The 42569-nt window shown below is 71.5% G+C and carries 42 protein-coding genes and 1 pseudogene (1 of these 43 only partly in view); 19 read left to right on the forward strand and 24 right to left on the reverse strand.

From position 1 onward, the window contains the following. Window positions 1-253, forward strand: partial view of a Uma2 family endonuclease gene (locus tag AB0C96_RS30160; protein ID WP_362921679.1) — the 3' portion only. It extends 335 nt beyond the left edge of the window; only the last 253 of its 588 coding nucleotides appear in the window; the start codon falls outside the window, past its left edge; it ends in the stop codon at window positions 251-253. 31 nt (window positions 254-284) lie between these two features. Here AB0C96_RS30160 and AB0C96_RS30165 read toward each other — a convergent pair whose 3' ends face one another. Then, the gene (locus AB0C96_RS30165; RefSeq protein ID WP_362921680.1) at window positions 285-914 is read right to left on the reverse strand and encodes a PH domain-containing protein; all 630 of its coding nucleotides are present in this window, start codon (window positions 912-914) and stop codon (window positions 285-287) included. Window positions 915-1044: 130 nt separating this feature from the next. Between AB0C96_RS30165 and deoC the strand changes: the two genes are divergently transcribed. Genes deoC through AB0C96_RS30180 form a run of 3 tightly spaced genes read left to right on the forward strand, consistent with a single transcriptional unit; the run spans window position 1045 to window position 4374 of the window. Next, window positions 1045-2049, forward strand: coding sequence for a deoxyribose-phosphate aldolase (gene deoC / locus AB0C96_RS30170; protein WP_362921758.1), 1005 nt, complete (start codon window positions 1045-1047; stop codon window positions 2047-2049). Window positions 2050-2056: 7 nt separating this feature from the next. Then, entirely contained in the window at window positions 2057-3508 is a 1452-nt protein-coding gene (locus AB0C96_RS30175) for an aldehyde dehydrogenase family protein (RefSeq protein ID WP_362921682.1), read from the forward strand. Then, window positions 3508-4374 (forward strand): aldehyde dehydrogenase family protein, encoded by an 867-nt coding sequence (locus AB0C96_RS30180; protein WP_362921684.1) that lies wholly within the window; start codon window positions 3508-3510, stop codon window positions 4372-4374. Before AB0C96_RS30175 ends, AB0C96_RS30180 begins: the two co-directional genes overlap by 1 nt. A 220-nt stretch (window positions 4375-4594) precedes the next feature. Here the strand turns inward: AB0C96_RS30180 and AB0C96_RS30185 are convergent, their stop codons facing one another. Then, complete coding sequence (locus AB0C96_RS30185) at window positions 4595-4993, reverse strand: hypothetical protein (protein WP_362921686.1); 399 nt, start codon at window positions 4991-4993, stop codon at window positions 4595-4597. A 148-nt stretch (window positions 4994-5141) separates the two neighbouring features. Between AB0C96_RS30185 and AB0C96_RS30190 the strand changes: the two genes are divergently transcribed. Further along, complete coding sequence (locus AB0C96_RS30190; protein WP_362921688.1) at window positions 5142-5783, forward strand: ATP-binding protein; 642 nt, start codon at window positions 5142-5144, stop codon at window positions 5781-5783. 90 nt (window positions 5784-5873) lie between these two features. Continuing rightward, entirely contained in the window at window positions 5874-6350 is a 477-nt protein-coding gene (locus AB0C96_RS30195; protein ID WP_362921690.1) for an OsmC family protein, read from the forward strand. A gap of 212 nt (window positions 6351-6562) precedes the next feature. On the opposite strand, the gene AB0C96_RS30200 is transcribed toward AB0C96_RS30195, so the two are convergent. After that, on the reverse strand, window positions 6563-7363 hold the full coding sequence (locus AB0C96_RS30200; protein ID WP_362921692.1) for a SigE family RNA polymerase sigma factor: 801 nt from the start codon (window positions 7361-7363) through the stop codon (window positions 6563-6565). A gap of 224 nt (window positions 7364-7587) precedes the next feature. On the opposite strand from AB0C96_RS30200, the gene afsQ1 reads away from it, so the two are divergent. The 5 genes from afsQ1 (at window position 7588) to AB0C96_RS30225 (ending at window position 11631) form a co-directional block, all read left to right on the forward strand. Next, on the forward strand, window positions 7588-8265 hold the full coding sequence (gene afsQ1 / locus AB0C96_RS30205) for a two-component system response regulator AfsQ1 (RefSeq protein WP_181924064.1): 678 nt from the start codon (window positions 7588-7590) through the stop codon (window positions 8263-8265). A 107-nt stretch (window positions 8266-8372) separates the two neighbouring features. Next, the gene (locus tag AB0C96_RS30210) at window positions 8373-10052 is read left to right on the forward strand and encodes a HAMP domain-containing sensor histidine kinase (RefSeq protein ID WP_362921760.1); all 1680 of its coding nucleotides are present in this window, start codon (window positions 8373-8375) and stop codon (window positions 10050-10052) included. After that, on the forward strand, window positions 10049-10678 hold the full coding sequence (locus tag AB0C96_RS30215) for a hypothetical protein (RefSeq protein ID WP_362921694.1): 630 nt from the start codon (window positions 10049-10051) through the stop codon (window positions 10676-10678). The genes AB0C96_RS30210 and AB0C96_RS30215 overlap by 4 nt, the downstream gene beginning before the upstream one ends. A gap of 142 nt (window positions 10679-10820) precedes the next feature. Then, entirely contained in the window at window positions 10821-11375 is a 555-nt protein-coding gene (locus AB0C96_RS30220) for a VanZ family protein (RefSeq protein ID WP_362921696.1), read from the forward strand. 46 nt (window positions 11376-11421) lie between these two features. After that, a complete protein-coding gene (locus tag AB0C96_RS30225; protein ID WP_362921697.1) occupies window positions 11422-11631 on the forward strand; it encodes a PspC domain-containing protein in 210 nt (69 codons plus the stop codon). A gap of 121 nt (window positions 11632-11752) precedes the next feature. Here the strand turns inward: AB0C96_RS30225 and AB0C96_RS30230 are convergent, their stop codons facing one another. After that, window positions 11753-12043 (reverse strand): hypothetical protein, encoded by a 291-nt coding sequence (locus AB0C96_RS30230; protein ID WP_362921699.1) that lies wholly within the window; start codon window positions 12041-12043, stop codon window positions 11753-11755. A gap of 173 nt (window positions 12044-12216) precedes the next feature. Next, window positions 12217-13353: an adenosine deaminase gene (locus AB0C96_RS30235; RefSeq protein ID WP_362921701.1), complete on the reverse strand. Its 1137-nt coding sequence runs from the start codon at window positions 13351-13353 to the stop codon at window positions 12217-12219. A 103-nt stretch (window positions 13354-13456) separates the two neighbouring features. Here AB0C96_RS30235 and AB0C96_RS30240 point away from each other — a divergent pair, with 103 nt between their 5' ends. Further along, window positions 13457-14224, forward strand: a complete 768-nt coding sequence (locus AB0C96_RS30240; RefSeq protein ID WP_362921703.1) for an alpha/beta hydrolase — start codon at window positions 13457-13459, stop codon at window positions 14222-14224. Window positions 14225-14291: 67 nt separating this feature from the next. Here AB0C96_RS30240 and AB0C96_RS30245 read toward each other — a convergent pair whose 3' ends face one another. Beyond that, window positions 14292-15296 (reverse strand): LysR family transcriptional regulator, encoded by a 1005-nt coding sequence (locus AB0C96_RS30245; RefSeq protein WP_362921705.1) that lies wholly within the window; start codon window positions 15294-15296, stop codon window positions 14292-14294. 95 nt (window positions 15297-15391) lie between these two features. Between AB0C96_RS30245 and AB0C96_RS30250 the strand changes: the two genes are divergently transcribed. Further along, window positions 15392-16714 (forward strand): MFS transporter, encoded by a 1323-nt coding sequence (locus tag AB0C96_RS30250; protein ID WP_362921706.1) that lies wholly within the window; start codon window positions 15392-15394, stop codon window positions 16712-16714. Window positions 16715-16819: 105 nt separating this feature from the next. Here AB0C96_RS30250 and AB0C96_RS30255 read toward each other — a convergent pair whose 3' ends face one another. The 12 genes from AB0C96_RS30255 to AB0C96_RS30310 all read right to left on the reverse strand — a co-directional run bounded on the left by AB0C96_RS30255 (window position 16820) and on the right by AB0C96_RS30310 (window position 31066). Next, entirely contained in the window at window positions 16820-17413 is a 594-nt protein-coding gene (locus AB0C96_RS30255; protein WP_362921708.1) for a Uma2 family endonuclease, read from the reverse strand. A 109-nt stretch (window positions 17414-17522) separates the two neighbouring features. Then, complete coding sequence (locus tag AB0C96_RS30260) at window positions 17523-18800, reverse strand: thymidine phosphorylase (protein ID WP_362921710.1); 1278 nt, start codon at window positions 18798-18800, stop codon at window positions 17523-17525. Window positions 18801-18897: 97 nt separating this feature from the next. Further along, window positions 18898-19293, reverse strand: coding sequence for a cytidine deaminase (locus tag AB0C96_RS30265; protein ID WP_362921711.1), 396 nt, complete (start codon window positions 19291-19293; stop codon window positions 18898-18900). Then, window positions 19290-20588 carry an ABC transporter permease gene (locus tag AB0C96_RS30270; protein ID WP_362921713.1) on the reverse strand — a complete coding sequence of 433 codons (1299 nt, stop codon included), beginning with the start codon at window positions 20586-20588 and terminating at the stop codon, window positions 19290-19292. The genes AB0C96_RS30265 and AB0C96_RS30270 overlap by 4 nt, the downstream gene beginning before the upstream one ends. Next, complete coding sequence (locus AB0C96_RS30275; RefSeq protein ID WP_362921715.1) at window positions 20585-21691, reverse strand: ABC transporter permease; 1107 nt, start codon at window positions 21689-21691, stop codon at window positions 20585-20587. The genes AB0C96_RS30270 and AB0C96_RS30275 overlap by 4 nt, the downstream gene beginning before the upstream one ends. Next, window positions 21688-23316: an ABC transporter ATP-binding protein gene (locus AB0C96_RS30280; protein ID WP_362921761.1), complete on the reverse strand. Its 1629-nt coding sequence runs from the start codon at window positions 23314-23316 to the stop codon at window positions 21688-21690. Before AB0C96_RS30280 ends, AB0C96_RS30275 begins: the two co-directional genes overlap by 4 nt. Before the next feature lie 182 nt (window positions 23317-23498). Continuing rightward, window positions 23499-24536 carry a BMP family ABC transporter substrate-binding protein gene (locus tag AB0C96_RS30285; protein WP_362921717.1) on the reverse strand — a complete coding sequence of 346 codons (1038 nt, stop codon included), beginning with the start codon at window positions 24534-24536 and terminating at the stop codon, window positions 23499-23501. 190 nt (window positions 24537-24726) lie between these two features. Beyond that, the gene (locus tag AB0C96_RS30290) at window positions 24727-25968 is read right to left on the reverse strand and encodes an amidohydrolase (RefSeq protein WP_362921763.1); all 1242 of its coding nucleotides are present in this window, start codon (window positions 25966-25968) and stop codon (window positions 24727-24729) included. 162 nt (window positions 25969-26130) lie between these two features. Next, a complete protein-coding gene (locus tag AB0C96_RS30295; RefSeq protein ID WP_362921719.1) occupies window positions 26131-27342 on the reverse strand; it encodes a hypothetical protein in 1212 nt (403 codons plus the stop codon). A 30-nt stretch (window positions 27343-27372) separates the two neighbouring features. Continuing rightward, window positions 27373-28308 carry an N-acetylneuraminate synthase family protein gene (locus tag AB0C96_RS30300; RefSeq protein WP_362921721.1) on the reverse strand — a complete coding sequence of 312 codons (936 nt, stop codon included), beginning with the start codon at window positions 28306-28308 and terminating at the stop codon, window positions 27373-27375. 80 nt (window positions 28309-28388) lie between these two features. Further along, window positions 28389-29594, reverse strand: coding sequence for an acylneuraminate cytidylyltransferase (locus AB0C96_RS30305; protein ID WP_362921722.1), 1206 nt, complete (start codon window positions 29592-29594; stop codon window positions 28389-28391). 119 nt (window positions 29595-29713) lie between these two features. Continuing rightward, complete coding sequence (locus AB0C96_RS30310; RefSeq protein ID WP_362921724.1) at window positions 29714-31066, reverse strand: DUF6716 putative glycosyltransferase; 1353 nt, start codon at window positions 31064-31066, stop codon at window positions 29714-29716. Between the two features lie 187 nt (window positions 31067-31253). Here AB0C96_RS30310 and AB0C96_RS30315 point away from each other — a divergent pair, with 187 nt between their 5' ends. Genes AB0C96_RS30315 through AB0C96_RS30325 form a run of 3 tightly spaced genes read left to right on the forward strand, consistent with a single transcriptional unit; the run spans window position 31254 to window position 34776 of the window. Continuing rightward, entirely contained in the window at window positions 31254-32231 is a 978-nt protein-coding gene (locus AB0C96_RS30315; protein ID WP_362921725.1) for a glycosyltransferase family 2 protein, read from the forward strand. Then, window positions 32231-33586, forward strand: a complete 1356-nt coding sequence (locus AB0C96_RS30320) for a polysialyltransferase family glycosyltransferase (protein ID WP_362921727.1) — start codon at window positions 32231-32233, stop codon at window positions 33584-33586. The genes AB0C96_RS30315 and AB0C96_RS30320 overlap by 1 nt, the downstream gene beginning before the upstream one ends. Next, on the forward strand, window positions 33583-34776 hold the full coding sequence (locus tag AB0C96_RS30325; RefSeq protein ID WP_362921728.1) for an acyltransferase: 1194 nt from the start codon (window positions 33583-33585) through the stop codon (window positions 34774-34776). Before AB0C96_RS30320 ends, AB0C96_RS30325 begins: the two co-directional genes overlap by 4 nt. Before the next feature lie 205 nt (window positions 34777-34981). On the opposite strand, the gene AB0C96_RS30330 is transcribed toward AB0C96_RS30325, so the two are convergent. Then, window positions 34982-35299: a hypothetical protein gene (locus AB0C96_RS30330; RefSeq protein WP_362921730.1), complete on the reverse strand. Its 318-nt coding sequence runs from the start codon at window positions 35297-35299 to the stop codon at window positions 34982-34984. A 238-nt stretch (window positions 35300-35537) separates the two neighbouring features. Between AB0C96_RS30330 and AB0C96_RS30335 the strand changes: the two genes are divergently transcribed. Then, the gene (locus AB0C96_RS30335; RefSeq protein ID WP_362921732.1) at window positions 35538-36296 is read left to right on the forward strand and encodes a GntR family transcriptional regulator; all 759 of its coding nucleotides are present in this window, start codon (window positions 35538-35540) and stop codon (window positions 36294-36296) included. Window positions 36297-36431: 135 nt separating this feature from the next. Here the strand turns inward: AB0C96_RS30335 and AB0C96_RS30340 are convergent. Both AB0C96_RS30340 and AB0C96_RS30345 read right to left on the reverse strand, forming a co-directional pair. Next, a pseudogene (locus AB0C96_RS30340) lies at window positions 36432-36739 on the reverse strand (haloacid dehalogenase); the annotation flags it as partial. A 79-nt stretch (window positions 36740-36818) separates the two neighbouring features. Continuing rightward, window positions 36819-37493: a TetR/AcrR family transcriptional regulator C-terminal domain-containing protein gene (locus AB0C96_RS30345; protein ID WP_362921734.1), complete on the reverse strand. Its 675-nt coding sequence runs from the start codon at window positions 37491-37493 to the stop codon at window positions 36819-36821. Between the two features lie 38 nt (window positions 37494-37531). Between AB0C96_RS30345 and AB0C96_RS30350 the strand changes: the two genes are divergently transcribed. Continuing rightward, the gene (locus AB0C96_RS30350; protein ID WP_362921736.1) at window positions 37532-39127 is read left to right on the forward strand and encodes an FAD-dependent monooxygenase; all 1596 of its coding nucleotides are present in this window, start codon (window positions 37532-37534) and stop codon (window positions 39125-39127) included. Between the two features lie 134 nt (window positions 39128-39261). On the opposite strand, the gene AB0C96_RS30355 is transcribed toward AB0C96_RS30350, so the two are convergent. Next, window positions 39262-40659 (reverse strand): gluconate:H+ symporter, encoded by a 1398-nt coding sequence (locus AB0C96_RS30355; RefSeq protein WP_362921738.1) that lies wholly within the window; start codon window positions 40657-40659, stop codon window positions 39262-39264. A gap of 74 nt (window positions 40660-40733) precedes the next feature. Further along, window positions 40734-41264, reverse strand: a complete 531-nt coding sequence (locus tag AB0C96_RS30360; RefSeq protein ID WP_362921740.1) for a gluconokinase — start codon at window positions 41262-41264, stop codon at window positions 40734-40736. Between the two features lie 131 nt (window positions 41265-41395). On the opposite strand from AB0C96_RS30360, the gene AB0C96_RS30365 reads away from it, so the two are divergent. Beyond that, window positions 41396-42097 (forward strand): FadR/GntR family transcriptional regulator, encoded by a 702-nt coding sequence (locus AB0C96_RS30365; RefSeq protein ID WP_362921742.1) that lies wholly within the window; start codon window positions 41396-41398, stop codon window positions 42095-42097. A 30-nt stretch (window positions 42098-42127) separates the two neighbouring features. Here AB0C96_RS30365 and AB0C96_RS30370 read toward each other — a convergent pair whose 3' ends face one another. Next, the gene (locus AB0C96_RS30370) at window positions 42128-42340 is read right to left on the reverse strand and encodes a hypothetical protein (protein ID WP_362921744.1); all 213 of its coding nucleotides are present in this window, start codon (window positions 42338-42340) and stop codon (window positions 42128-42130) included. Between the last annotated feature and the right edge of the window lie 229 nt (window positions 42341-42569).

Raw genomic sequence — 42569 nt, forward strand, 5'->3', positions numbered from 1 at the left:
CGCCGCCGTCGAGATCGTCTCCCGCTCCAACCCGGACAACGACTGGGTGAGCAAGATGCGGGACTATCCACTACTCGACATCCCCATCTATGCGGTCTTCGATCCGCGCGAGGGGAAGGGAGCCGTCCTCTCCGACATCCACTCCACCCCCGATGGCCCCCGCTACGCCACCCGCAAGGACTTCGTCTACGGCGAGGACGTCACTATCGGCGAGTGGACGATCTCGACGGAGGGACTGCCCCGCTACCCCTGAGCCGCCACCCGGCTGGTCGCCGTGGTCGCCCTCACAGCACGATCATCACCGCAAGCCCGACGGCCCCCACCACGCTCGGCGCGATGACCTCGTACGCCCACCGCACCACCGGCTCCCCCTGAGCGCCCTCCCGCCGCGCCGCCCGCTCCTTGATCTCGCGGAGTTCGTCGAGGGTCTGGTCGGCCATGGCGCGGGGCACCGGGCCGCCCGCGTCGGCGTTCGGCCCGAACCGGGGCCGGGTCGAGGCGGCACCGCGCATCGCCTGCCGGCTGGCCTTCTTGCGCTGCCGCAGGGAGACCGGGACGGCCCACAGCTGGTACTTGCCGCCGCCGGCGAACACCTCGGTGGAGAACGACGCCCGCAGGTCCTCCACCGCGTCCCACGGCAGGACGATGGTCCGGAACGGGTTGCGGATTGTCAGCCGGTCCTCCCCCGCCCGCACCAGGGGCCGCAGGGTGAAGGCGATGACCAGCGGCACCACGAGCAGCAGCGCGAACACCGCGGTGAGCCGGGTCTGACCGGTGCCCCGGATCAGCGCGTCGCCGCCGAGCCAGAGGGCGAGCAGCAGGAGCAGCACACCGCCGACGAGGGCCGCCGGCGAGCGGTAGCTGCGCTCGGCGTACTGCGGCGCGGGCGGGGTGGTCCGTTCCTGGCTCGTCATGCCGCCGATTCTGCCCGACCGTCCGGATGTCGGACATTGCGTTACGGCATCATTCGGGTCCGAGGGCGGATTCGGTCGCTTCGAGGGGATGACATGGCGCTACGCGCGTAGATATGCTCCCCTCGTGACCATGCCCATCACTGTTCCCGCATACGGCAAGGAAGCCGCGGGGCGTCTGGCGTCAATGGCGGACGTGACCGCCGACGACGGTGCGCTGCGCCGCTTCCTGCACGGCCTCCCGGGCGTCGACGCGGTCGGCCTGGAAGCTCGCGCCGCCACCCTCGGCACCCGCTCGATCAAGACCACGGCGAAGGCGTACGCCATCGACCTCGCCCTCTCGATGATCGACCTGACGACCCTCGAAGGCGCGGACACCCCCGGCAAGGTCCGGGCACTGTGCGCCAAGGGCATCCACCCCGACCCCACCGACCGCACCACCCCCCGGGTCGCGGCGATCTGCGTCTACCCCGACATGGTCGCCACGGCCAAGGAGGCGTTGCGGAGCGGCGGCGCTCCGGACATCCACGTCGCGTCCGTCGCCACCGCCTTCCCCGCCGGCCGCGCCGCGCTGCCGGTGAAGCTGGCCGACACCCGCGACGCGGTCGCGGCCGGCGCCGACGAGATCGACATGGTGATCGACCGGGGAGCCTTCCTCTCCGGCCACTACCTGGAGGTCTTCGAGGAGATCAAGGCCGTCAAGGAGGCGTGCGCGCGCCCGGACGGCAGTGCCGCCCACCTCAAGGTGATCTTCGAGACCGGCGAGCTCCAGACGTACGACAACGTCCGCCGGGTCTCCTGGCTGGCGATGCTGGCCGGCGCCGACTTCATCAAGACCTCGACCGGCAAGGTCGCGGTCAACGCCACCCCGCCGGTCACGCTGCTGATGCTGGAGGCGGTGCGCGACTTCCACGCCGCCACCGGTGTCCAGGTCGGCGTGAAGCCGGCCGGCGGCATCCGCACCACCAAGGACGCGATCAAGTACCTGGTGATGGTCAACGAGACGCTCGGCGAGCCCTGGCTGACCGCCGACTGGTTCCGCTTCGGCGCCTCCAGCCTCCTGAACGACCTGCTGATGCAGCGCCAGAAGCTCAGCACCGGCCGCTACTCCGGCCCCGACTACGTCACGGTGGACTGAGGCACCCATGACCTTCGATTACGCACCCGCACCCGAGTCCCGCGCGGTCGTCGACATCGCGCCGGCCTACGGGCTGTTCGTCGACGGCGAGTTCGCCCCGGCCTCCGACGGCAAGGTCTTCAAGACCGTCTCCCCCGCCACCGAGGAGGTGCTCTCCGAGGTCGCGCAGGCCAGCGCCGACGACGTCGACCGCGCGGTGAAGGCCGCCCGCAAGGCGTTCGAGAAGTGGTCCGCGCTGCCCGGCGCCGAGCGCGCCAAGTACCTCTTCCGGATCGCCCGGATCATCCAGGAGCGCTCGCGCGAGCTGGCGGTGCTGGAGTCGCTGGACAACGGCAAGCCGATCCGTGAGTCCCGGGACGCCGACCTCCCGCTGGTCGCCGCGCACTTCTTCTACTACGCGGGCTGGGCCGACAAGCTCGACCACGCGGGCTACGGCCGCAACCCGCGCCCCCTGGGCGTCGCGGGCCAGGTCATCCCGTGGAACTTCCCCCTCCTGATGCTGGCGTGGAAGATCGCCCCGGCGCTGGCGACCGGCAACACGGTCGTGCTGAAGCCGGCCGAGACCACCCCGCTCTCCGCCCTGTTCTTCGCGGACGTCTGCCGCCAGGCGGGCCTGCCCAAGGGCGTCGTCAACATCCTCACCGGGGACGGTTCCACGGGCGCGACGCTGGTCGCCCACCCGGACGTGAACAAGGTCGCCTTCACCGGCTCCACCGAGGTCGGCAAGGCGATCGCCCGCACGGTCGCCGGCACGGACAAGAAGCTGACGCTGGAGCTGGGCGGCAAGGCGGCGAACATCGTCTTCGACGACGCGCCGATCGACCAGGCCGTCGAGGGCATCGTCAACGGCATCTTCTTCAACCAGGGCCACGTCTGCTGCGCCGGCTCCCGCCTCCTCGTCCAGGAGTCGGTCCAGGACGAGCTGCTGGACGCCCTCAAGCGCCGCATGCAGACCCTGCGCGTGGGCGACCCGCTCGACAAGAACACCGACATCGGCGCCATCAACTCCGCCGAGCAGCTGGCCCGGATCACCGCGCTGGCCGACGCCGGCGAGGCCGAGGGCGCCGAGCGCTGGGCACCGTCCTGTGAACTCCCCACCTCCGGCTACTGGTTCGCGCCGACCCTCTTCACGGGCGTCACCCAGGCGCACCGGATCGCCCGCGAGGAGATCTTCGGCCCGGTGCTGTCCGTACTGACCTTCCGCACGCCGGAGGAGGCCGTCGCGAAGGCCAACAACACCCCGTACGGGCTGTCGGCCGGCATCTGGACGGAGAAGGGCTCGCGGATGCTGTGGATGGCGAGCCGGCTGCGCGCGGGCGTCATCTGGTCCAACACGTTCAACAAGTTCGACCCGGCCTCGCCGTTCGGCGGCTACAAGGAGTCCGGATTCGGCCGCGAGGGCGGCCGGCACGGTCTGGAGGCGTACCTCGCCCCGTCGAGCCCGGAGGGCGAGCGCTGATGAATACCGTTGATCGCTTGAGCGTGCTCAAGACCTACAAGCTGTACGTCGGGGGGAAGTTCCCCCGGTCCGAGAGCGGGCGGGTGTACGAGGTGACGGACTCCAAGGGCGGATGGCTGGCCAACGCGCCGCTGGCCTCCCGCAAGGACGCCCGGGACGCGGTGGTCGCCGCCCGCAAGGCGTTCGGCGGCTGGTCCGGCGCGACCGCCTACAACCGCGGCCAGATCCTCTACCGCGTCGCCGAGATGCTGGAGGGCCGCCGCGCCCAGTTCGTCGCCGAGGTCGCGGACGCCGAGGGGCTGTCGAAGGCCAAGGCCACCGCGCAGGTGAACGCGGCGATCGACCGCTGGGTCTGGTACGCCGGCTGGTCCGACAAGGTCGCCCAGATCGCCGGGGGCGCCAACCCGGTGGCCGGCCCGTACTTCAACCTCTCCGCCCCCGAACCGACCGGCGTGGTCGCCGTCCTGGCCCCCCAGGAGTCGTCCTTCCTCGGCCTGGTCTCGGTGATCGCCCCGGCGATCGTCACCGGCAACACGGTGGTCGTGGTGGCGTCCGAGGACGCGCCGCTGCCCGCGCTGTCGCTGGCCGAGGTGCTGGCCACCTCCGACCTCCCGGGCGGTGTGGTCAACCTCCTCTCGGGCCGCACGGCCGAGATCGCGACCCCGCTCGCCGCCCACCAGGACGTCAACGCCCTCGACCTGGCGGGCGCGGACGCCGCGTTGGCGAAGGACCTGGAGACGGCGGCGGCCGAGAACCTCAAGCGGGTGCTGCGCCCGTCGACGGTGGACTGGACCGCCGACCCGGGGACGGCCCGGCTGCTGGCCTTCCTGGAGACCAAGACGGTCTGGCACCCGATGGGCGTCTAGGGGCCCTGGGCGTCCGCCCGACAACCACATAACGACCGTGCGGGGCCCCGTCCTTCTGTGGACGGGGCCCCGCACGGTTCCGGTTCGGTGTCGCCTCCGGCGACGGTTCGTCGATCGCCTCGGGCCGGGCGGTGCGCCGCACCTGGCCGGGCGCCTTCCAGCGGCGCTGAGCGTAGCCCCGGCCGGGGCTGGGCGACGGGTTTCCGGCCGAGGCCGTCTGTCACCCCGGCAGCCCCCGGCTGGCCTTCCCCACCAGCGGCAGGTCGCGGAGCGCCGCGCCGCGGGTGAGGTTGCGGGTGAGGTCTGCGGTGGTCACCGGCTTGAAGTCGGCGACCTGGGTGCCGACGGAGTTGGTGAGCGGGTCGACGCTGGTCTTGGCGAACGGGTCCAGCTGCAGGTTCTTGACCGGGCCGACGCTGCCGGCCGTGCCGTGCAGCACCGCTCCGGTCAGCGCCGACTTGGTGGCGCTGACGTCGGACTTGGTCACCGGGACGACCGTCGCACCGGCCGTCGCCGCGCCGCCCGCCGTGACCGCGGCCCCCGCCGCGGAGATCACCAGGCCGACCCGCAGCGCGGTGCGCGGGAGACGGCCGGTCTTGGGACGTGCGTGGGAGGGCATCTGCCACCTGCCTGTGGATCGGAACGCGCTACGAACGGAGCACTGTGGGTAATCACTTGGCTCCGCAGCGTAGTTGAGTGCCGGGCGGCCGAGCCAGCTCGCGCGCCAGGGCTAGCCCACACGGCCCAATGCGCGACAATGGGTGCCCGTGAGCCCCGACTCTTCCGCCCCGCCGTCGACCGCCCGCGTCGTGCTGTTGACCGGCCCGTCCGGTTCCGGCAAGTCGTCCCTGGCCGCCCGGAGCGGCCTGCCGGTCCTCAACCTCGACGACTTCTACAAGGAGGGGACGGACCCGACGCTGCCGCGGCTGCCCGACGGCAGCACCGACTGGGACTCGCCGCTGTCCTGGGACGCCGATGTCGCGGTCGCCGCCATCCACGCGCTGTGCGGTACGGGGCGCACCGAGGTGCCCGTGTACGACATCGCCACCAGCGCCCGGGTCGGCACGTCGGCGCTCGACCTCGGCGGCGCACCGCTGTTCATCGCGGAGGGCGTCTTCGCCGCCGACGTCATCGCGCAGTGCCGGGCGGCCGGTCTGCTGGCCGACGCGCTGTGCCTGTGCGGCCGGCCCACCACCACCTTCCGCCGACGGCTGGCCCGGGACCTGCGCGAGGGCCGCAAGTCGGCCCCGTACCTCGTTCGCCGCGGACTGCGGCTGCTGCGCAACGAGCGGACGATCGTGGCCCGTCACAGAGCGCTGGGCGCGCACGCCTGCGCCAAGCCGGAGGCCCTGGCCCGGATAGCGGCCGCCGGTGCGACGCCCGCCGTGGGCGCGGCCGTGCACTCCTGACAGCTCGGCAGGACGCCGTCGCCCGGCGGGCCGTACGCTCCCGGTAGCGCGGACGGACGTCCGAAGAGCCGACGAGGGGGAGGTCTGCCGATGCCCCGGCAGCACGACTACCGCACCACGGTCACCTGGACCGGCAACACCGGCGCCGGGACCGACAGCTATCGCGGGTACGGCCGGGAGCACGAGGTGCGCGCCGAGGGCCCGCCGCCGCTGGCGGGCACGGCGGACCCCGCGTTCCGCGGCACGGCCGACCGCTGGAACCCCGAGCAGCTGCTGCTCGCCTCGCTCGCGCAGTGCCACATGCTGACGTACCTGGCGCTGTGTGCGCTGGCGGGCGTGGTGGTGACCGGGTACACCGACGAGGCGGACGGGACGATGACCGAGGACGGCGCCGGCGGGGGCCGGTTCACGGAGGTGGTGTTGCGGCCGCGGGTCGAGGTGGCGTCGGCGGACGACGTCGAGCGGGCCCGCCGGCTGCACGGCGAGGCGCACACGAAGTGCTTCATCGCCAACTCGGTGAACTTCCCGGTCCGGCACGAGCCGGTGATGACGGTGCGCGGGGCGTAGGGTCCCGCGCGCCAACAGCACACACGAAGAAGCGGGTTCGGGTAGACCCCCCGGCCACCCGAACCCGCTTCCTTCCCCCGTATCCCCCTCTTTTTTCTCCCCCGTATCCCCCGATACGTCCGGCCTCCGCGGATCGCTCCGCTTCGGCCGGTCCCCCGTATCCCCTTTCCCCCTCGGGCGTTCCCCGTTCCCCCTCGGGCTCCCCCGGTCCTTCAGGCCACCAGCTCGCCGAAGGACTCCTCCTCGTCACGGCCGAAGCTGAGGACCTCGTCCTCGCGCAGCCGGCGCAGGGCGCGCCAGATGCTCGACTTCACCGTGCCGACACTGATGTTGAGAATGTCCGCGATCTCCGGGTCCGTACGGCCCTCGTAGTAGCGCAGCACCAGCATGGTGCGCTGCGTCTCGGGCAGTCGGGCCAGCGCCTGCCACAGCACGGCGCGCAGCTCGGTGCCGCGCATGGCGTCCACCTCGCCCGCGGTCTCCGGCAGCTCCTCCGTCGGGTACTCGTTGAGCTTGCGACGGCGCCAGGCGCTGATGTGCAGGTTGGTCATGGTGCGGCGCAGATAGCCGCCGAGCGCCGCCTTGTCGCTGATCCGGTCCCACGCCCGGTAGGTCGAGAACAGCGCGCTCTGGAGCAGGTCCTCGGCCTCGTAGCGGTCGCCGGTCAGGTGGTAGGCGGTGGCGTACAGGGAGGCGCGGCGCTCCTGGACGTAGGCGGTGAAGGCCGCTTCGGCCGCGGCCGCCTCCGACGCGGAACGCCGTTCCCCCGTGGCCTCCCCGTACTCCGCTCCCCCGGTGTTTCCCCCGTGGGCGGCGGCACTCTCCCGCCGCCCGGTTCCCCCGTTGACGTCCACGTTCGTGGCGTCGATGGCCACCATGAAGGGCAGCCGCTGACGTCCGGCGCCGCGAGCGCACCCCCGCCCGCTCACGGCACCGGACTTCTCCGTGGCCCGAACGACGTCATGGAGTCGCGTGATAACTGCGCTGGAAGTGCTGCCGTGCAGTGTGGTCATCTCGCGCCCCCCGTCGTAGAGCCAGCTCGTTCGGTGTCTCCCGGGTGTTGATCTCTCCCGGTGCCCCAAAGACTGCCAAGCCAGTTTCATCGCGTTGTCCGCCGACTGTCACAGACCTGTCACAGGGGCCGGTGGCCACCCCGCGGAACCCGTCGCCCGTACGGGACCCGGGCACGCGGGCGGCACCGGTCGATGTCCCGGCGCCCATGGGACAGAATGGCGCTGTGCCTTTCCTGTTGCTGATCGAGGACGACGACGCCATCCGCACGGCCCTCGAACTCTCGCTGTCCCGCCAGGGTCACCGTGTGGTGACCGCGGCGACGGGCGAGGACGGCCTGAAGCTGCTGCGCGAGCAGCGCCCGGACCTGATCGTGTTGGACGTGATGCTGCCGGGCATCGACGGTTTCGAGGTGTGCCGGCGGATCCGGCGTACGGACCAGCTGCCCATCATCCTGCTCACCGCGCGCAACGACGACATCGACGTCGTGGTGGGCCTGGAGTCCGGCGCCGACGACTACGTCGTCAAACCGGTCCAGGGGCGGGTGCTGGACGCCCGTATCCGGGCCGTGCTGCGCCGCGGCGAGCGCGAGTCCAACGACTCGGCGACGTTCGGCTCGCTGGTGATCGACCGCTCGGCGATGACCGTCACCAAGAACGGCGAGGACCTGCAACTGACGCCGACCGAGCTGCGGTTGCTGCTGGAGCTCAGCCGCCGCCCCGGCCAGGCGCTGTCCCGGCAGCAGCTGCTGCGGCTGGTGTGGGAGCACGACTACCTCGGCGACTCGCGCCTGGTGGACGCCTGTGTGCAGCGGCTGCGCGCCAAGGTGGAGGACGTCCCGTCCTCCCCGACCCTGATCCGTACGGTCCGCGGCGTCGGCTACCGGCTGGACTCCCCACAGTGACGGAACGTTCCCACACGGGCGGGCCGGCCGACGACGGCGCGGGCGACCCGGCCGAGCGCGGTGCCGCGCCCGCGCCGTCGTCCTCCTCCGGGCGGCGGGCGCCGCGGCTGCTCCGCCGCGCCTCGGGGCTGCTGCGCTGGACCAGCCTGCGGCTGCGCCTGGTCGTGGTGTTCGCACTGGTGGCGCTGACCGCCGCGGTCTCCGCGTCCGGCATCGCGTACTGGCTGAACCGCAACACCGTGCTGGACCGCACCCAGAACGCCGTCCTCAAGGACTTCCGCAAGGCGCTGGAGGACAGCACGCGGTCGCTGCCGCTACGCCCGCGGTGCGCCGAACTCCAGGACGCCGCACGGCAGATGGCGAGCGGCCCGCAGAACTACGCGGTGCTGCTGATCGGCGTGGACCGCGAGGGCAAGGCCTGCGCGGCCACCACCGACAAGGACCTGCTGACGCTGAAGAGCGTGCCGAAGTCGCTGCGCACCGCGGTGAACGAGGTCCGGCCGGTCGACGAGTCCAACCACTACGCGCACCACCTGTACTGGCAGCGCCAGGAAGTAGGGGACGTCCCCTACCTCGTGGCCGGCGCGAAGGTGATCGGCGGCGGGCCGACCGGCTACCTGATGAAGTCGCTCGCGACCGAGCGGCAGGACCTCAACTCGCTCGCCTGGTCGCTGGGCATCGCCACCGCGCTCGCCCTGGTCGGCTCGGCGCTGCTGGCGCAGGCGGCCGCGACCACCGTGCTGCGCCCGGTACAACGGCTGGGGCACGCCGCGCGGCAGCTGGGCGAGGGACGGCTGGACACCCGGCTGCGGGTCACCGGCACCGACGAACTCGCCGACCTCTCGCGTACGTTCAACCGCACGGCGGAGCGACTGGAGCAACGGGTCGACGAGCTCAGCGCCCGGGAGGCCGCCTCCCGGCGGTTCGTCGCGGACATGTCGCACGAACTGCGGACGCCGCTGACGGCGATCACCGCGGTCTCCGAGGTCCTGGAGGAGGAGGCCGACTCCCTGGACCCGATGATCGCGCCCGCCGTCCAACTGGTGGTCAGCGAGACCCGGCGGCTGAACGACCTGGTGGAGAACCTGATGGAGGTCACCCGCTTCGACGCGGGAACGGCCCGGCTGGTGCTCGACGACGTCGACGTGGCGGACCAGGTGACCGCCTGCATCGACGCGCGGGCCTGGCTGGACGCGGTGGAACTGGACGCGGACCGCGGCATCGTGGCCCGGCTGGACCCGCGGCGGCTCGACGTCATCCTGGCGAACCTCATCGGCAACGCCCTGAAGCACGGCGGCTCGCCGGTGCGGGTTTCGGTGCACACGGAGGACGTCCGCCGGGGCGACGCGGCGGACGAGGACGAGGCCGTCACGACGGGCCCCGCCGCCGGCTCCGGCACCCGGAGCGCGCCGGAGGGCACCGTCGACGAGGCCGCCGAGGCGCCCGAGGCGCGCCCCCGACCCGGCGGCGGGCAGCTGGTCATCCGCGTTCGCGACCACGGCCCCGGCATCCCCGAAGAGGTGCTGCCGCACGTCTTCGACCGCTTCTACAAGGCCAGCGCCTCCCGCCCGCGCTCGGAGGGCAGCGGCCTGGGCCTGTCCATCGCCCTGGAGAACGCCCACATCCACGGCGGTGAGATCACCGCGGCCAACCTCCCCGAGGGCGGCGCGGTGTTCACCCTGCGGCTGCCGATGGACGCCTCCCCGCTGGCGGGCGACGACGGACGGGTCGGCGACCCGAACGGCAGGGACGGCGCGGCCGACGAGGGCACGGAGGACGAGCGATGACGCCGACCGGGCGGAGCTGGCGGCAGACGGCCGGGGTGGCGGCGCTGGTGCTCGCCGCCGCGGGCTGCGGGATCCGGGGCACGTCGGTGCCGGTCGACGCGGGCGGCGCGCCCTCCCGGGTGAGCTGCAAGGCCCCGTCGAGCGAGGCGGCACCCGGGACGGCCGACGGCAAGCGGGCCGCGGTCTACCTGGTGTGCGGCTCGGCGCTGGCACAGGTCGAGCGGCCGCTCGCCCCGGCCACGGGCACCGGCTCCGCCGACCCGCGGGTGCACGCCGCCCGTGCGCTGCTCCAGGAGTTGCAGCGCACGCCGTCGCCGGCCGAGGAGACGGCCGGCTTCAGCAGCGCGCTGCCCGCCGACCTGAAGGTCGACGGCCCGCGCCCCGGCGACCCCGCGGACGCCCTGCGGCTGAGCATCCGACCGGACGACCTCCCGTCCTTCGCACTGGCCCAGCTGGTGTGCACCTACGGCACGAGCCCGGCTCTGGGACGGACGCACGCGGCCGTACTGGGCGGGCCCGGCAGCGGCGATCGGACGCACCGCTACGACTGCTCCGCCGACGTCCTGGCCAACCCGGACATCGCGGAGAACGCGGGGTGGGGAGACCCCCTGTCGGACGAGGGGTAGCCGCCACCGGCCCCGGGTGCACACGGTGGGCGTCGTGCCGAGGGCGACGGGCGGGGGCAGGGGCGGGGGCGGCGCCACGGCCCGGTCAAGACGGGTGCAACGGGGCGGAACCGCAACCGCCGCTACCGGCGTCCTGGCCTGTGTGCAGCCTCATGGCCCCGGCACCACCGCCGCCCCCCGTATGCGCGTCACCGGACTCCTGCTCCTCGTGGCGCATCTGCTGATCGTCGGCTGGCTCACACTGCGTCCCCGTACGGTGCCCTGGGTGCCGGCTCCGAACCTCCGGCCGCTGGCGACGATCCGGGCCGAGCTGGTCCACGGCCTGTCGTGGGAGGCCGTGCAGCATCTGGGCGGGCCGGTGCTGCTGCTGGCGCCGCTGGGGGTCCTGCTGCCGCTCTCGGCCGGGCGGCTGAACGTTTCTCCGCTGGTGTCGCTGACCCGTACCGTCTTCGCCGGCGCGATGATCGCGCTGGCCATCGAGCTGTTGCAGTCCGGGATCCCCGGCCGGGTGCCGGACGTCGACTCGGTGCTGCTGAACACGCTCGGGGTGGCACTGGTGCACCTGGCCGTCGTCCCTGGGGCCCGGTGCGCGCTCCGCCGGCGGTACGAGGAGCCCAGGGGTGCGACCCCGAGGATTCCCAGGGTCGGCGTCGCCCGGCAGACCGACGCGCTCTCGGGTGGCCGGACCTACCTTTGAGACATCGGGGCAAACGCCTCACGAAGTCGAAAAGGAGTCACCCACCATGGCCGCCGCACTGGTCCGCCCCCACGACAACCGCATGATCGCCGGAGTCTGCGCGGGCCTGGCCCGTCGCTTCGGTACCACCCCGACGACGATGCGCGTGATCTTCGTCCTGTCGTGCCTGCTCCCCGGCCCGCAGTTCCTGCTCTACCTGGCGCTGTGGATACTCCTCCCCTCGGAGGACAAGGCCACCAGCGCCACCGCCTGGTGAGCCGGCCCGCCGGCCGGGCCGGGAGCGGCCGGGACACGACGACGCCCCGGCCGTGAGCACGAGGGCTACGGCCGGGGCACGACGCGTTGCACGTCCCCGGGGGACGGCGCAGAGGACCGTGTCAGGGAAGCTGCGGCAGGTTCTTGGTGACGACCGGCAGGCCACCGAGCAGCTTGTTGCCCTTGGTGTTCGGGCGGATCTTGACGTCGTTGCTGCCCGGCTTGACGTTGGAGACGGTCTTGGTGGCCCCGGAGAGGGTCTTGGCGGTGTCGCCCACCGGCAGGTTCTTCAGCACACCCGTGGTGTCGGCTCCGGCCACCGGGGTGGCCGCGTTGGCGGCGCCCGCTGCGGTGACGGCGATGGCGGCACCGAGAGCGGCGGCACCGAGAGTCTTGATGGTTCCCTGCTTCATCGAATTACGTCCTCGTGATGGGGAAGATGCGACTTGACCGACACATGAACCTAGTGACGCGACAACCGGCGCCGCAAACAGCCACAAGGTAAAGAAAAAACGGCCGGTGGACATTCCACCGGCCGTTGCGCTATATGCTCGCGCTATGCCCTACGCGAGGGCATAATCCCTGCTCATGCGGGCGATGAACCCGCCGGACGGAAGAGCCATTCGGCCCGCAGTTCCGCGTATCCGGGCTTGATGACGTCATTGATCATGGCGAGACGTTCATCGAAAGGAATGAACGCTGATTTCATCGCATTGACTGTAAACCACTGCATGTCGTCGAGCGTGTAGCGAAATGTCTTGACCAGGTGCTCGAATTCCCGGGACATGTTCGTACCGCTCATCAGCCGGTTGTCGGTGTTGACCGTCAGCCTGAACTGGAGCCGACGCAGCAGGCCGATGGGGTGCTCCGCGTAGGACGGGGCGGCACCGGTCTGGAGGTTGGAGGTCGGGCACATCTCCAGCGGGATGCGCTTGTCCCGCACGTACGAGGCGAGCCGGCCGAGCGTGACCGAGCCGTCGTCGGCGACCTCGATGTCGTCGATGATCCGGACGCCGTGGCCGAGTCGGTCGGCGCCGCACCACTGGAGCGCCTGCCAGATGGACGGCAGGCCGAAGGCCTCACCGGCGTGGATGGTGAAGTGGTTGTTCTCCCGCTTGAGGTACTCGAACGCGTCGAGGTGGCGGGTGGGAGGGTAGCCGGCCTCGGCGCCCGCGATGTCGAAGCCGACGACGCCGGAGTCCCGGTAGCGGTTGGCGAGTTCGGCGATCTCCAGGGCGCGGGCGGCGTGCCGCATGGCGGTCAGCAGCGCGCCGACGCGGATGCGGTGGCCGTTCTCGCGGGCCCGCCGCTCGCCCTCGCGGAAGCCCTCGTTGACCGCCTCGACGACCTCTTCGAGGGTCAGCCCCTGCTCCAGGTGCTGCTCGGGCGCGTAGCGGACCTCGGCGTAGACCACACCGTCGGCGGCCAGGTCCTCGGCGCACTCGGCGGCCACCCGGGCCAGCGCGTCGCGGGTCTGCATGACGGCGCAGGTGTGCGCGAAGGTCTCCAGATAGCGCTCCAGAGAACCCGAATCGGCGGCCTCGCGGAACCAGATCCCGAGCTTCTCCGGGTCGGTCTCGGGCAGCCCTTCGTAGCCGTTCTGACGGGCCAGGTCGACGACCGTGGCCGGGCGCAGGCCGCCGTCCAGGTGGTCGTGGAGCAGCACCTTGGGGGCGCGACGGATCTGTTCAGTGGTGGGAAGGGTGGTGGTCTCGCTCGTCATCTCCGCACTGTAGCCCCTACGCGCGTAGATATCACCGAACGATACGTAACAGTGACCCGTCCACAGGGTGGCGGGCACGCTTCCTTCTGCCATCGTTCTGGTCATGGCTCAGCAAGCACTGCCGGTGCGCGAGGCCCGGCTGGGAAGACAGCTGGGAAGAAACGGAACCCAGGGGGCGGTGAGCGGGGTCGCCCTCTTACTGCCGGGAGGCGGGGCGACCGGCGTGCGACGCCCGTCGCCGGTGCCCGCGTTGGCGGTGCGTCCGCTCGCGGTCCGGCTGGCCCGGGCGGGGCGCCCCGAGGGGCTGACCGCGCACGTCGTGCACTACCGCTGCCGCGGCTGGAACGGCAGCGCGGCACACCCCGCGCGGGACGCCACCTGGGCGCTGGAGGAGGTGGTCCGCCGCTACGGCGACGTCCCCGTCTGCCTCGTCGGCACCGGCATGGGCGCCCGCGCCGCGCTGCACGCCGCGGGACACCCCGCCGTCAACTCCGTGCTGGCGATCGCTCCTTGGCTGTCCGACCCGCGCCGGCACGACGAACAGCCCGATCCGGTGAAACAGCTCATCGGCCGCCGCGTCCTCCTCGTGCACGGCACCAACGACGAGCGCCACGACCCCGACCTCTCCTACCGCTACGCCGAGCGCGCCAAGAAGGTCAACCGCGACACCTGCCGCTTCGAGGTGCACTCCGACGGCCACTCGCTGCACCAGCACCGCACCGAAGTCCACGCCCTCGCCGCCGACTTCATGCTCGGCTCGCTCTTCGCCCGCGACTACTCCCGCCCCGTGAAGGACGCCCTGGCCGCCCCGCCGCCCCTGGGCCTGCGCATGCCCCTGGCCTCGGGGTTCGGGGCGTCGCTGCGGCACTGAGGCGGTCGGTCGGCACGGCGGGTCGTGGCGGGAGCCATGGGGTGCCGGGCCGGCCGCGCCCGGGGGTTCAGCGCGGCAGGAGCCGTCCCCGGCGGCTCAGCAGGAACTTCTTGAAGGCGGCCACCGGCGGGGTGTCCGGGTGGCCGTCGAGCCAGGCGACGCCGATCTCGCGGACGGCGCGCGGGGCCGTCACGGTGAGTTCCACGACGCCGGGGCGGGGCACGGCGGGCGGCGGCAGCAGCGCCACGCCGAGCCCGGCGGCGACCAGCCCGCGCAGCGTCTCGGCCTCCTCGCCCTCGAACGCCACCCGTGGGCTGAAGCCGGCCTCGGTGCACAGCGCGTCGGTGATCCGGCGGAGCCCGTAGCCCGGTTCGAGGGTGACGAACAGTTCACCGGCGGCCTCGGCGAGCCGGATCCGCTTGCGGGAGGCCAGCGGGTGGTCCTCGGGCACGACGAGGCGGAGCTTCTGTTCGTCGAGCCGGCGGGCGACCAGGTCTGGGTAGTCCGGGACCGGCGAGGTCAGACAGAGGTCGAGGTCACCGGCGCGCATCCGCTCGATCATCGCCTCGCCGTAGTTCTGGACGAGTTGGAAGCGGACGCGCGGGTGGTCGACGCGGAAGCTCCGGATCAGGCCGGGCACGGTCTCGGAGCCGAGGGTGTGCAGAAAGCCGAAGGCGACCTTGCCGGCCGCGGGGTCGACGTCGGCGCGTACGGATTCGGTCGCGCGCTCCAGGTCCGTCAACGCCCGTTCGGTGGAGGCGAGGAAGGCGCGACCGGCCGGGGTGAGGGAGAGGGTGCGGCCGTGCCGGGCGAAGAGGGTGACGCCGAGGTCGTCCTCCAGGCGGACGAGGGCGCGGCTGAGCGTCGGCTGGGGCATGCCGAGTTCCTGGGCGGCGCGGGTGACGTGCTCGTGCCGGGCGACGGCGGTGAACTGGGCCAGGCGCGGGGCGAGCAACGCCGCCCACGAGTCGCTGCCGAGCTCGGCCGGCTCCGGGACGCCCGGGACGCCCGGGGCGGCGCCGGTGGGCCGGCGGCCCGGTTCCGGTACGTGTTTTCTGTTGCGACCTTGCAACAGAGGGCCCTGTGAACTGGGATCATGCATCACAGAATCGATTATGCAGTTTCCATGCATTGGACGCATGAACCGTGCCGTCCTACCTTCGAAGCATGCCTCCCGCTGATACCGGGGCGTCCGTCACCGACCGTGCGGCCGCCTCTCCCCAGTCGTCCACAGACTCCTCTTCTTCCTCTGCCGCCGCGCCCGATCCCGAGTCGGGCAAGTTGCGGCCGGGCGGGCCCGGTTACCGCCGGATGAGCTTCGCCCTGTTCGCCGCCGGTGTGGCCACCTTCGCGCTGCTGTACTCGACGCAGGCGCTGCTGCCCGCGATCTCCACCGATCTCGGGGTGAGCCCGGACCAGGCGAGCTGGACGGTGTCGGCGGCCACCTTCGGGCTGGCGCTCGGGGTGATTCCGCTGAGTGCGGTGTCCGAGCGGTTCGGCCGACGCATGGTGATGACGATGTCGCTGACGGTGGCGGCGCTGGTCGCGATGGTGGTGCCGTTCGCGCCGTCCATCGGTGCGTTGATCGCGCTGCGCGCCGTGCAGGGCGTGGCGCTGGCCGGGTTGCCGGCCTCGGCGATGGCGTTCCTGGCCGAGGAGGTGCGCGCCAAGGCGCTGGTGGCGGCCATCGGGTTGTTCGTGGCGGGCAACAGCATCGGCGGGATGTCCGGCCGGATCGTGACCGGCTGGGTGTCCCAGGCCTGGGGTTGGCGGGCCGCGCTGGCCGCGGTGGGCGTGCTGGCCGTGGTGTGTGCGGTGACGTTCCGGCTGCTGGTGCCCAGGGCCCGGCACTTCGCACCGCGTTCGGTGGGGCCTCGGGCGCTGGCCCGTACCCTCGGCGGGCATCTCGCCCATCCGCTGCTGCGCCGTCTCTACGGCATCGGCGCGCTGTTCATGACGGTCTTCGGCGCGGTGTACACGGTCATCGGGTACCGCCTGGTCGCGGAGCCGTTCAACCTCCCCCAGGGCATCGTCGGTTCGATCTTCGTGATCTACCTGGTCGGTACGGTCTCCTCGGCGGCGGCCGGCCAGCTGGTCGCCCGGGTGGGCCGGCGCGGTGCGCTCTACCTGGCCGTCAGCACCACGTCGACGGGTCTGCTGCTGACGCTGGCCGACTCGGTGGCCGCGGTGCTGGCGGGCCTGGTGCTGATCACCGCGGGCTTCTTCGCGGGCCACGCGGTGGCCTCCTCCGCGGTGAGCCACACCGCCAAGACGGCTCGTGCGCAAGCGTCGGCGCTCTACCAGTGCGCGTACTACGTCGGCAGCAGCCTGGGAGGCGCCCTGGGCGCCGCCGCCTTCCACGCGGTCGGCTGGGAGGGCACCGTGCTGCTCGGCCTGGTCGCGATGGTCGGCGCCGTCTCGATCACCCTCTACGCCACCCGCAAGGCCGTGGCCGAACGGCGGCTGCTGAGCCTGGGCAAGGCCGCGTAGCCCGTCACCGGCGCCCGACGCCCGGCGCCCCGGCGCTCCTCGAACCGAAGGGCCTGCCCCGCCACCTGTCCTGGTGGGGCGGGCCCATCGTCCGTCGATGCGCCGTCAGTCGACCGGGAAAGCGCCGGTGTCCAGGGCGACTTCGAAGGGCGCGGGAAGCACCAGCTCGTCGCCGAACTTCACGGTCTGGAGGACACGGTAGACGTCACCCGTCGGTTCGCCATAGAGAGTGATGGTCGGGCCGGCGGGGGCCCATCGGTCGACGAGCAGATAGAGCGGGACCCCCGCCTTGGCGTAGCCCGCGGCCTTGGCAATCCGGTCGTTGCTGGCGTTGGACTGGGAGGTGACCTCGACGATCAGCTTGGCGGCGGACGCCGGGACATATTCGCCGGTCCTGTCGAGGACGACGTCGTCCGGAACTACGGCGAGGTCCGGGATGTAGAGCCCCTTACGTCGGGGGACACCCGTCCCGAGGGTCTGATAGATGTCCCAGTCCTCCGGGAGTACGGAGTACAGACGACGCTGGATCTTCGCGGCGATGAAGTTGTGGTTGCTGCCGGGCGGTGGCGACACAGTGACGATCCCCTCGATGATCTCCACCCTCCAGCCCTCGCGTGCGTCCGCCTGCTCCCAGATACGGACGAGGTCGTCCCACTCGGGGTTGTTGCCCACGGTGTGGTCGACGGTGAGTGCGCTCATGGCGGTCTCCTCTATCGGTACGTCACCGATCCCAGCATGCCGAACGGGACCGGCGAAGGTCCACCGATCCCGTTCACCCGAATGAGAAAACCGCAGGTCAACCCAGAGGTCAGCCGATACGTTCCAGCACCACCGGACCCGCCGTGAAGGGGGTGTCCGCCGGGCCGACGAGGAAGCCGCCGTCCAGGGCCTCAAGGGCGTACGGGAGCTTCTCGGGGGTGTCGGTGTGCAGGGTGAGGAGCGGCTGTCCGGCGGTGACGGGGTCGCCCGGCTTGGCGTGGAGTTCGATGCCGGCGGCGGCCTGCACCGGGTCCTCCTTGCGGGCGCGGCCGGCGCCGAGGCGCCAGGCGGCGAGGCCGACGGCGTAGGCGTCGAGGGTGGTGAGGGTGCCGGAGGAGGAGGCGGTCACGGTGTGCTGTTCGCGGGCCACGGGGAGGGGGGCGTCGGGGTCGCCGCCCTGGGCGGTGATCATGCGGCGCCAGTGGTCCATGGCGGAGCCGTCGGCGAGGGCCTTGGCGGGGTCGGCGTCCTTGAGGCCGGCGGCGTCGAGCATCTCGCGGGCGAGGGCGAGGGTGAGGTCGATGACGTCCTGGGGGCCGCCGCCGGCCAGTACCTCGACGGACTCGCGGACTTCCAGGGCGTTGCCGGCGGTGCGGCCGAGGGGGGTGGCCATGTCGGTGAGCAGGGCGACCGTCTTCACGCCGTGGTCGGTGCCCAATTCGACCATGGTGGAGGCGAGTTCGCGGGCGTCGTCGAGGTGCTTCATGAAGGCCCCGGAGCCGACCTTGACGTCGAGGACCAGGGAGCCGGTGCCTTCGGCGATCTTCTTGGACATGATCGAGGAGGCGATGAGCGGGATGGACTCGACGGTGCCGGTGACGTCGCGGAGCGCGTAGAGCTTCTTGTCGGCGGGGGCGAGTCCGTCGCCGGCGGCGCAGATGACGGAGCCGACGTCGCGCAGGACGTCGAGCATCTCGTCGTTGCTCAGCTGGGCGCGCCAGCCGGGGATGGACTCCAGCTTGTCGAGGGTGCCGCCGGTGTGGCCGAGGCCGCGGCCGGAGAGCTGGGGCACGGCGGCGCCGCAGGCGGCGACGAGGGGGGCGAGCGGGAGGGTGATCTTGTCGCCGACACCGCCGGTGGAGTGCTTGTCGGCGGTGGGGCGGGCGAGGGAGGAGAAGTCCATGCGCTCGCCGGAGGCGATCATAGCGGCGGTCCAGCGGGCGATCTCCGTGCGGTTCATGCCGTTGAGGAAGATGGCCATCGCCAGGGACGACATCTGTTCGTGGGCGACCTCGCCGCGGGTGTAGGCGTCGATGACCCAGTCGATCTGAGCGGGGGTCAGCTCGCCGCGGTCGCGCTTGGTGCGGATGACGGAGATGGCGTCCATGGACGGTTCCTTTCGAACGGGTGGGTCCCGTTCTACACGCATAGACGCCGGAGTGGCCAGGGCGGCGGCGACCCGGGGCAGCCGGGCCGCCAGCCCGTCATCCGGTCAGATGCCCCGGCCCGAAGGCGTCCGGCAGCAGCTCAGAGAGCGGGCGGACACCGGCCGGGGTGTCCACCAGCAGGTCGGGGCCGCCGTGCTCGTGGAGGAGCTGGCGGCAGCGGCCGCACGGGACGAGCGGTTCACCGCCGCCGTCGACGCAGGTGAAGGCGGTCAGCCGGCCGCCCCCGCTGGCGAACAGGGCGGAGACCAGACCGCATTCGGCGCACAGACCGAGGCCGTACGAGGCGTTCTCGACGTTGCAGCCGGTGACCGTGCGGCCGTCGTCCACGAGGGCGGCGGCGCCCACGGGGTAGCCCGAGTACGGGGCGTAGGCCCGGGACATCGCGTCCCGGGCCTGCCGCCGGAGCGACTCCCAGTCGGGAGTGGTGGTCACTTGCCCTGACCTCTCCGGTAGATCTTGCCGATGGCCTTCGGTGCCCGCAGTCGTTGCGCGGCCAATGAGAGCACCAACAGCGTGGCGATGTACGGGGCCACGCCGACGATCTCCAGCGGGACCGTGTCGGTGGTGGCGTACCAGAGGGCCAGCAGTGCGGCGGAAACCAGGCTGAGCACGGCCTGGGTGCGCTGCCCGCCGCGCAGCTTCCACAGCGCGAGGCCGACCAGCAGGACGGCGAGCAGGAGCAGCAGCGCGTGGACGGTGGGGCCGCCGCCGCGCAGCTGGAGCGCGTCCATGAAGCCGAACAGGCCGGCGCCCATGGCGACGCCGCCCGGCCGCCAGTTGCCGAAGATCATGGTGGCGAGGCCGATGTAGCCGCGGCCGCCGGTCTGGCCGTCCTGGTAGATGTGCACGTAGATCGCGAGGAACGCGCCGCCGAGGCCGGCCAGCGCACCGGAGACGACCACCGCGGCGTACTTGTAGCGGTAGACGTTGACGCCCAGCGACTCGGCCGCGATCGGGCCCTCACCGCAGGAGCGCAGCCGCAGGCCGAAGGGGGAACGCCACAGGACGAAGGCGCTGAGCACGAAGACGACGACGGTCAGCAGGGTCAGCCAGGAGACGTTGGTGACCAGGGAGCCGAGGATGCCGGCCACGTCGGAGACCAGGAACCAGTGGTGCTGCTCGATGGAGTAGAGCCAGTCGGACAGGCCGGGGACGGTGAACGTCGGCATGTCGGGCATCGGTGGCGACTGCTTGTCGTTGCCACCGGCGGCCGCTGCCGCACTGCCGTCCGCGCCGAACCACAGCTTGGCGAGGAACTGGGTCATGCCGAGCGCCATGATGTTGATGGCGACGCCGGAGATGATGTGGTCGACGCCGAAGGTGACGGTGACGACGGCGTGCAGCAGTCCGCCGAGCGCACCACCGACGATACCGGCCAGTGCCGCGGCCCAGGGGCCGTGCTGCCAGCCGACCGCGCCGGCGGAGAAGGCGCCGAGCATCATCATGCCTTCGAGGCCGATGTTGATGACGCCGGAGCGCTCGGCCCACAGACCGCCCAGGCCGGCCAGGCCGATCGGGACGGCGGCGTTGAGCGCGGCGGTGTACTGGCCGGACTCGGTCAGGTTGTTGGCGCCCGTGACGACCCGCAGCAGGGACAGCAGGAGCAGGCTGCCCGAGACGAGCAGCAGGACCTTGGGGTAGCTGAGCTTGGCCCGGGCGGTCTTGGACTTGGACTTGGTCTTGTCGCTGGGGCTCTGGTCGACCGGAGCCGTGAGGTTCGCGCTCACGAGGACACCTCCGCCTTCTCGGTCTTACGGGCCTGGGCGGCGAGCTCCGCGCCGACCTGCCGCTGCTGGAGTCTGAGGCCGTAGCGCCGCACGAGTTCGTAGGCGACGACGACGCACAGCACGATGACGCCCTGCATCACGCCGACGATCTCCTGCTGGTAGTCCTCGAACTCCAGCTGGGTGCCGGTGCGTTCGAGGAAGCCCCACAGCAGTGCGGCGGCGGCCATGCCGAACGGGTGGTTGCGGCCCAGCAGCGCGATGGCGATGCCGGTGAAGCCGATGCCGATGGGGAAGTCGGTGCCGTAGTTGTACGAGGACCCGAGCAGGGTCGGCATGCCGATCAGGCCCGCCGCGGCGCCGGACAGCAGCATCGAGGTGACGATCATCCGCTTGACGCTGACGCCGCTGGCCTCGGCCGCGGACTCGGACTGACCGACCGTGCGGAGGTCGAAGCCGAAGCGGGTGCGGTTGAGTACGAACCAGTACAGGACGCCGACGACGACCGCGACGACGAGGAAGCCGTCGATGGGAGCGGGCGTGGTGGGGATGGTGAAGAAGTGGCTGGAGGCCGGGAGGTTCGGCGTGTGGAAGAGGTTGCCGTCCTTGACCGCGAGCCGACCGTCCTGGAGGAAGTAGCCGATGACCGCGGCCGCGATGGCGTTCAGCATGATCGTGGTGATCACCTCGCTGACGCCGCGGGTGGTCTTCAGCAGACCCGCGATGCCCGCCCAGACCGAGCCGACCAGCATCGCGACGATGATGATCAGCGGGATCTGGAGGAAACCGGGGAGCGTCAGCGCACCGCCGACCACCGCGGCGAAGAACGCCGCGATGCGGTACTGGCCGTCGACGCCGATGTTGAAGAGGTTCATCCGGAAGCCGATGGCGACGGCCAGCGCGGACAGGTAGTACGGGATCGCCTTGTTGATGATCCAGACCTGGCTGTCGCTCTTGGAGCCGAAGTCGGCCATCACCGCGTAGGCGTGTATCGGGTCCTTGCCGGTGACCAGGATGATCACCGAGGTGATGGCGAGGGCCGCCACGATGGCGAGGAGGGGGGCAGCTATGCCCAGGATCAGCTTGTTCTTGTCGAGCTTCTTCACTCGGACTCCCCCTCCTGGGACGAGCGCGGCTCCGGGTCCGCGGCGGGGACGTTGTCGGAATGGGTCAGATGACCGCTGGCTGCGCCGGTCATGGCCGAGCCCAACTCCTCCGGGGTGATGGTGGCGGGGTCCGCGTCCGCGACCAGCCGGCCGCGGTACATCACCCGCAGACAGTCGGACAGGCCGATCAGCTCGTCCAGGTCCGCGGATATCAGCAGGACGGCGAGGCCTTCGCGGCGGGCGGCGCGGATCTGGTCCCAGATCTGCGCCTGGGCGCCGACGTCCACGCCCCGCGTGGGGTGCGCGGCGATCAGCAGCTTGGGGTGGTGGCTCATCTCACGGCCGACGATCAGCTTCTGCTGGTTGCCGCCGGAGAGCGACGCCGCGGTGACCTCGATGCCGGGGGTGCGGACGTCGTACTCGGCGACGATCCGCTCGGTGTCGGCACGGGCCGCCTTCAGGTCGAGCAGCCGGCCCTTGGCGTTGGGCTTCTCGGTGACGTGGCCCAGGATGCGGTTCTCCCACAGCGGGGCCTCCAGCAGCAGGGCGTGCCGGTGGCGGTCCTCGGGGATGTAGCCGATGCCGTCCTCGCGCCGGGTGCGGGTGGGCAGGTGGCTGATGTCGACGGCGTCCAGCGTGATGGTGCCGCCGTCGGGGTCGCGCATGCCCATGATGGCCTCGACCAGTTCGGCCTGGCCGTTGCCCTCCACACCCGCGATGCCCAGCACCTCGCCCTTGTGGATGGTCAGCGACACATCGTCCAGGACGGTGCGCTCCACGCCCTCGGCGTCGGCGGTGGACAGCCGCAGCCCTTCGACCTTCAGCATCTCCACGTCCGTGACGGTGGACTCACGGGTCTGCGGCGAGGGCAGCTCGCTGCCGACCATCAGCTCGGCGAGCTGCTTGGGCGTGGTCTCGCCGGGGACGACCGAGGCGACGGTGGTGCCGCGCCGGATGACGGTGATGTCGTCGGCGACGGAGAGCACCTCGCCCAGCTTGTGCGAGATGAAGATGACGGTCAGGCCCTCGGCCTTGAGCTCGCGCAGGTTGTCGAAGAGCGCATCGACCTCCTGGGGGACCAGGACGGCGGTCGGCTCGTCGAGGATCAGCGTGCGGGCGCCCCGGTAGAGGACCTTGAGGATCTCCACGCGCTGACGGTCGGCGACGCCGAGGTCCTCGACGAGGACGTCGGGGCGGACGCCGAGGCCGTAGCGGTCGGAGATCTTGAGGATCTCGGCGCGGGCCTTGCCGCCGATGCCGTGCAGCTTCTCGCCGCCGAGAACGACGTTCTCCAGGACGGTGAGGTTGTCGGCGAGCATGAAGTGCTGGTGCACCATGCCGATGCCGCGGGCGATGGCGTCGGCCGGGCTGTGGAAGCTGACCTGTTCGCCGTCGATGCCGATCGTTCCCTCGTCCGGCTTCTGCATGCCGTAGAGGATCTTCATCAGCGTGGACTTGCCCGCGCCGTTCTCGCCGACCAGCGCGTGCACGGTGCCGCGGTGGATGGTGATGTCGATGTCGTGGTTGGCGACGACGCCGGGGAACCGCTTGGTGATCCCGCGGAGTTCCACCGCCGGTGCTGCGGCGGAGGCGCTGTCTGCCTGGGGGCTGCTGGACGCTTTGATGGCGCACTCTCCTCGGGGGACAGGGAGTGGTAAGGAAGAGCGGGGAGGAGAAGATATCGCGCCAACTCAACGCTACGCGCGTAGTGTTGACGCCGAAAAAAACTGACATACCTGCCGGGTTGCTCCGGCGAACGAGCCCGGCGCGGCGGCGTGGTGGCCGCTGCGCCGGGCTGGAGCGAACCCTACTGCTTGGCGGGGGTGTCGCTGACCTTCACCTGGCCCGACGCGATCTTCTTCTTGGCCGCGTCGATCTTGCCCTGGATGTCGTCGATGAAGCCGCCCGAGGTGGACAGTCGCACACCGTCGTCCTTGAGCGTGTAGCTCTTGGTGCCGGTCGGCGCCTTGTTGTCCTTGACGCTCTTGACCAGGTCGTAGACCGCCACGTCGACGTTCTTCATCACCGAGGTGAGGATGGAGTTCTTGTACTGGGCCAGACCCGGCTGGAGGTACTGGTCCGAGTCGACGCCGATCGCCCAGGTGCCCTTCTTGCCGGCGACCGTCTCGATCGAGCCGTTGCCGGACTGGCCGGCCGCGGTGTAGATGACGTCGATACCGGCGTCGAGCATGCCCTTGGCCTTGCCCTTCGCGGCGGCCGGGTCGTTGAAGCCCTTGTCGTCGTTGGCGTAGAGGTACTCGGAGGTGACCTTCGCCTTGGGGTCGGTGTCCTTGACGCCCTGCTCGAAGCCGGCCTGGAACTTCTGGATCAGCGCGTTGTTCACACCGCCGATGAAGCCGACCTTGTGGGTCTTGCTCTTCAGCGCGGCGGCGACACCGGCGAGGTAGGAAGCCTCGTTCTCGGCGAAGACCATGCCGTAGACGTTCTTGGCCTCGGAGGGGGAGTCGACGACGCCGAAGGTGGTCTTCGGGTACTGCTTGGCGACCTTGTTGACGGACTTGCCGTAGTTGAAGCCGACACCGATGACCGGGTTGAAGCCCGCCTCGGCCAGCGACGACAGCCGCTGCTCGCGGTCCGCCTCGGTCTCACCGTTCTTGGCGGTCATCATCTTGGACTTCACGCCGAGGTCCTTCTCGGCCTTGTCCGCACCGCGGGCCGCCGCCTCGTTGAACGAGTGGTCGTCCCGGCCGCCGACGTCGAAGGCGAGTCCGAGACCCTTGTCCTTGCCCCCGGACTCGGTCGACGACGCGCCACAGGCGGTCAGTGAACAGGTGAGGGCCGCGGTGGCGATGCCCGCGGCGACGATCTTGGATACCCGGCGCACGAGGGGTCCCTTCGTCTCGTAGCGCCTCCTTTGGCGCTGATTCCGCGGCATCGTAACGCGCGTAGATGCCAGGAAAAGGGGTGCTTGAAAGCCGTTATCGATTCGAGGCGTAGCGGGCCCGAATGTGACGCCACGGCCGCCATCGGGAGGACGATGACGGCCGCAATATCGGGATATGTAGAGCTATGTCCTAGATGCGGTCCAGGAGTGCGGCGGCAGTGAAGAGCTCCACGCCGACCTGGATCGCCCGCTCGTCGACGTCGAAGTCCCCGCGGTGGAGATCGAGCCGGCTGAGCTCACCGGGCGGTCGGACGCCCAGGCGGGCCATGGCCCCGGGGACGTGCTCCAGGTACCAGGAGAAGTCCTCGCCGCCCAGGGACTGCTCGGTGTCCTCGACGCTCTCGATGCCGCGCCGGGCGGCCATCGCGTCCTGGAGCAGCTGGACGCTGGTGGCCTCGTTGACCACCGGGGGGACGCCTCGCACGTAGTTGATCTGCGGCTTGGCGCCGTGCAGCGCGGCGACCTCGTCGATGGCGGCGTGCACCATGTCCGGCGCCGTGCGCCAGGCGTCGAGGTCGAGGCAGCGGACCGTGCCGGACAGCTCGGCGTGCTGCGGGATCACATTGCAGGCGTGTCCGGTCCGCATCCGGCCCCAGGTGACGGCCAGCCCGGCCCGGGCGTCGATCCGGCGGGAGATCACCGCCGGCACGTCGAGGGCGATCCGGGCGGCGGCGGTGACCATGTCGGTGGTCAGGTGCGGGCGGGCGGTGTGCCCGCCTGGCCCGGCCAGCTCGACCTCCAGCCGGTCGCAGGCCGAGGTGATCGCTCCGGTGCGCAGCCCGAGCCGGCCGGCGTCGACGCGCGGGTCGCAGTGCACGGCGAGCATCCGGCCGACGCCGTCCAGCGCACCGGACGCGATCACGTCGGCGGCGCCCCCGGGCAGCACCTCTTCCGCGGGCTGGAAGACCAGCCGCACCGGGCGGGGCAGCGCGCCGGCCCGGGCCAGGTCGGCCAGGACCAGGCCGGCACCGACGACGATGGTGGTGTGCACGTCATGGCCGCAGGCGTGCGCACGGCCGGGGACCGTGGAGGCGTAGTCGACGGTCTTGGTGTCCGGGATCGGCAGCGCGTCGATGTCCGCGCGCAGGCCCAGCAACGGCATGTCGCTGCCACTGCCGCCGGCGCCGGTACCGATGTCACACACCAGGCCCGTGCCGGAGGGCAGGACGCGGGGGCGCAGACCGGCCCGCTCCAGGCGCTCCTTGATCGCCGCCGTGGTCCGGAACTCCTGGTTGCCGAGTTCGGGGTGTCGGTGCAAGTCGCGGCGGAAGGCAGTGAGTTCGGCGCGCAGCGCCTCGGGCAGGGTGCCGGGGAGCGAGGCCCCTCCGGCGGTGTCGGCAGCGGCGTCGGCGTCGTCGGTATCGCGGGACATCAGTTGGTTCACCTGTTGAAGGTTACGGGTCCCAATGGGGCAACTGTCCCTCGATCAACAAAAGTTCAGCCCCTCAGGGGAAGAAAATCTAGGCCGCTCGGCGCATGGACGGTTTATGGGAAGGGTATGAACTACGGCTTCGCTGCGGGCTTCCGTGCCGGCTCAGCCCGCCGCCACCCGCTGGGTGAACGGCAGTCGTTGCACGTCACGGGCGGTTCCGGTGACCCCGTCGAGGAAGCCCTGTGCGCGCGGTGAGGCGTTGGCCGTAAGCCAGTCCGGGTCGATGTCACAGACCGCTACCTTCACCTCCGTACCCAGCAGCGCGAGCGGCAGGGTGTGCACGACGGTGGAGGGGAAGCTGACGATGAGCCGTCCGATGGGGCCACGCCGGGCGATCAGTTCGAGGGGCAGGTCGGGCCGTACCACCTCCAGCCCGGTCTCGCCGGCGAGCCGGTGCAGCTTCTCGGTGCTCTCCCGGCGGTGCGCGAAGTAGCGGGTGGCGCCGTGCGTTGCGGCCAGGGTGCTCACCGCCGCCAGATAGCGGTCGACGTCCACGACGCCGGTCTCCACCAGTGAGGTGCCGACGATGTCGGCGGCGCTCATCACCCGGGGCGGGCCGAAGCGGTCACGGGTCCAGGCGAAGTCGTTGGTGGTGACGCGCACGCCCTCGGGGGCGTCGACCGGCATCGAGCTGAACAGGCCGACGGTGCGCCGGCCGCCCTCGGGCGCCGGGGTGAGCCGGCGGCGGGCGGTGGCCGAGAACGGTGCGAAGACCAGATCGCGCGGACTGCGCCCGTTGCCGTGCCGGTGCCAGCGCACCAGCCGCTCCCCGCGGGCGAGTTGGGAGATGAACTCCATGGTGGCGGTGCCGTCGTCGACCACGACCAGGTCGCGCGCCTTGGTGAGGGTGAGCAGCAGCTGGACGTAGCGGGAGAACGGGTCGCCGATCACGATCCGGCACGCCCGCCGCAGCAGCGGGGTGAGTCCGCCGATGGTGCGGACCGGGGCGGTCGGGCCGCCGCGGGCCTCCTCCCAGCGCACCGTATGGCCCTCGTCGCGGGCGAGTTCGGCCATCCGGCGCAGCTGGCCGCGGGTCATCGGGTCGTGCGGGGAGAGCACGACCACCGTCACCGACGTCGCCTGGGCCGTGTGTGCCCATTCCAGGACGTTCAGCAGCTGCACCGGGCTCTCGACGAAGGCGAGGGTGCCGGTGTCCGGTGCGGCGGCACCGGCCCGTGCCCCGGTGGCTGCGGTGCGGTGGCGTTGCCGCGGCACCCCCAGGAGACGACGGGCGGGAGTACCCGTCGTCTCCTGGGGCGGGACCTCGGCGCCGGGCGTGGACGGCGCGGCGCGGGTCCCTTCAGGTGAGGTCACCTTGGCTCCCGTCGGCTCGTGGGCCGGTCGTCAGACGGTGGCCGGCTCGGCGTCCGCGGCGGCCTCGGTCTCGGCGACCACACCGGCGACCCGGCGCAGCTTCTTCATCGGGCCGAGCTCGCTCTCGTAGACCTTCTTGACGCCGTCGCCGAGGGACTCCTCGATGGTGCGGATGTCGCGGACCAGGCGGGTCAGGCCGCCGGGCTCGACGGAGGCGGCCTGGTCGGAGCCCCACATGGCGCGGTCGAGGGTGATGTGGCGCTCGATGAAGGTGGCGCCGAGGGCGACCGCGGCGAGGGTCGTCTGGAGGCCGGTCTCGTGGCCGCTGTAGCCGATCGGGACGTTCGGGTACTCCTCCTGAAGCGTGTTGATCATGCGCAGGTTGAGCTCCTCGGCCTTCGCCGGGTAGGTGCTGGTGGCGTGGCAGAGCAGGATGTTGTCGCTGCCCAGGACCTCGACGGCGTGCCGGATCTGCTTCGGGGTCGACATACCGGTCGAGAGGATGACGGTGCGGCCGGTGGCGCGCATGGCGCGCAGCAGCTCGTCGTCGGTGAGCGAGGCGGAGGCGACCTTGTAGCAGGGCACGTCGAACTTCTCCAGGAAGGCGACGGACTCGACGTCCCAGGGGGAGGCGAACCAGGCGATGCCGCGCTTCTTGCAGTACTCGTCGATGGCGCGGTAGCCGTCCTCGTCGAACTCCACGCGGTGGCGGTAGTCGATGTAGGTCATCCGGCCCCAGGGGGTGTCGCGCTCGATGTCCCACTGGTCGCGCGGGGTGCAGATCTCCGGGGTCCGCTTCTGGAACTTCACGGCGTCGCAGCCGGCGTCGGCGGCCGCGTCGATCAGCGCGAAGGCGTTCTCCAGGTCGCCGTTGTGGTTGATGCCGATCTCGCCGGTGACGTAGACGGGGCGGCCGGGGCCGGCCTCGCGGTCGCCGAGCTTGCGGAGACGGGAGTTGCTGCTCATGGGGAGGTTCCTTCGCGTGGATGGGGAGTGTGCGGGGTGGGGGTCTGAGGGGTTGCGGGGTTGGGCCGGGCGGGTGGGGGTTACAGCGCCGGGCCCAGTAGCCAGGCGGCGATCTCGCGGATCGCGCCGCTGCCTCCGGGCGTCGCGGTGACCGCGCGGGCCGCGCCGCGCACCACGTCGTGCGCCCCGGCGACCGCCACGGGCCAGCCGACGAGGTCGAAGCACGGGAGGTCGTTGACGTCGTTGCCGACGTAGAGCACGCGCTCGGGCGCGATGCCGTGCTCCTCGCACCACTGCTTGAGGGCGAGGTCCTTGCGGTCGATGCCGTGCAGGACGGGCACCTGAAGCTTGCGGGCCCGTGCGGCGACGACCGGGTTGGTCTCGGTGGACAGGATCAGCAGCTTCAGCTCGGCCCTGCGCAGGGCGGCGATGCCGAGGCCGTCGCCGCGGTGGACCGCGACGATCTCCCGTCCGTCGGCGTCGATCAGCACCCGGTCGTCGGTCTGGGTGCCGTCGAAGTCGAGGACCACCGCGTCGATGTCGTCCCGGGTCGGGAGGGCGCCGGGGCGCGGGGCGTCCAGCAGCGGCGCGAGCGCGCGGGCGCGGGCGAGGTCGTGCGGGTCGTCGACCTCCAGCACCCGGGCCGGGTCGGTGCGGACGAGTTCGGTGCGGCCGAAGAAACGGTGGCCGCTGGCGCGGAAGCCGGCCGCGTCCATCGCATAGGCGGCGCCGGTCTCCAGGAAGTCCTGGGGACGGTCCTGGCGGCGCGGCCGGAAGGACTTGTCGTGGTTGACGCCGTGGCCGCCGTCGGTCGCCGCCGCCGGCCGGTTGACCTCGGGTTCGGCGTCCCGCCAGACGAAGCCGTGGAACGGGGCGACGGTCAGCGCGCTGTCCGCGCCGCCCTCGACGACCGCGGCGGCGACGCCGTCGATGTCCTCGCGGACCAGGAACGGGCTGGTGCACTGGACCAGCAGCACCGCGTCGACGGTGGTGCCCTGCTCGGCCTCGTACGCGTCCATGGCGTGCAGCACCGCGGCCTCGCTGGTGGCGGTGTCGCCCGCGATGTCGCCGGGGCGGCGGACCACGACGGCGCCGGCGCCACGGGCCGCGGCGGCGATGCCGGCGTCGTCGGTGGAGACCACGACGTCGGTGACCAGGCGGGCGGCGCGGCACTCGCGGACCGCGCGGGCGACCAGCGGGACGCCTCCGACGGCGGCGAGGTTCTTGGCGGGTACGCCCTTGGATCCGCCGCGGGCGGGGATGACGGCCACGACAGTGGGTGGCATTGCGGGCTCCTTGGTCGGGCGGGGGCCATGGGAGGTCACACCGGGGGAGGTCACACCGGGGTCAGTCACACCGGGGGAGGTCACAGGGGAGGTCGCGTGGGAGGTCGCACCGGGGTCCGTCACAGCTGCCCCCAGCGGCGGATGGCGGGCGCGACGCGCTGCACGCCGTGTCGGTAGGCGCCGCGGGCGGCCTCGCGGACCGTTTCGCGGGCGACCCGGCGCAGTCCGCCGGTCTCCTCGGGGGCGTCGGCGTAGCCGGGGATCGGCTCGCCGTGCGGGTCCAGGCCGTGCCGGGCGAGGATGCCGGGGAGGTAGCCGGGGGCGGTGCGGGGTGTGTAGTACGGGGTGACGGGCGGCAGCCGGTCGGCGGTGCGCAGTTCGGTGACGCGGGCGCGGGCCGCGTCGAAGGCCCGCTCGTACGCACCGTCGGCGGCGACGCCCTGTCGGGCCAGCCAGTCCGGGTCGGGCTGCGGGCGGTGTCCGGCGTCCAGCTCGTCCCAGGAGGCCAGGCAGCCGGAGCCGAGGAAGTGGTGGTTGCCGAGGACCTCGCGGACGCCGAGGTCGGTGAGGACGGCGGTGGGGATGCCGCGGTGCAGGGACTCCAGCGCGGCGGTGGAGCTGACCGTCACCAGCAGGTCGGTGCGGTCCAGGACCTCGCCCATGTTGCCGTACACCAGGCGGCAGTTGGCGGGCAGTCCGCCGGGGGCCTTGGCGGCGAGCTTCTGGTAGGGCAGTTCCTCGATGTGGGTGGTGTGCTCGCCCGGCTTGCTGCGGAGCTTGATCAGCACCTCGCGGTCGGGGTGCTTGCGGGCGTGCTCGACCGCCCGGCGCAGCAGGTACGTGCGGTCCGCGCGGCTCTCGGGAACGGAGGGCTGAGCGGCGAACACCACGGTGTGGGGCCGGTCTTCGACGGCTTCGCCGGTATAGGGGTCGCCGCCGAGGAACGGCAGGGCGCATTCGACGACGCCGCTGTCGTCGGCGCCGACACCGCGGTAGACGGCACGGAACCGGTCGGCGTCGTGCCGGGAGTTGGCGAGGACGACGTCCGCGCCGTGCCGCAGCAGCAGCCCGTCCGCGAGCTTCTCGTAGACCACGCCGACGTAGCCGGTGACCACCACGGGGCGGCGTTCGCCCGCGGCGGCGGCCTCCGGCGTCCCGGTCCGCCAGGCGCGGGCGAGGCCGTGCAGCATCGCCTGCACCGCACCGCCGACACAGGCCAGCACGACGACGTCGTACCGCGTACGGTCGATGGACCGGACGAAGTCGACTCCCCTGATTTCGCGCAGCGAGTCCGCACGGGCACCGACCTCGTCGAGCTGGCGGACCGTGGGGGTGGCGCGGCCGCGGAGCAGATATCCGTCGAGCCGAATGTCCGATTGGATCCGGTACGCTGTCATAGCGCCCCATTTCCATCGGGTATCCGAGTCGGCGAGCACGGCGACCCGCGGCGAAGAAGTGGTACGTGATGGCACGTCGAAGACGCTAGGAAGGCATTCCGTTTGTCGGGCCAACTGGGTCGCAACAAAGGGTTAACAGCGGGTCGACGAATGGCGAACCGGCCCGATAACCGGCCTGGTTAACCATCCCGCCATTCTTCGTTCACCTGGGTGCCCGCGCCGCGTAAAGACGAATGCCGACTCCGCACCTAACGTCACCCGGGTGGTTAAGCTCTCCGTCATCGTGCCGTTCTACAACGTGCAGACATACGCGCCCGACACCCTGAAAAGCCTGGCGGCCAACGCCCGCGAGGACTTTGAATTCCTGCTCGTCGACGACTGCTCGCGCGACGAGACCCCGGAGATCCTCGCGCGCGCCGAGCGCGAGCTGCCGGGCTCACGCGTGCTGCGGCACAAGCAGAACGGGGGTCTGGCCACCGCCCGCAACACCGGTCTGGACGCGGCCCGCGGCGAGTACCTCACCTTCCTCGACGGCGACGACTGGCTCGCCCCCGGCTACTTCCCCGAACTCCTCTCCGCCATCGAGGAGTTGGGGTGCGACTTCGTGCGCACCGACCACGTCCAGTGCACCGCCCGGGCGCGCACCGTCCACCGGGTGCCGCACGGCCGGCGGGGGGTGGTGATGAACCCGCGCGACGTCATCCTGCCGGCCGACCGCTCCACCTCGGTCGACTACGCCTACGCCTGGGCGGGCATGTACCACCGGCGGCTGCTGGACGACGGGGTGCTGCACTTCAAGGACGGGCTGCGGACCGCGGAGGACCGGCCGTGGATCTGGCGGCTGCACCGCGAGGCGAAGTCCATGGCGGTGGTCGGACTGCTCGGTGTTTTCTACCGGCGCGGGGTGGCGTCCTCGCTCACCCAGATCGGAGATGTCCGCCAATTGGACTTCATCCGCGCCTTCGACCAGGTGATCGAGGAAACCGCACAGGATCGCGATGCGGAATTGCTGCTGCCCAAGGCGGTACGCACATATTGCGCGATCATTTCCCACCATCTCGGTTCGATCGAACGATTCGAGCCACCGGTCGCCCGTAAATTGCGTTCGATGAGCGCCGCGGCCATGAAGCGCATGCCGCAGGACGTACTGAAGGAAGCCCTCGATTCGATGGATGTGCAGCGCGCGTCCCGGCTGCGGCGGCTGCGCCGTCGCCCGGTCCCGGCGGAGGTCGCCGCCTGATGCCCACCCGACCGCGTACCCAGATCTTCGTGGCGTCCACGCTCTACGGCGCGGCGACGCTCGCCGCCGCGCTGGACGCCGACCGCTTCGCACCGGCCGACCGCCGACTGCTGCTGGTCAGCAACAACGCCACCACCCCGGAGACCACCGCGCCGCTGGACACCGTGCCCGGCTTCGACCGGCTGCGCGGCCGCTTCGACCGCGTGCTGTCGTGGAACGACACGATCAGCCCCTTCCACCCCGGCGGCTGGTCCCCGCGCGCGGACGACGTCCCCCTGTGGGAGCGCCACCTGCGGCTGCTGTGGGGCCTGGGTGACGACCAGGTCGAGCTGGTCGTGGAGTCGATCCAGGTCAACCCGGCACTGGCGATCGCCCAGCTCTTCCCCGACGCGCCGATCGACGTCTACGCCGACGGCCTGATGAGCTACGGCCCCACCCGCAACAAGCTCGACCCGCTCGTCGGCACCCGCATCAACCGCCTGCTGCACCTGGATCTGGTCCCGGGCCTGACGCCGCTGCTGCTCACCGAGTTCGACGTCGAGCCGCAGACCGTGCCCACCGACGCCTTCACCAAGGTGCTGTCGGAACTCTCCGACGCCAGTGGCACGTTGGACGTTCCGGAGGGGGGCGCGCTGCTCCTCGGCCAGTACCTCTCCGCGCTCGGCATCCTCACCCCCGAGGAGGAAGAGGAGCTGCATGTGCGGATGGTGCGCGGCGCCGTCGAGCGCGGCCACCGCGAGATCGTCTTCAAGCCGCACCCGTCCGCGCCGGCCCGCTGGTCGCGACTGCTGGAGCGGGAGGCGGCGAAGCTGGAGATCTCGCTGACCGTGCTGGACAGCCCGGTCCTGGCCGAGGTGCTCTACCAGCGGATGCGGCCGGCCCTGGTCGTCGGCTGCTTCTCCACCGCGCTGCTGACGGCGTCCACCTTCTACGGGCTGCCGACGGCGCGCACCGGCACCGGTCTGCTGCTGGAGCGCCTGACGCCGTATCAGAACAGCAACCGCATCCCGGTCACGATCGTGGACGCGCTGGTACCGGACCTCGGTGACACCGGCGCGCAGCCGAAGGCGTACACCACCCCCGACACCGTCGAGGGCCTGGTCAGCGCGGTGGGCTACGCCATGCAGCACCAGATCTACCCGCAGCTGCGGCCGGCCGCCGAGCGCTATCTGGCCGCCCACCTCGACCCTCACACCTGGCGGTACTTCAAGCGCCGCCGGCTGACCGCGCTGGCGCTGCCCGGTGCGATCCCGTCCCAGCTGTCGTTCCTCCCGCGCAACGCCACCGTCCGCAGGGTCGCCCGCCGGGCGCGCGCGGTGCAGCGGCGGCTGAAGAAGCGGGCCGCGTTCGGATGACGACCCCGCAGCTGACGCCCGGCGCGCCCGCCGCCGCGCCGGGCGGCGCCTGGAACGGCGCCCCCGCTCCGAAGCCCGTCATACGCACGCGCAGCCGCGACTCCTCGTCCCGGCTGCGCGCCCTCGACGGGCTGCGGCTGCTCGCCGCCCTGATGGTCGCCGCGTACCACTACGGAGGGCGCGGCGGCGAGATATCCCAGTCCTGGGGCGGCTCGGCGGTCCACCAATTCCCCACCGCGGCGCCGCTGTTCGCCTACGGATGCCTCGGCGTCCAGATCTTCTTCGTCATCAGCGGCTTCGTCATCTGCCTCAGCGGCTGGGGCCGCACGCTACGGGCCTTCATCGCCAGCCGCATCTCCCGCCTCTACCCCGCCTACTGGGTCGCGATCCTCCTCGTCACCGCCGTCTTCGCACTCCCCTGGGTCGCCTACAAGGCCCTTCCGCCCAGCGAGGTGCTGACGAACCTCACCATGCTCCAGCAGCCACTCGGCGTGCACCGCGTGCTCGGCGTCTGCTGGACCCTCTGGGCCGAGATGCGGTTCTACGCGCTCTTCGCCCTCTGCGTGGTCCTCCCGGGCGCCACCCGCAGCCGGGTCGTGCTCTTCTGCGCCGGCTGGACCCTGGCCGCCGCCGTGGCCCAGGCGGCCCACCAACCCGTCCTCGACACCGTCCTGATGCCGGAGTACGCCCCCTTCTTCATCGGCGGCATCGGCCTGTACCTGCTGCACCGCTACGGCGCCCGCGATCCGATCGCCTGGGCGATAGTCCTGGTCAGCTGGCTGATCGGGCAGCACTACGCGGTCGCCGGGCTCTGGCACGCACCGTCCGTGCACGCCTTCTCCTACCGCTCGGCGGCCGGCATCATCGCCGTCGTCACCCTCGGCTTCGTCCTGGTCGCCGTGGTCGCCCTGGGCGGCCTGCGACGGGCCAACTGGCGCTGGCTCACCGTCGCCGGCGCCCTGACCTACCCCTTCTACCTCGTCCACGAACACCTGGGCTGGGTCGTCGTCCGCGCCCTGCACCGCACCCTCGGCCTGCCCTCGTACGCGACGCTGCTGCTGACCGTGGGCCTGATGCTGCTGCTGGCGTGGCTGATGCACCGCTGCGTGGAACGCCCCCTGACACCGCTGCTCAAGAGGGCGATCGATCCGCGGCGTGCGGAAACAACCACCCACCGGACGCCGGGTTAGGCATGCAGTCGCGAGCGTCAGCGCAACGCCTTCGGGTGGGGGTGGCGGCGGATCTCGACGTTGCAGTCGGTCACCTTCGATCTGTCTCCGCTGGCGTAAGCCCCCGCGCGCTGCTCGGCCAAGGCCCCGCACACATCGCATCCGGCAACCGGCACGGGATCGGACGTCGGTTCCAGCAGGTGAACGGGTCGGCAGATGCGAGGCATCAGCGCACCACCTCCACGCCGTGAATCCAGCCCGGCGCCGCATCGATCCCGTGCACGGCCAGCCACAACGCCCGCCGCCGACCGCGCTGCACCCGCCGCCTCTGCCATTCCTCGCGCGTGAGGACGTAGGGGCGGATCAGGGCAACACCATCGCCACGCAGCAGTGAAGCGTGACGCGCGGGCACGAGGAGTGACGCGGGCATCGGTTCGTCCACACATCGCGCGGCGGGCGGTACGCCGGCCGACCGGTGGCGGCCCCGCGCGGGCAGTAACCGGCACAGCAGCAATTCGAAGATCGTTCCGATAGCGCGGAGCACGTTTCCCACCTCCATGGGTGATGACACGCCCCCGGACGTTTGCCCGTCACGGGGCTCGTGCGCGGCTCATGGCCCCTGCTCGGACGCCCCGGTCCGATACCGGATGGTGTCCGTGACCAAGTGAAGCGCGACATCTCTAGAGATTCCAACCTCTTCTCTAGAGATGCGGAGCGAGTGAGCAAGTGCTGCGCAAGCGAACAAACGGACTAGGGTGTCTAGAGATCAGAGAGGAGGGCGTATGACCGCCAAGGGCAACGGCCGTCAGCCCAAGTACCAGCGCATTGCCCAGGCGCTGAAGGACGCGATCAAGGCTGGCGAGTACGGCCCCGGTGATCGACTGCCTGGCGAGAACGACCTCATGACCGCTTACCAGGTCGCCCGGATGACCGCCCGCCAGGCACTGGGCGTTCTACAGAACGAAGGTGTCGCGGAGGCCCGCAAGGGCGCAGGCGTCTTCGTCCGTGACTTCCAGCCGTTGCGACGGCGCGGCATTCAGCGACTTGCGCGGGAGCAGTGGGGAGGAGGCCGGTCCATCTGGTCGGCCGACACCGGCGACCGGGACCTGGTCGTCGATCAGGTCACCGTCAGCGAAACGGCAGCTCCCGTGGCGATCGCGGACGTGCTCGGTATCGAGCCGGACGCACCGGCTTGCGTGCGCAGTCGCCGCTTCGTCCTCGAAGGCAAGCCGGTGTTGCTGGCCACGAGCTTCCTTCCCGCCGACCTCGTGGCCGACTCGATGATCACCCAGGAGGACACCGGACCCGGCGGCATCTACGCACGCCTGGCCGAACTGGGCCACACGCCCGTGCACTTCCGGGAAGAGATCCGATGCCGGATGCCGTCCCGGGACGAGGCAGACCGGCTCAGCCTGAGCATGGGCACGCCCGTAATCATCATCTTCCGCACCGCCTTCGCGGACGGCGGCCGCCCTGTCGAAGTCAACGAGATGATTCTGGACTCGGCCGCTTACGTGCTCGAATACGACGTCGAGGCGTAGCGGGCGGCGGCTGGACTGGCCGTGGCCTGCGCGGAGTTGCCGGGCTGGGCGCCCGGCACCTAGGTGACGCACCGCAAGCAGCGCACCGTTGTCTACGGCGACTTGGCCGCAGTCGAGGCCGCCGCCGGGCAACCCGAGGACGCATGCCGGCTGGAAGGGGGCTGCTGCGGCGACGCGAAGGAAGAATTCGGGGTCCGGCTTGCTGGCGCCCCAGTCGGCTCCGGCCGCCTGGCGGCGGCGCGCGCCGCACGCTGCTCGTACAGGTCGAAGCCGGGCCGGAACTCCTGGAACACATCACGGTAGTCCCGCCCCTGTGCGATCACCGCACCGAACATCGCTGCGAACGTGTGCCGCGGCACGCCGAGCCAGTCGGCCCATGTGCCGTACTCCCGCGTCTCGTTGACCAGGCACTCACCGACGTCGAAGACCACAGCACGAATCATGGGCACACGACACTGACCGGCTGGGCCGCGCCGCCGCCCGATGTGCCAGGCCCGGATCGCATGGCCCTGGGCCGTGGCGCTAGGAGGTGGCGCCGAACACCGTCGCCTCCACCCCCGCGACGATGGTCCGCAGGCCGGCCTCGAAGCTGCGCTCGACGTCGCCGAACATCTGCCGGCCGGCCATCGCCGCGAGCGGATAGCGCTCGATGAGGTTCCGCTCGCGGTTGCCCAGGTCGTACGCCGGGTCGCGGTGCTCCGGGTGGCCGGGCACCGGGTGGACCGACTGCTCCTCGATCACCAGGCCGATGGTGAAGTTGTACGCCGTCCACCACGCCTGCGCCGCCTCGGCCGGTGAGAAGCCGCGGGCCGTGAGCCGGCCCAGGAAGTTGTCGAGCGGCAGGGCGTAGCTCTCGTCGGTCATCCGGGTGCCGCTGAAGACCTTGCCGCCGTCGCGGTAGGACAGCAACTCGCGGCGCAGCAGCCGGCAGTTGATGAGCAGGGCGTCCTGCCAGGTCTCGCCGAGGTCGATGGTCTCCGGCCCGTCCGTCACCAGAGGCGCGGTCATGCGCCGGAAGATCTCGGTGGCCATCTCGTCCAGCAGTTCCTGCTTGTTCTTGAAGTGCCAGTACAGCGCGGGCGCCTGGACGTCCAGCTCCTTGGCGATGCGCCGCAGGGTGAGCCCTTCCAGGCCCACCTCGTTCAGCAGCCGCAGGGCGGTCTCCACCACCTGTTTCCGATCGATACGCGAAACCATGTTGACAACTTAACACCGTTAAGGCGATGCTCGGAAGCATGGAACTTAACAACGTTAAGGACACCGATGCGCACGACGGCGTTACGGACACCCTCCCCGCGGCCGTCGACGTACTGATCGCCGGCGCGGGCCCGACCGGCCTCGCCCTCGGCATCGACCTCGCCCGGCGCGGTGTGCGCGCCCTGGTCGTCGAGCGACAGGAGCGCCTCTCCCCCGGCGCCCGCGGCACCGGCCTACAGCCGCGCACCCAGGAGGTCTACGACGACCTCGGCGTGCTGGACGCGATACGGGCGGTCGGGGGCCGCTACCCGGAGACGGCGGTCTGGGAGGACGGGCGGATCGTCGAGACCCACCAGATGATCGAGCTGGTCGACCCCACCCCCGCCCGGCCCTACGCAAGCCCCTTGATGGTGCCGCAGTTCCGAGGCCTGGAGGTGCTGCACGGCCGGCTGGCGGAGGTCGGCGGGCGGGTGCACCTGGGCACCGAACTCACCGCGTTCCACCAGGACGACGACGGCGTGACCGCCCAACTCCGGCTGCCCGGCGGCGAGCTGCACGAAGTCCGCGCCGGCTACCTCGTCGCCGCGGACGGCGGGCGCAGCACCGTCCGCCGGACCCTCGGCGTCGGGATGAGCGGGCCGTCGCTGGAGTCGGAGGCAGGGCTGGGGCCGGGCGCCGCACTGCTCGCGGACGTCCGGGTGGACGGCCTGGACCGGGACCACTGGCACCACTGGAGGCTGCCGACCGGCGGGTTCGTCATGCTGCTCCCGCTCGCCGGCACCGACCACTTCCAGACCCTCATCGCGGCGTTCGGCGAAGAGCCGGACACCGCACCGGAGTCCGTCCGCGCCGCGCTCGCGCAGCACACCCACCTCACCGCCGGGCAGATCGGCGAGGTGCTGTGGTCCTCCGTCTACCGCCCCCGTGCGGGCATGGCCGACTCCTACCGCACCGGCCGGGTCTTCCTGGCCGGCGACGCCGCGCACATCCACTCCCCGGCCGGCGGGCAGGGTCTGAACACCAGCGTCCAGGACGCCTACAACCTCGGCTGGAAGCTCGGCCTGGTGCTGCGGCACGGCGCCCCGGACGCCCTCCTCGACAGCTACGAGGCGGAGCGCCGCCCGATCGCCGCGAGCATCCTGGACACCAGCACCCGACTGCACCGCTCCGGTGAGCTGCGCCGCGGCCGGGAGCTGCACCAGCTCGACATCGGCTACCCCGACAGCCCGCTCACCACGGAGCTGCGGACCGACCTGCCGGAGGGTGCCCTGCGCGCCGGTGACCGGGCCCCGGACGCCCCTTGCCACACCGCCGACGGCAAGCCCACCCGGCTCTTCGACGCCTACCGGGGGCCGCACTTCACCCTGCTCGCCCTGGGGGAGACCGACCTCGACGCGGACGCGCTCCCCGCCGACCCGGCGCTGCTGCGCCTGGTCCGGGTCGGCGGCCCGGCCCCCGACCTGATCGACACCGACGGCCATGTCCGCGACGCCTACGGCACCGGCCCCGCGGTGCTCCTCGTCCGCCCGGACGGCTACCTCGCACTGGCCGCCCCGGCGACGGGCGCGGCGGAACGGGTGACCGCCGCCCTGGCGTCGTACGTCGGCGCACCGGCCGCACGCCCCGCCGGCTGACCGCAGCCGCAGCCGGAACCGCACGAGGCCGTACCCGCGGATGTCCGCAGGTACGGCCTCGTGCCGGGGACGGGCGCCTGAGGGGGTGGGGCGCCCGGGGCGGAGCTCCGCCCGGATGGTCCGCTCGTCCTGCGCTACAGGACCAGGGAGAGCAGCAGGACGCAGACGATGCCGACGACCGAGATCAGCGTCTCCATCGCCGACCAACTCTTCAGCGTCTGGCCGACGTTCATCCCGAAGTACTCCTTGACCAGCCAGAAGCCGGCGTCGTTGACATGGCTGAAGAAGAGCGAGCCGCAGCCGATCGCCAGCACCAGCAGCGCGCCGTGGGTGGTGCTCATGCCCGCGGCGAGCGGGGCGACCAGGCCGGCCGCGGAGATGGTGGCCACCGTCGCGGAGCCGGTCGCGAGCCGGATGGCGACGGCGATCAGCCAGGCCAGCAGCAGCGTGGAGATGTGCCAGCCCTTGGAGAGGTCCAGGATCATCTGGCCGACGCCGGCGTCCACCAGCGTCTGCTTGAAGCCGCCACCGGCGCCCACGATCAGCAGCACCCCGGCGATCGGCGCGAGCGACTTCTCGACCGTGGCGGCGATCCGGCCGCGGGTGAAACCGGCCGCCCGGCCCAGCGTGAACATCCCGACGACGACCGCGGTGAGCAGCGCGACCAGCGGGGAGCCGACGACGTCGAAGACCCTCTGGACGGTGTGCTCCGGGTCGTCGACGACGATGTCCACCAGCGCCTTGGCCAGCATCATCACGACCGGCAGCAGCACGGTCGCCACGGTGATCCCGAAGCCGGGCCGCTTCTCCAGCTCGGCCGAGGCGCGCTCGGGCACCAGGTCGGCGGGCGGGCGGACGTCGACCCAGCGGGCCGCGTAACGGGAGAAGAGCGGACCGGCGACGATCGCGGTGGGGATCGCCACGACCACACCGAGCGCCAGCGTCACACCGAGGTTCGCGCCGACCGCGTCGATCGCCGCCAGCGGCCCCGGGTGCGGCGGGATCAGCCCATGCATCACGGAGAGTCCGGCCAGCGCCGGAACGCCGATCCGCATCAGCGAGACGTTGCCGCGCTTGGCGACCAGCAGCACCACCGGGATCAGCAGCACGATCCCGACCTCGAAGAAGATCGGCAGGCCGACGACCCCGGCGATCAGCACCATCGCCCAGGGCATGGCCCGGCCGCTCGCCCGGTCCAGGATCGTGTCGACGATCTGGTCGGCGCCGCCGGAGTCGGCCAGCAGCTTTCCGAGGACGGCACCGAGCGCGATCAGCACGCCGGTGCCCGCAACCGTCGTGCCCAGTCCGGTCGAGAAGCTCGCGATGGCCTTGTCGAGCGGGGCGCCGGCCACCGCGCCGAGCACCAGCGAGCCGACGATCAGCGACAGGAAGGCGTGCAGCCTGGCCTTGGTGATGAGCAGGACGATGACGGCTATGCCGGCCAGGACGGCGATGCCCAGCTGGGCGTGACCGGCCGAGGTGATCGGCCCGGTCGCATCCGCTGCGAGCATCTCGACGCTGAGATGTGTCACGGCGATTCCCTTGCTTGGAGGGGAGGGGGAAGGGGTGGTGGGGGGTGCGTTGAGGGGGTGTGCATCTCGTGCGGCTAGCGGGCCGGTGCGATCGGCGCACGGAGTGCGGCCACCGCGCGCCCGGCGATCTGCTGCGGGGTGCCGGAGACGTCCACGGCGACGCCCGCCTCGTCGCGCCCGAGCGGTTCGAGCGTGGCGAACTGGGAGTCCAGCAGCGCGGTCGGCATGAAGTGGCCCTTGCGCTCGGCCATCCGCGCCTCGATCAGCGCACGGTCGCCGGTGAGGTGGAGGAAGACGACGCCGGGGGCGGCGGCCCGCAGTCGGTCGCGGTAGGCCCGCTTCAGCGCGGAGCTGCTGACCACCCCGCCCCGCCCGGCCCGCCCGTGCGCCCAGGCACCGATGGCATCCAGCCACGGCCCACGGTCGTCGTCGTCCAGCGGGGTGCCGGCCGACATCTTGGCGATGTTCGCCGGCGGATGGAAGTCGTCGCCCTCGGCGTACGGAACGCCCAGTTCGGCGGCGACCAGCGGGCCGATGGTGGTCTTGCCGGTGCCGGCCACGCCCATCACGACGATGACGTCGGGGGTGGCATCGGGCGTGCTCATCCCGTGTTACCTCGCTGTCTTCCTTGACCTCGTGCGCCCCCACTGAAACCCATTAGGTATGACGTATTCAAGACCCTGTGACGCAAACGTCATACTTAATTGGCCGGAGGGCGGGAACGTAGGCTTGGCCCATGGAAAACGAGGGGAAGGGGCTGCACGCCCGTGTGCTGGAGTCCCTCGGACCCGCGATCACCGCGGGCGACTACCCTCCGGGCACGATCCTGCGCACGGACGAGCTGGAGCAGCGCTTCGACGTCTCGCGCACGGTCATCCGCGAGGCGATCCGGGTACTGGAATCCATGCAGTTGGTCGCCTCCCGGCGCCGGGTGGGGGTGACCGTCCGGCCCACCGAGGAGTGGAACGTCTACGACCCGCGGGTGATCGCCTGGCGGCTGGCCGGCCGCGACCGCCCCCGCCAGCTGCGCTCGCTGACCGTGCTGCGCTCCGCCGTCGAACCGGTCGCCGCCGGGCTCGCCGCCCGGCACGCCACGCCCGCCCAGTGCGCCGAACTCACCGAACACGCCATGGGCATGGTCGCCACCTCACGCGGCCAACAGCTCGACGCCTACCTCGTCCACGACACGGCCTTCCACCGCGTGGTGCTGACCGCCTCCGGCAACGAGATGTTCGCCCGCCTCGGCGATGTGGTCGCGGCCGTGCTGACCGGCCGCACCCAGCACCACGTGATGTTCACCGACCCCGACCCCGCCGCGGTCACCCTCCACGTCCAGGTCGCCGAGGCGGTGCGGACCGGGGACGCGGCCCGTGCGGAGGAGCTGACCCGTCAGATCACCGCGGGCGCCATGGCCGAGTTGGACGTGCTGGCACCCTGACGTCGGGCACCCGCGCCCCCGCCGCCACGCTCAGAACAGCGGCTGCTGCCCCGGGAACGGCGGCTCCTCGGGGTCGAAGAGCCGCTCCGCGGGGGCCATGAGCGGCGCAATCTTCCGCGACCCCGGACAGGAGATCAGCTCCAGCCCGGTACGGCGCCCCGGAGGATCGTGCCGGGCGAACCGACCACCGACGACGGCGATCTCTCGGGTACAGACGGGGCAGGTGCGGCGGGGTGCGGTCATGGACTCACTGTGCCAGTTCGCTGCGCTTGGCTGACCTCCCACGTTGTTGGCTTTCCCGCCGTGGGGGTTTGTCGCCGTTGCGCCTGCGGCGGGCGTGGGTTGTCGGGTGCGGTGACGGGCCGGAGGGGCAGGGGTGTGGGACTGCTTCGCTTTACGTCCCACACCCCAGCCCCACCGGCCCGTCCCCACCCGTGAGTGGGAGGAAAGACGGTCGTGGGGGCGGGTGTGA

This window comes from Streptomyces sp. NPDC048506, from assembly GCF_040651315.1.
In the GTDB taxonomy this organism is placed as follows: domain Bacteria; phylum Actinomycetota; class Actinomycetes; order Streptomycetales; family Streptomycetaceae; genus Streptomyces.

Bases quoted from the DNA above. Each gene is read 5' to 3' on its own strand.
- AB0C96_RS30165 (WP_362921680.1), bottom strand. From the start codon at position 914: ATGACGAGCCAGGAACGGACCACCCCGCCCGCGCCGCAGTACGCCGAG.
- deoC (WP_362921758.1), top strand. From the start codon at position 1,045: ATGCCCATCACTGTTCCCGCATACGGCAAGGAAGCCGCGGGGCGTCTG.
- AB0C96_RS30175 (WP_362921682.1), top strand. From the start codon at position 2,057: ATGACCTTCGATTACGCACCCGCACCCGAGTCCCGCGCGGTCGTCGAC.
- AB0C96_RS30180 (WP_362921684.1), top strand. From the start codon at position 3,508: ATGAATACCGTTGATCGCTTGAGCGTGCTCAAGACCTACAAGCTGTAC.
- AB0C96_RS30185 (WP_362921686.1), bottom strand. From the start codon at position 4,993: ATGCCCTCCCACGCACGTCCCAAGACCGGCCGTCTCCCGCGCACCGCG.
- AB0C96_RS30195 (WP_362921690.1), top strand. From the start codon at position 5,874: ATGCCCCGGCAGCACGACTACCGCACCACGGTCACCTGGACCGGCAAC.
- AB0C96_RS30200 (WP_362921692.1), bottom strand. From the start codon at position 7,363: ATGACCACACTGCACGGCAGCACTTCCAGCGCAGTTATCACGCGACTC.
- AB0C96_RS30215 (WP_362921694.1), top strand. From the start codon at position 10,049: ATGACGCCGACCGGGCGGAGCTGGCGGCAGACGGCCGGGGTGGCGGCG.
- AB0C96_RS30225 (WP_362921697.1), top strand. From the start codon at position 11,422: ATGGCCGCCGCACTGGTCCGCCCCCACGACAACCGCATGATCGCCGGA.
- AB0C96_RS30230 (WP_362921699.1), bottom strand. From the start codon at position 12,043: ATGAAGCAGGGAACCATCAAGACTCTCGGTGCCGCCGCTCTCGGTGCC.
- AB0C96_RS30235 (WP_362921701.1), bottom strand. From the start codon at position 13,353: ATGACGAGCGAGACCACCACCCTTCCCACCACTGAACAGATCCGTCGC.
- AB0C96_RS30240 (WP_362921703.1), top strand. From the start codon at position 13,457: ATGGCTCAGCAAGCACTGCCGGTGCGCGAGGCCCGGCTGGGAAGACAG.
- AB0C96_RS30250 (WP_362921706.1), top strand. From the start codon at position 15,392: ATGCCTCCCGCTGATACCGGGGCGTCCGTCACCGACCGTGCGGCCGCC.
- AB0C96_RS30255 (WP_362921708.1), bottom strand. From the start codon at position 17,413: ATGAGCGCACTCACCGTCGACCACACCGTGGGCAACAACCCCGAGTGG.
- AB0C96_RS30260 (WP_362921710.1), bottom strand. From the start codon at position 18,800: ATGGACGCCATCTCCGTCATCCGCACCAAGCGCGACCGCGGCGAGCTG.
- AB0C96_RS30290 (WP_362921763.1), bottom strand. From the start codon at position 25,968: ATGTCCCGCGATACCGACGACGCCGACGCCGCTGCCGACACCGCCGGA.
- AB0C96_RS30300 (WP_362921721.1), bottom strand. From the start codon at position 28,308: ATGAGCAGCAACTCCCGTCTCCGCAAGCTCGGCGACCGCGAGGCCGGC.
- AB0C96_RS30305 (WP_362921722.1), bottom strand. From the start codon at position 29,594: ATGCCACCCACTGTCGTGGCCGTCATCCCCGCCCGCGGCGGATCCAAG.
- AB0C96_RS30320 (WP_362921727.1), top strand. From the start codon at position 32,231: ATGCCCACCCGACCGCGTACCCAGATCTTCGTGGCGTCCACGCTCTAC.
- AB0C96_RS30325 (WP_362921728.1), top strand. From the start codon at position 33,583: ATGACGACCCCGCAGCTGACGCCCGGCGCGCCCGCCGCCGCGCCGGGC.
- AB0C96_RS30335 (WP_362921732.1), top strand. From the start codon at position 35,538: ATGACCGCCAAGGGCAACGGCCGTCAGCCCAAGTACCAGCGCATTGCC.
- AB0C96_RS30345 (WP_362921734.1), bottom strand. From the start codon at position 37,493: ATGGTTTCGCGTATCGATCGGAAACAGGTGGTGGAGACCGCCCTGCGG.
- AB0C96_RS30350 (WP_362921736.1), top strand. From the start codon at position 37,532: ATGGAACTTAACAACGTTAAGGACACCGATGCGCACGACGGCGTTACG.
- AB0C96_RS30360 (WP_362921740.1), bottom strand. From the start codon at position 41,264: ATGAGCACGCCCGATGCCACCCCCGACGTCATCGTCGTGATGGGCGTG.
- AB0C96_RS30365 (WP_362921742.1), top strand. From the start codon at position 41,396: ATGGAAAACGAGGGGAAGGGGCTGCACGCCCGTGTGCTGGAGTCCCTC.
- AB0C96_RS30370 (WP_362921744.1), bottom strand. From the start codon at position 42,340: ATGACCGCACCCCGCCGCACCTGCCCCGTCTGTACCCGAGAGATCGCC.